Genomic DNA, 57,671 nt, shown 5'->3' with positions numbered 1-57,671 from the left:
TTGGTAAATTATTTACCGTTCTTGGCCCTCGTTACAAAGAACGTAACGGCGGTTATCTACGTGTTCTTAAAGCTGGTTTCCGTGCAGGTGATGCTGCGCCGATGGCTTATGTAGAGCTTGTGGATCGTGAAGTAAACTAATTACTTACGTCATAGAACAATCGGTTGTTCGAAAAAGGTCGGTGTTTCACCGACCTTTTTTTGTGCCTGTATTGTTAGACAATTTTTTAAATTTGTCCTCAATTGACATGAATTTCGTCATAAAAATTCAAACTTGACATTGCGTATTGTCAAATTTATGCTTTAATAAAAATGTACTCTTAAAAAGGTTATAAAAAGAACATGGAAAAGCAAGTTGATATTCTTATCGTAGGCGCAGGGATCTCTGGTATCGGTGTTGCTGCACATCTTTCTAAAAACTCGCCACAACGTTCATTTGAAATTATTGAACGTCGTGCCAGTTTTGGCGGTACTTGGGATTTATTTAAGTATCCCGGCATTCGTTCTGACTCTGATATGTCTACATTTGGCTTTAATTTCAAGCCTTGGCAGAAAGCCAATGTCTTAGCAGATGGTGCTTCGATTAAAGGCTATGTTGCTGAGGTGGTCGACGAGTTTAAGTTAAAAGATAAAATTCATTTTAATCATCGTGTCCGTACTGCCAACTATGATTCTTCAATCAAAAAATGGGTTGTGGAAATAGAAGATGAAAATCAAAAGTTACAAACTTGGGTTGCCAATTTTGTTGTAGGGTGTACGGGTTATTACAATTACGATCAAGGTTATCAACCCGATTATCCAGGTAAAAATGATTTTAAAGGCGAGTTTGTGAATCCACAGTTCTGGCCAGAAAACCTAGATTACACAGGCAAAAAAGTGGTGATTATCGGCAGTGGTGCCACAGCGATCACGCTTGTTCCTGCAATGTCAAAAGGCGGAGCGGGTCATGTAACCATGTTACAACGCTCACCAACCTATATTGCTTCTATTCCATCGATTGATTTTGTCTATGACAAAATGCGTAAAGTATTACCTGAAGATGTTGCCTATAAACTGACCCGTGCACGTAATATCGGGATGCAGCGTGGAATTTATGCACTTGCCCAAAAGCAGCCAAAATTACTCCGTAAGTTCTTGCTCAAATCCATTGAAATGCAGTTAAAAGGTAAAGTGGATATGAAACATTTTACCCCTAGCTATAATCCTTGGGATCAGCGTTTATGTGTGGTTCCAGATGGGGATCTATTTAAAATTCTACGTTCTGGCAAAGCCAGTGTGGAAACAGACCATATTGAGAAAATCACTGAAACGGGTATTCAGTTAAAATCAGGTAAGCATTTAGATGCTGACATTATTGTATCTGCGACAGGTCTGGATATTCAGATTCTAGGCGGCATCAAAGCGACACTCGATGGCAAACCATTGAATACTTCACAGCACATGCTTTATCAGGGCGTAATGGTCAGTGATGTACCGAATATGGCAATGATCATTGGTTATATTAACGCTTCCTGGACACTTAAAGTGGATATTGCTGGTGAATATATATGCCGACTACTTAACTATATGGACAACAAAGGCTACGATGAAGTTATTCCTCAAGGTGATGCAACAGAGTTAATGGAAGATACCGTGATGGGTAGCTTAAGTTCAGGCTATATTGCTCGTGCTGCTGACGTAATGCCAAAACAGGGGAAACATGCACCTTGGAAAGTAACGAATAACTATCTTGCAGATCGTAAAGAACTTAAAAATGCCAAGTTTGATGATGGGGTTTTAAAATTCCATAAACGTGAAGCGGAAGTCAAAAAAAAGCCTAAACTGGTTTCTTGATTGAATCTGTTTTAAGTTTGTATGAAGCAACTAAAAAGGAGCCAACGCTCCTTTTTTCATGTTAGGGAAAATATTTCCAGCAGGTTTTTTTAATTGAATCTTTTTTCAGTGAACAATCAATGCTGAATAGTCTTTAATGGTGTAGTGCATGAATCTATTGAATTGAAAATAAAAAAGGAGCCGAAGCTCCTTGATCAAACCATTTAAATTATAAGGAACGTGAAATGAGTTCTTTCATAATTTCATTGGTTCCTGCATAAATTCGATTGGCGCGATTATCAATATAGGCTCGAGCAATTGGATATTCCATCATGTAGCCATAACCGCCATGCAATTGTAGACATTCATCAACAACATTTGAAAAGAGTTCGGAAATTTTATATTTTGCAGCTGCGGCAGCATCAACCCCCAAACTTCCTTCAAGTTGTAATTCCATGCAACGATCAAGATAAGCACGGCAGAAATCAATTTCTGTACGCATTTCTGCAAGTTTGAAACGTGTATTTTGAAATGCACCAATCGGTTTACCAAAGGCCTTACGATCTTTGGTATATTGAACAGTGTGTGCCAGTGCTGCTTCTGCACCTGCCTGACAGATAATAGCAACCAACATACGTTCCCATGCCAACTCTTTCATCAGCATGATGAAGCCCATACCTTCCATACCCAAAAGATTTTCTTTCGGTACTCGGACATCTTCAAAGAACAGTTCACAAGTGTCTTGACCTTTCATTCCGATTTTATTGAGCGGCTTACCTTTGGTAAATCCAGCACGGTCTGCTTCAACGATAATTAAGGACAGGTTTGCCGAACCTTTATCTGAATTGCCTGTTTTACAGACCACAATCGCCATATCGCAAAGATAGCCGTTGGTAATAAAGATCTTGGATCCATTGATGACATATTCATCACCGTCCAGAACTGCTGTTGTGCGAACCCCTTGTAAGTCAGATCCTGTACCCGGTTCAGTCATTGCAATCGCAGTCACCGTCTCACCAGACGCCATTTTAGGCAACCAATGTTTCTTTTGGGATTCGTTGCCAAAATTATTGATATAGTTTGCAACAATATCTGAATGCAGAGAAAAACCTGTTGAAGAATCCATCGCATAGGCTTGTTCTTCAATTAAAATCATACTGTAGAGGCGATCTACACCGTAACCGCCATATTCTTCAGGCATGGTTGCGCAGAGCAGACCCAGTTCGCCAGCCTTGTTCCACAAGTCACGATCGACATGTTGCTGTTGCTCATACTTTGCAATATTCGGTACAACTTCTTTTTCATAGAATTTTCGTACAGTTTCACGAAAAGCTTCGTGATCTGAATTAAATAATTGGCGTGGTAACATATTGCTTAGAGGTCGAATTGCACCTGATTGCATTTTTATAATATCCATATGAGTTTTAGTGAGTAAAAATTAGGTGAATTGATGAATTGCCGCAATGAGATGAATGCTCAAAACTTATTTTTAAATGATGAATTTGGTCATTTCAAAGAATTTAGCGCGAAATTAATGGTGAATAAGGTAAACTAAGCCAGAACTGAATCATTGGGGGATAAAGAATGTCAGAAGAGATGAGTTTAGAAGAACGTAAAGTGATTTATCGCGCACGTCGTGGTCTTAAAGAGATCGATGTTTATTTTGACCCTTATGTAAAACAATATTATTTACAAGCGGATGCCCAGGAAAAAGCCTTATTTAAAGAATTGGTCGATCAAGAAGATCCAGACTTGTTGGATTGGTTTATGGAGGTTTCGGAACCTCCACGTCCAGAGTTAAGAGCATTGATTAATAAGTTAAAACATTATATTCATGGCTGAATCAACTCAGCATCGGCAATATGAATTAAAACCCAGTCGGATTGCACTGGGTTTTCAGCTTTTATGCTTAGCATTCATGTTTATTTTGTGGCTGAAAATTTTGAATATCTGGCTGAGTCTGTTGTTACTGTTGTTGGGATTGATCAGTCTAAAAGGGTTGAGAAATCGTCAGCAGGTAAAAATTTTAGCGCAATTGGACTTGGCTGAATGGGTAATCCAGTATACGGATTTACAAAAAGTACAGCATGTTCAGATCAAACAAATGATTGATCATGGTTTTTATGTTGTGGTGTATTTCAATGGAAAAAAGCATTCGAATTTAATTGTTTGGCAAGATCAAATGAGCACTTTGGCATGGAAATCTTTAAAATCTCGCACTAAACTTCAATAATTGTCTAACAAACATAAACTTTTAAAACTAAATTTAATCTCGACAAAACAATTTCTTAATAAAAAAAATAGCAATCTGGTTCACATTGTTAGACCAAAAGGATAAAAAAATGCGCAATCCAGCAATTGTCTGACAATTATCTCTGAAAAAACATGATTCTACCTGTAAATTAAAAATACCAACAGCGAGGAGGAATTTCCAAATGGGTGAAATTCATACGTTTTGGTTCCTAGTGGTTGCAATTTTGCTTGCAATTATATTTGGAAGACTAGGAACTGTGCTGAGGGAACAGATTGAAAAGGCTCACGATAACAAAGTTAACGCGAGTAAATTTAAAACCAATAAGCTCTCTCAATAGAGTTTACCTTTTAATAAGTAGCATGTGCTGAACCGTCGCAATGCTACTTTTTTTTGCCTAAAATTTCTATAAAAAAAAGATCAGGTCAATTGAATGCACAATGAAGTCTGTCAAATTGTTCAGATAGAATTAGAGCAATTACTCTTTTATTCAGAGAATGCATCTGATATTGTTATTTAAAAAGGATATAAACACAATTATATAGAGGACAGGAGTATGTCTAAGGCCCATAAATTTGGTCAATTGATGCTGACCGCAGTGATTGCTTCGTCTGTATTATCAGGATGCTCATATGTCGTTAAATCTGGTGCCAATGTCGCGCTTGGATTTAGTGAGAAACATATTGTGCCGCCAATTTTGGCAGGTAACGATACTGATATGGCATGTAATTCTGGCAATGCATTAACCCCGGCAATCATGGCAACTAAAGATATGGGAGCTGATCCAACCCGTATGGCAGTGTTACTGTATTCCGCTGCGGGAATGTGTGCTGAAAATCGCGCCTTGGATGCTGAACTCAGATATTTACGTGCTTCCAAAGACGGTAAAGTCACAGAAGCTCAAGATGCGCGGGTAGAGCAAAAGCGCTGGGCGGCACTGGCGGCTGAACGTCAATACACCGGTTATCAGCTATTTGCAGAACGCTGGCAAGCCAAATATAAATATACCTTGGGTGACTCTTGTCCAACCATGCGTAAGGACTTAGATCAAACTATTTATCTGATTGGTTTGCTGAGTGGCTTGCAGGCAATGACCAATGATATTAATTCTGGCGGTGCAGTGAATGTACCCAAGGATATTGCTGCGATTGTTGAACGTGGTATGACCTGTTTGGACAATAACAAATTCTGGGGAGCGCCAATGGCAACACGCGCTGTAATTTGGATATTGTTACCAGGTGCAGGGGATGGCAAGCCAGATCCGACACAAACTTTACAACAGTCTATGCAAATTGCAGAACAAAAAGGTGTGCGTTTGGCATTTGCCATGAATGCTGTAGCAGCACAAGCCAGTGGTGATGATGCAAAATTGCGATCTGCATTAAAAGCCTATGCTGCATCTCGTGCAGAGGATAAGCCTGTAAACCCTGAGTTTAGATTGTTAGATGGTATGGCGGGGCAGATGATTCAAGGTATCGCAGACCGTTACTGGACTGAAAATACAGGCGTACGTGCACCTGATGACGGTATGTCTACTTTCTGGGATGAACAAGCTTCTTCTGGTGACGACGAGTTATTCAATGACTTGCCTGCACCTACAGAAGAACCTGCTGCACCGGCAGAAGAACCTGTAAATAATCCATAATATTCATTTTCTTTCTGATGAATAGATTGGTTAGAATCAAAGAAGAGCAATAGCTCTTCTTTTTTATGGTGTCGCATGATCCAACAGAAGCATGATCAGAATCTTTGGTTTATTGGTTTAAGCAGCATTTTCTTTGCAGTACTACAGCTTTTTCAAAATACCCTGATTTATCAATCAGACTTATTTCTGACTCAACCTTGGCGTTGGTGGACAGGGCATTGGGTACATGTGGGGTGGATTCACTACAGTTTAAATGTGTTGGCATTGGTATGTCTTCCGTTATTATTTCCTAATATCCAGCAAAAAGTTTTAATTCTGTTGCTGCTGGTTTTATCGCCTTTGCTCAGTCTTTGTTTCTATCTGTTTTATCCACAGATTTTTGCTTATGCTGGCTTATCGGGGGTATTGCATGGTCTATTTATTTTTTGTGCAATTGTGAGCTTGAAACAACCACAGGAACGTAAATTTGCCGGGTTGCTACTTTTACTCATACTTGGAAAAATTGCTTGGGAATATCGTTTTGGTGCTCTGCAAACAGAACAGTTGATTGGTCATCCTGTATTGACGCAAGCACATTTACTTGGTGTCATTTTTGGCAGTATTTGCTCAATTTTAACTTTGGTTTTCAATTTCAATGCTTTAAACAATAAGTGATATTGCAAGAGAACCAGAAAATTAAAAAAATTAACTTCTTACAATTGATTGATTTTGACCTGCGTTTGTTCTTGATTCTTCAATTATTCAGAGTATTTTAGTAAGAATAATAGATAAACACTGATTTTTGTTCATATTAAATTATAAATTTAGAGGTGAGTTGACAAAAAGGTCGCCAAAAAAATTAATCTTTGTCATGTTTTTTCTAGCAAAATTACGGCAAATTTAAGATGTACCGATAGGAATGGGTATTGGTAAAGGATTTTACCTCTGACCTAATAATAAAGATAAGTTATGCAAGCAATTGCATAGTGGTTATAAAACTGGAATAACAATGCAAGAACCTGTAAATAATAGATCGGGATTAGGTCTACTCAGTTATCTCTGGAATGAGTGGTTCTCAACCTTTTCCATCCTTATTCTACTCCTGCTGACCTTGATTATTGGGACAGGGGATATGATCCATGGGCAAATGCTCCGCCTAGGCGAACGCTTGTATGGCGACGAAAAAATTGGAATGCAATATTCATTTTTACGTGCCGAACCCAAACAACCCTCATGTGATCGCAATCTGGACATCGACAAACTCGTAAAAGAAAAAATGCAACAGGAAGCCAGCGATCCTGATGCTGCATTTTTCGGGTTAACACCTGAGGCGGATGTCCGAGCGTCATTTGTTTCAGCACAGAAGGACTGTGAACAAAAATATGCTTTCTACGATAAATCAATGAAGCATATGGAAGATCATCCATCCATTCGTACGTATCGTTCAATGGAAACAGGCTTTTTCTGGGTGCTGAAGTGGGGTTCTGAACATCGCGTCCTGATTTTAATTTTAATGGTGGTGATTGCAGCAATTACAGCATCATTAAAAATGCATCATATTGGTTTACGTCCTGCACGTACTAAACTTGATTTTAAAGTTTATAACGTTGCGATGGTACTTGGTAATGCGCTGCTCAGTTTCTCCGTCATTAGTCAGTATCGTTCAGTACAGAACTCAGGTGTAGAATCAACACTGGAGACCATAGGGGTATATTGGTTATGGATGATTTTATTTAGCGTCTTGACCGTGATCAGCCTCTATAAATTATTCCGCACACCTGAAACAGCCGAAGAAGGTGGAAATTTTGGACTAGCACTTCTCAGTATTCCTTTATATGCCTTTATGGCGATTGTAACGGGTATTGCCTTTACTTTCTTTATGGACTATCCAATGGGACAGGGGATTTACCTTGGCTTATTGACTGAGTTCTCGAATATATTCTTAAACTTAGCGCTGTTCATTTGGGCTGGGATGTTGCTGACTCAAACCCGAGTCATGGATTTGTTCTTGGCGATTTTGCGTCCTTGGAACTTGGCTCCGGAAACATTGACTTGGATTATTTTGATTGGTGCTGCAATTCCTACAGCTTATACGGGTGCATCAGGTATCTTCGTTGTTGCTGCGGGTGCGATCATTTATAAAGAAGTATGGAATTCTGGTGCACGTCGTCAGTATGCATTGGCTGTTTCAGCAATGTCTGGTTCATTGGGTGTGGTACTACGTCCATGTCTATTGGTGATTTTAATTTCAATGCTTGACAGTCGCCATGTCACTTCTGATGAGCTATTTGATCACGGGATCTATGTATTCTGGTTAACTGCGTTTATTTTCCTCGGGGTGTCATTGTTCCTTGCTGAAAATAAATTCCGCATTAACTCACCCAAAGTTGCAGTTCCAGGTATGTTGCGTGCATTTTTACCTGTGATTCCATACATTCTGGTTGTTGCTGTCGTGATCGGCTTCTATAAGTATGGTCTGGATACGCAAATGGATGAGTTTACTGCACCTGTCATTCTTCCAATCATGCTGTTGGCATTTATCCTGTTTGATAAATTATTTGGCAATAAATTACCTATTCCGGAAAATCCAAATAAAGCACTTGCACTGGAACATGAAAAGAACTCAGAGTATTTACGTGAGCACGGGGATACCGCAGAAACTAAGCGCGGTTTCCGTAGTGCGATTCGTTTTGCCACCTCTGAGAGCGTAGGACATATTGGTGCGCTGATTATCCTGATGGCATTGTCTGCAAGTGTGGGTGGTTTGATTGAACGTAGCGAAATCGTGACCATGGTTCCAACCCATCTGGGCAGTATCTTGGTAACGCTTGGCTTTATGGCGTTATTACTTGCGATGATCGGTATGACAACAGATCCATTTGGTGCGGTGATTCTTGTTGCAGCAACGATTGCACCAGTCGCTTTTGACAATGGTATCCATCCGATCCACTTCTGGATGATTGTACTGGTCGCATTCGAGTTCGGTTATGTCACTCCGCCAGTTGCACTGAATCATTTGCTGACGAGGCTCTCGGTAGGCGATGCTGAAGTTGCCGCCGCTGATGCTGAAGCGAAAGCGAAATACACCAGCTTCTACTATCGTTATGAGCGTTGGATTTTACCAATCGTGGTCTTGTTCTCCGCCTTAATGATCGTAACCTATGCACCTTACTTATTTAATCTATTTGATTGGTATAGTGCGAAGTAATGTTCACAATTTAAAAAGCGCCTTAGGGCGCTTTTTTTGATGTTGTGTATGATTGAGAGAAATCACAGCCCTTAAGTGCTGATATTGGAGTGAAAGTTAAAGCCAATATCGGTTAACCGCTGTAATCTATAGGTCTATGAATATAGAAAAACTCGATGACCCTGTTTAGATTGAATCTGACTGAAACTGTTGAATATATTCACTGGGCGTTAAGCTGGTCTCTCGTTTAAACATGGCACTAAAAGCACTCGCACTGTCATAACCCAAATCCAAAGCAACATTGAAAATCGACTTATTCATCGCGAGATCAATCATTGCCTGCATCAGGCGAGCTTGGCGAACCCAATGACTAAAATGCATTTGGGTTTCTTTTTGAAAATGTCGTGTAAGTGTTTTGGGGCTGATATGTAAAAGTGCTGCAGCACGCTCTAAACTCCAATCCTGAGCCAGATCATTTTTAATTGCAGTGCAGAGCTTTTGCAGTTTAATCTGCTGCGGTTCAGGCAAATTAAAAGGCAGGACATGTAACAGTTCGACTTCGTCCAAAATGAGCTCAAGCAATCTTTGTTCGCGGCTCTCTGGCTGAATTGGACTTTGAATCTGCATAGCATGACGAATCAATTCTTTGAGTAATGGAGAAATACTCACGACACGACATTGATTCACCCATAGATCACGTGCATCAGACTCGATCAGGACGCCATAGGCTTGAACATCACCACTGATATGTAAAGCGTGAAGTTTATAGGCAGGAATCCATACCCCACGTCCGGGAGGCGTGATCCATGTTCCCTCAGTAGTTTGTACTCGAATTACCCCTGTGAGGGTATGAATAAGCTGAATCCGATCATGACTGTGCCAATCTTCTACATGACCATGGGTATAATTTTCAGTAAATGCAAAAACAGGATAATCTAAAAATCCATGATCATAATTGTTGCCCAAATCCATCTCTCCAAGTTTATTTCTGCCTCATTTCTATCATCCTAAAATTTAACCATCCATCAAAATGTCCTTTTCCCGATGATTGTTGTCATTTTGTCGTATAAGCTCGAAATCAATATTTTTTAACATGATTGATTCTTTCTGTATAGGCAGAATCTTATGTTTCAAAAAGCATATTTCTATCCCTTATTTGCCATTTTGTTTTGGGCTGGAAATGTCATCGTGTCCAAAATGGCCAGTCATACTATTTCACCTGTCGCGATTACATTTTATCGTTTAGTTTTTGCCTTGGCTGTTATGAGTACTTTTGTCCTGATTCCCACATGGAAAAATCGTAAAGTCATCGCTCAATACTGGAAGCATTTGGCTTTAGGTGGCTTTCTATCTGTCTCATTATTCCAGTTTTTATCCTATCAGGCTGCTGCTACCACCACTGCAACCAATATGTCGATTGTTACGGCGCTGATTCCCTTATTGACCATTATTTTAAGTACGTGGATCTTGAAAGATCAGGTCAGTTATGGTCTGGTGATAGGAGGCTTATTGTCTTTTTATGGCATTTTATATTTATTGAGCCACGGACATATTTCTCAGGTTTTTACCCAAGGCATGCATCTTGGTGATGCGTTGATGCTTATTGCATCAATCGGTTATGCGCTATACGGGGTATTGCTAAAGCGTTGGAAAATGCCGATCCCTGCGTGGCAAGCGAATTTCGTGATGTCGAGTTTCGCAATAATATATGTCTTACCTTTTTTTATTTTTTTACCTGCCTCTCAGATGCAGTTGAATCAACACACTATTCCTTTAATTTTATATGCCAGCATTTTCTCGTCCATTTTGTTGTCTTATTTATGGATTGAGGGTGTAAGGCATTTAGGACCGAATAAAAATAGTATTTTTATGAATTTACTGCCGATTTTTACTGCTTTGATTGCAGTGGTATTGCTGGGTGAGCATTTACAAATCTTTCATTTGATTGGTGGTGGTCTAACTTTATGTGGAATTGTATTGGCACAAATGATGCAGAAACCGATTCAGTGGGGTAAACAGAATAAACAACCACTAGATTCACTTTAAATCTTCTACTGACTATAAAAAAGCCTAAACAGCATGTTTGTTTAGGCTTTTATGAATACAGCGCATTATTGCTTTTGAGCAGCAAGCTGTTGTTCTAGTAATTTAATTTGCTCTTCTTTCAATTGAATCAATTGATCTGCATCCGCATGTTGAGCTTTAAGATTCTCGTGTTGATCATCCAACTGTTTTTGAATGTCTTGCAATTTAGCTACTTCTTCTTTAGCTAGACTGGCATTATCAGGAATTTTATCTTTTAAAATCGATTCATCTACCAGTTCCACATTGACCGCTGAAGCAGCACTTTGTTCAGTAGGCTGGGGGATAGCAGGCGCAACTGCGGGTGTTTTTGGAGCAGGTGCAGCTTGGTGGATCTGTTCATTATTTTGTGTTGTTTCAGAAGCATGATTCAACCAGAAAAAAGCCGCGATTAATAAAATAACCGCAATTAAGCCACCCGCAATGATCCACATCAATTTCGAATTATTTCTTTGTTCTAGATACATTTTATAAGATCCAATTTATTTCGAAGAACGAGGCTTGAATTGAATTACCCCTACTTCATCAGGTATGGCAGCTTCTTCAGGCGCATCTACTTGCGTAGGGCGATTTTCAGCGTAGCCACACTCGATACATTCAATCCATTCAGCATCGCCTTGGGTGAGCATAACAATACGATCCATCGCTTCACATTTCGGACATTTTGCTCCAGCAATGAAACGACGTTTAATATTCATACACCCACCACACTTTAAACAATTTTGACCATTAGTTTAAGCGTTTTTTTAGCTGTTCGTCCAACCTTGATGACGCAATAATGCATCTATTTTCGGCTCACGACCACGGAAATTGATAAATGCGTCAAGTGCTGTATCTTTTCCGCCAACTGCAAGGATTGCCTTACGGAATTCCTGTCCAGTCTGGGTATTAAAGACGCCTTCATTTTCGAAACGGTCAAATGCATCACTGGCTAAAACCTCAGCCCACTTGTAGGAATAATAGCCTGCAGCATATCCACCTGCAAAAATATGACTGAATCCATTTTGGAAGCGGTTATAAGGGGCAGTTGCTAAAACTGCATATTTATGGCGAATATCATCTAAAGTGGCTTGAATCTGTTCTGCATTGAGCGCAGGCGTCATTTTGTGAATGGTTAAATCAAATAAGGCGAATTCGATTTGACGTAGAGTTTGCATACCGGACTGGAAGAAACGTGCATCTAACAGTGCTTTAAGCAGATGGTCTGGAAGTGTTTCTTTAGATTCGATATGTTCACTGATTAAAGCTAGACTCTCGCGATCCCAAGTCCAAAACTCCATAAATTGGCTTGGCAATTCAACAGCATCCCAAGCGACACCGTGCGTTCCTGCAACTGCAATATTATCCACTTCGGTAAGCATATGATGTAAACCATGACCAAACTCATGGAATAAGGTATTGACTTCATCATGTGTTAATAATGCCGGTTGATTGCCTACTGGTGGGGTAAAATTTCCCACCATGTAGCAAATCGGTTTTTGTAGCCCGGTTTGCGTTTGCATGCGGGAACGGAAGCCACTCATCCATGCACCACCACGTTTACCATTGCGTGCATAAAGATCAAAATAGAATCCACCAATCACAGTTCCTTGATCTTCTAGTTCATAATAGTGTGCATCTTTATGCCAAAGTGGTGCTTCACGTTCAATCACTTGGATTCCATACAAGCGGTTTACTACACTGAATAAGCCTTGAATCACTTTAGGCGCAGGGAAGTAGGGTTTTAAATCTTCTTGAGAAAGATTGAACTGCTGAACTTTAAGCTTTTCAGAATAATAGGTACTGTCCCAGGCTTTCAGTTCGTCGATACCCTCTTGTTGAGCAATGGATTTGAGTTCATCTACTTCTTTTAAAGCTGGAGTACGTGCATGTTCCGCCAGATCAACCAGAAATTGCTCTACAGTGGCAACATCGGGTGCCATTTTTGATGCAAGTGAATATTCAGCATAATTATCAAAACCTAGAAGCTTTGCCATCTCCTGACGTAAGCTTAGGATTTCAACCATGACAGGCGCATTGTCAAACTGGGTGTCGGCTGCTTGATCCGATGCACGTGTTACATAGGCATGGTAAAGCTCTTCACGTAAGGTCCGATCGTCCGCATAGGTCATGATCGCCAGATAAGATGGAATATCTAAAGTTGCAACAGGTTGGTCTAATTCGCGTTGTTGTCCATATTGTTTGAGCAATTCAATGCTACTTTGCGGTAAACCTTTTAACTGATCCTTCGTTAAAACTTTGCTATAAGCTTGGGTTGAGTCTAAAACATGGTTCGAAAAGTCAGAGGAGAGCTGTGATAAGCGTGCTGAAATCTCGGCATAGCGCTTTTTCGCTTCACCCTCCAGTGCAACACCTGAGAGTTTAAAATCTCGAAGTGCGAGCTTAATGGCGCTTTGTTGAGCTGCTGATAAGTCAGCAAAAATAGAGTTGTCATGTATATTTTGATAGGTCTGGAACAAAGCAACATGTTGACCAAGCCGGGTGTAGTATTCACTGAGACTTGGTAATAATGCTTGATACACTTCACGTGTTTCAGCGTTATTCATCACTGCGTTAAGGTGAGACAAAATTCCCCAAGATTCACTCATATTGTTTTCAAGTGTATCTACCGTTTCAATCACAGCAAGTTGTTGTTGAACTGTTTCAGGAACTTGGGTCAATTCATTTAAAAAGTTTTGACCATTTTGAATGGCTTGCTCAATATTTTGTTTGAGTTGATCTAAGGTGATTTGATCAAATTGAGGGACGGGCAAAGTTGCCTTTTCTAGAGTCATGTGCTTCATGCCAAATCAATTCTAAAGTTATAGATAGATGTAGGGCTTTTAAGCGGCGAAATCAAGGCATGACAATAAAATTAACACAGTGCTTAGTCTAACTGTTTGGTTTTGATGTTGTATTCAAAAGGTACAGAAAATGGTCCAGCATCGAAACTAATGCCTAAGATATCTTTGTTCAGATAAAAACCATCTGCTTTTTTTAGATCAATGATCTTTCGATCTTCTGCATAGTCTCGATATAGATATTGCAGATCTGCGCTGTCACAATTCTCAGCGATTGCTGATTTTTGTTGCTCAATACACGGATCAAGCTGCTTGGCAATTTCGCTTGAAATCTGGCTTGCTGACAGCTGATATTTTTTGAGTATTTGTGGCAAGGTCACGAATTGTTTGTTTTTTAAATCGATCACATAGTATTTTTCACGATAATAACTTCGACCGCCTTCAACTTCCAAATGGATATGCACGCTTAAATAATCTTGATCCTGATAAAGGGGTTCTGAACTAAAATCGATTCGAGACGTTTCATCTGCTAAAAGTTCTTGCTGGATCTGTTGATTGATTTTTTCAAAGCCTTTGCCTTGGATAAAAGGAATGGTTCCTGAAAAGTTTGTGTATTTTGAAGGAATAGTTTGAGTTTTAAAGGTGATGGTTTCAGCAGAAGCTACACTGCTGAGTAAAAGTGTTGCAAGTGACAGGGTGGTTTTAATTTTCATAGTATTATTGCTAGAGTTATTTGAGTTGCTATGGATAGATTATAAAATAACGGAAATCCATAATGGTACAAGAAAAGTATTTATTAAAAGTAGTAAGTTTTGATCCGGACCCAGAGCCAGAAGAGCAACATATTTATTTGATAGAGGTTTATGAATTTGAATTAACAGGAAATCAAATTTTTTTTAAAAATTGCATAAATTCTAATATTTTAGATGAAATGGATGAGCTGCATTTACTGAAAAGACGTAGAAAAATTGACAATCTCTACTTTGTTTTGATGTATGAATTGAGTGTAGGTGATAAAGAATTTTCTAACGATTTACATTTTTCTTATGAGTTTAATTATACGAATTCTGATCTGATCGTTTATGACTTTGCTCATGGTGGGGATGAAGAATTCGAGGAGCCATCATTAAATGAAAAAACTGCATTTTTCTTAAAACAAAATCAATTTTTAAAAAAATACTCTGAAAATAAAATATTTATAAAACAATGGTTTGAGTTGAATGGGTTTGAAAAAGAATGTTGGTTAAAAGTTGCTTATAAGGTTACTTGCAATCAATATATAAATGAAAACATCTCAAAAGTTAGCCATATTATTTTAGATGGAAACTACATATATTCGGAAAGTGATCTTTATTGTTATATTGGGGAACAAGTTTGTGGCATTTTGGGTTATATGGGATATAGCACATCAGCTTTAAGTAATTGTTTAACAGGAGAAAATTTAATACCTATTTGTAGACCATTAAATATTACTTGGAAGAATTTTAAAAGTTCCGAGCTAAATTTTAATTGCATTGATGATTTAAATTATTTGGTTAAGCTACTCAAAGAGGATGCCATTTTAAAAATTCAAATTTAAAACTCTAATTATAAAAAAAGAGAGCCGAAGCTCTCTGATTTTACAGTAAGTCAAAATTATTCATCTTTTGCTTTCGCATTCGACTTTTTCTTTTTTACTTTTTTCTTCACTTTATCTTTAGCCTTTGGCTCAGACTTTGTTGAAGCACTTTTTCCAGATTTTTTACTGTAAGAGCTGGGTTTTCCTTTGGCTTTTTTCTTGCGAATGGGACGTTCTCCATCTTCACTGACATTTGCACGATCAGATTCAGATTTAACCTTGTTTGGACGCTCAGTGAAAACTTCTTCTTTTGCGGTTGGTTTGGCAACACGTGGGGCACGACTGCGAATCGCGCGACCTGCATGAGACAGTTGTTGCAGCAACTCAAAATCAATCTTACGCTCATCCAGATTGACGCCAGCAACCTTAATCTTCACTTCATCGCCTAGACCAAAAACCTGTCCACGATTTTGTCCAATTAAAGTTTGGCTCATTTGATCATAAACAAAATAGTCATCGCCCAACTGACTCACATGCACCATACCATCGACATACAAGTCTTTTAAGGTGATGAATAATCCAAACTCAGCCGTTGCACTGATTGTACCGACAAATTCTTCGCCCAAATGTTGCTGCATATAGTGACATTTCAACCATGAAGTAACAGAACGAGATGCTTCATCTGCACGACGTTCAGTTGCCGAGAAATGTTCACCCGCATCATCTAATGCCGCACCAGAAAGTGGATACTTTTTGTTGGTTAAACTGGCTTTGATTGCACGATGTAAGAGCAGGTCAGGATAGCGACGAATTGGAGATGTGAAATGCGTATAAGCTTCATAAGCCAAGCCATAGTGACCAACATTTTTTGGTCCATAAAAAGCTTGCATCATTGAGCGTAACAACACCGCATGAATGCTTGGCGCATCAATACGATCTTTGGTGGCTTCAATCACGGCTTGATAGTCTGCTTGTGTCGGCTGATCAGGGAATTTAAGACCCAGTAATTTGACAAAGTCTTTGACCTTCTGGATTCGAGAAAATTCTGGTGCCTCATGTACGCGATATAACATCGGTACATCATTTTTTAAACAATATTCCGCTGCGGCAACATTGGCGAGCAACATACATTCTTCAATCAGTTTGTGTGCAACATTTCGAGTACGTGGAAGAATTTCTTTAATTCCACCTAATTCATCAAAGGTCATATAGGTTTCAACGGTTTCAAATTCCATCGCATGTCGTTGTGCACGTAAGCCTTTTAATGTCTCATACAATTGATAAAGCGTGTTAATTGATTTACGTACATCTCGATCTTCAGGAATTGCGTTGCTGTCGCCGTCTAGGTACTGTGCAACTTGAGTATATGTCAATCGTGCTTTTGAATGCATGACGGATGGATAGAATTCAAATTTAGTCACACGACCGGCACGGCTCAAGTTTAAATCACAGACCATACATAAACGATCAACATGTGGATTTAACGAACATAGCCCATTTGACAAAGCTTCAGGCAACATGGGCAATACATAGTGAGGGAAATATACCGATGTACCGCGTTCTTGAGCTTCATCATCCAAAGGTTGACCGATTCGTACATAATGACTGACATCTGCAATTGCCACGACAACACGATAACCACCGCCTGCACGTTTTTCTGCATAAACAGCATCATCAAAATCGCGGGCATCTTCACCATCAATGGTAACCAAGGGTAGATCACGTAAATCTATGCGCCCTTGACGATCTTTTGCAGTCGGCTCTTTATAGGCTTCCGCTTCTTTGATGACTTCTTCCGGGAATTCATAAGGTAAACCATATTCTAAAATGGTTTGGGGGATGATAATTTCGGTATCTGCCTTATCCGCCATGGATTGAATCACATGACCAGTTGCAAATTCATCACGGGTAGGGTAGTCATCGATTTCAACACGTAAAGCATCACCCACTTTGGCTTTTGCATGTTCGATGAGTTCTTTTTCCAATGTTATGGGTTGATGTGCATTAGGATTTGCAGGTTGTATAAAGTACTCACCTTCAAATTCTGCAACTTTACCTATAAGCTGCTTCACTCTGCGCTGAGTAACTTCTGTAATATATCCCCACGCTTTCCCTTTTCGGTCTACGGAGGTTTGCTGAACTTTTACTCGGTCGCCATGAAAGACTTGGCGTAATTCACGCTCCGGTAGTAAGTATTCATCTTTTTTACCATCCAGACTGGCAACCCCTAAGCCTTTTGCATTGACATAAACTGTGGCATCAAGGGTCGGTTGATCTGCCATCAACTGATACTTAAAACCGTCTTTCATCAACTGACCATCACGCACCATCGCACTTAAACGATGGCTTAAAGCATCTATACTTTTTTGATCAACAATTTCAAATAGTTCTACAAGATCTGCATGTGACAGTGCTGCTTGCTTTTGCTCAATAATGTCTAAGATCAGTGTACGACTTGGAATGGGATTGTCGTAACGCTCAGCTTCAGCTTTGGCTTCAGGATCGACCCAATTTTTCATGATGTATTTGGTTTCTAGTCAGAAGATAGGATTAGCATAAGACATACTGTGGAATACTGCACGTAATTGATTGCAATATTGTGTTTTTAATTTGGTTTTTTAGAAATTGCGGGTGTTTTTTTAGGATGATGATATTTTTGCAGCATAAAAAAACAACAAAATGATGAAAATCGCTTAAAAAATATTTAATTGAGCAAATTTCTCTATTTTTTTTAATCTCATCACTTGCCGAATCGGGTTTAACTTTGTATTATGGCGGCTCGTTACGGTGAGATGGGTGAGTGGCTGAAACCACATCCCTGCTAAGGATGCATACGGGCAACTGTATCGAGGGTTCGAATCCCTCTCTCACCGCCACGATTTACTTATGACGCGCTCATAGCTCAGCTGGATAGAGCACTTGGCTACGAACTAAGGGGTCGGGAGTTCGAATCTCTCTGAGCGCACCAATAAGTTAATCAACATGTAACGAACGCCTTTCGGCAACACAAGTATTGCGCTCATAGCTCAGCTGGATAGAGCACTTGGCTACGAACTAAGGGGTCGGGAGTTCGAATCTCTCTGAGCGCACCAACTTGAACATCCTTGGATGGTAAATTAACCGCTTGATTGCGGTTTTTTTGTGCCCGTAATTTACGAAAGTGATTTTAGTTCTTTAACAGATAGATTCTCTTGACCATTTTCTGAAAAATAAAATAGCTTAATGCGATGAGTCCAATCGCAATGCCTGTTATCTCTAAATAGGAAAAGGTTTTAATTTCAAAAACCAAAAAAATACTGATTAAACACAGGCTAAGCCACAATAAAAAGAAAAATAGGATTTCATTAAAGCAGAATATTTGAAACAGCCATTTGCGTAGTTGCCTATTTTTGATTCGAGTCAGAAACAAAAATCGATGTTTAAAGTTCAATGGGATGTTTGATGAGGTTTCTTGTTTGGACAAGAGGATTTGATAAAAATGTGCTTCACCAAAAGATCTGTTAAATTTATTTTCAACAGAATCATTTAACGTTTCGTTTCTCTTTAACCATGCATCTACTTCAGTACAAGGCAGTAAAGACTCACCCAAACCGTCTATATCTAAATATCGATTTTGTGGTGTTTTAAGTTCAAAAGATTTTGGAAGCCAATATTTGGATGGTGATGGGCATGACGGATCACGATATTTTTCTTCAATGAAATTGATCATAGCCAGCATCTCGTTTTTTGCCTCTATGCTCAATGGATCAATCATCATTCCCATGATATCAGTCATGTTAAGCTCAACTGAAAAGGTTGGAGTACGCTGTAAATATTGTAAAAATGATTGGGCTAAAATTTCTACTTTTTCATCATTGTAGAGTGCTGACCATATATTGAGTCTAGATTTAAATGTTTCACAACTTTTTAAGATTGTCGCACGAAAGACGTAATAGCTTAAGCCTTCTTCATTTTGAAGAGCGTGAATGTCTTCAGCTTTAAATAAGACCAACCAAAAAATCGGTATAGCGTATTTGACTTGGATGTATATTTCATCACTGGATACAGACTCTTGTGTCTGATCTAAATTTGATGAAATTCGTAAGTTTGAGTAGTGTCCCATTTTTTAACATTTTTATTTGAGTTTCACTTGAAGATTATACTCAGAAAATCGTATCTTGATCTAAAGCAATTTATGAATTTATGCACGTCTATTCTTGTCGCGAAGCCAGCGCTATTCGCCCAATTCTCTGATTAAAAACTTTAAAATAATAGTTTGAATATTGGCTTTGAAGGGATCCCATGACTGCATATACCGACGGATATTATATCTATGAGCATGTGGATTTCATTTGCCATTTTAACTTGCAGCAATGTGATGGCTGTAATCGAACCTTGACAGGCTTTGTCTATGAACTCCAAATTCAAAGTCTGGACAATGAGTCTGTGATTTTTTGTACCGAATGCATGGAGCAATTGGAATTGGTAAATGTGGATTAATGACGACCAATCATAAGCTTTATTGTTTTAATTTTCTCGAATATTCTCAATGAAAAATCAATGATCGACCATTATTTTTATCGAAAAGCTTATCTGATAATCATATTTATTTAGAAAAAAATATCCCTGTAAGATGGTCCAAAATCATTTTTTCTGCTTTAGCACATTGCAATAAAATAATTATTCTGGACGATCTCTTTGAATTGGCAATATATCTACAGTGTGATGCCCCAATTTGTTTCGGCAACATTGACCACACTTAAAATCTCAATCCTCAGCATTATTCTCGCCATATTGGTGGGATTAATATGCAGTATTCTGATGACTTATCAGGTACGTGTTTTCGACAAAATAGCCAAAATCTACATCGAACTATCCCGAAATACACCCTTGTTAATTCAGCTTTTTTTCCTTTACTACGGTTTGCCAAAATTAGGTATAAAAATCGATGGATTTACCTGTGGTGTCATCGGTTTGACCTTCTTGGGTGGAAGCTATATGGCGGAAGCGTTTAGGGCTGGATTGCAATCAGTTGCCCAAGGGCAAATTGATTCAGGCGAAAGTATTGGTCTGAATCGGGTACAAGTTTTTCAATATGTCATTTTCCCTCAAGCTCTATCCGTTTCGATTCCTGCGATTGGTGCCAACTGTTTATTCTTGATCAAAGAAAGTTCGGTCGTCAGTGCAATCGCTGTAGTTGAACTGCTGTTTGTCACCAAAGACTTGATTGGTATGGACTATAAAACCACAGAAGCTTTATTTCTGCTGATCATGTCCTATCTGATCATTTTATTGCCTGTTTCGATACTCACCAGTTATCTGGAATATCGTAGTCGGAGGGCGAGCCATGGAATTTGATTATCTGTTCCAACCGAGTCACCTTGCCCGATTGCTGGAAGGGTTATGGGTTACTGCCAAAATCGCCTTTATTTCAGTATTTTTCTCAGCAATTTTTGGCACCGTTTTTGGGGTGATCATGACCTCAAAAAATATTCTGATCAAAGCAATTTGCCGCCTGTATTTAGAAGCGATACGTATTATTCCGATTCTGGTTTTACTATTTGTTTTCTACTTTGGGTTTGCCACATGGTTTAACTGGCAATGGTCAGCGGTGTTGGTATGTATTGTTGTTTTTGTTTTATGGGGAACTGCGGAAATGGGTGATTTGGTCCGAGCAGCAATCACCTCTATTGATCAACACCAAACAGATTCTGCCTATGCGCTCGGTTTGAGTCCACTTCAAACTTTGGGCTATGTGATTTTTCCCCAAAGTTTAAAAAGAGTGACGCCAGGTGCAATCAATTTATTCACCCGTATGATCAAAACCAGTGCTTTGGCAATGCTGATCGGTGTAGTTGAAGTGATCAAGGTGGGGCAACAGATTATTGAAAACTCGCTGTTGGTTGTCCCCAATGCGTCACTGTGGATCTATGGCTTGATTTTCTTTTTATATTTCCTGATCTGCTATCCCTTATCCCGTTTGGCAACACATTTAGAAAAAATTTGGGAGTCACGATGACTTTGTTATCTATACAACAATTACAGAAATCATTTGCAGAAACTCATATTTTACATGGCATAGATTTGGACGTAAAACAGGGTGAAGTCGTAGTGATTCTGGGTCCTTCAGGTTGTGGGAAAAGCACACTGTTGCGCTGTATTAATGGCTTGGAAAAAATCCAAGGTGGTCAGATCTATTTAGAGGGTTCGGGAGTATTGGGACAGGACTTAGCTTGGGTCGATGTGCGCCAAAAAATTGGCATGGTCTTTCAAAGCTATGAGCTTTTTGGACATATGAATGTGATTGATAACATTCTTCTAGGTCCATTGAAAGTTCAGAAGCGCAAACGTATGGAAGCAGAAAAGGTTGCGGATGAATTATTAAAACGGGTGGGTTTATATGACCGTAAGCAGGATTATCCACGACAACTTTCGGGTGGTCAAAAACAGCGTATTGCGATTGTGCGTTCTTTGGTTATGCAACCCCAAGTGATTTTACTGGATGAAATTACCGCAGCTTTAGATCCTGAAATGGTGCGAGAAGTTTTAGATGTAGTGCTGAAACTCGCGCATGAGGGAATGACCATGTTGATCGTGACACATGAAATGTCTTTTGCCCAAAAAGTGGCAGATCGCATTATTTTCATGGACAAAGGCAAAATTATTGAACAAGCCACACCCGAACAGTTTTTTCAGCATCCGCAGACCGAACGTGCCAAAGCATTTTTAAATATGTTGAATTATTAGCAAATCGATTAGAAATAATGACGAGGAAATATGGTTTTTTCTTATGAAACGCAGTTACTCAATTTTTTGAAATTTTCCAATATGGTTCGAGGCTTGAGCATCGCATTATGTGCGGGTGTATTGACTGCTTGTCATCCGTCAACTGAACCAAAGCAATCGACGACACAGGATCAGCAAAAGGATCAATCTTTAGAAAAGATTAAAGAAAATGGGGTGTTTCGAGTTGCCGTTTTTGCAGATAATCCACCTTTTGGATATGTCGACAGCGCAGGAAAACCTCAAGGTTTTGATGTGGCTTTGGCAAAAAAAGTGACGCAGGATTTACTGGGTGATTCTACAAAAATTGAATTTGTCGTGACCGAAGCAGCCAACCGTGTGGAGTTTTTAAAATCGGGTAAGGCGGATGCTGTATTTGCCAGTTTTTCAGTTACACCTGAACGTCAACAGGTGGTCGATTTTGCACAGCCTTATTTAAAAGCAGCATTGGGTATTGTTTCCCCTAAAACCAAGGTGATTACTGATATCCAACAGCTTGAGGGAAAGACACTCATCGTCAATAAAGGTTCAACTTCTGATCTTTATTTCACCAAGAATTATCCAAAAATTAAATTATTGAAGTTTGAGCAAAATACCGATGCCTTTAATGCCCTTAAAGATGGTCGGGGCGATGCAATTTCCCAAGACAGTACCTATGCCTTGGCATGGGCAGCAGAAAATCCAACATTTACTGCGGGGATTCAACAAATCGGAAATCAAGACTTTATTGCACCGGCAGTCAAAAAAGGCAATAGACAGCTTTTGACTTGGTTGAATCATGAAATTTTAAATCTTCAGAAAACTGGTGAAATTCAGAAAATTTACGATCAAACCCTAAAACCTGTTTATGGGGCAACAGTAGATGCCAACGTCTTTTTGGACGTCACGACCAAATAAAAATTGAATGACCATCAAAACAACGTATCACTTAAATATCAAAATAGAACAGAGGATAATGAAATGAATGCATCTCTTAAACAGCTCACTCACTTACTGGCTGCATCAGTGTTAAGTTTGGGCTTGGTGGCGTGTAATAAAAATACCGCAAGCACTGAAAAATCGAGCGAACCTGAGCAAACAGCAACCAACAGTATTGAACAGATCAAGAAAAATGGTGTAGTTCGTATTGGAGTATTCAGTGACAAACCACCCTTTGGCTATCTCGATGCACAAGGTAAAAATCAAGGCTTTGATGTGGAAATTGCCAAGCATGTTGCCAAAGACTTGCTGGGGGACGAAAATAAAGTTCAGTTTGTTCTCACTGAGGCGGCAAATCGCGTCGAATATTTGAAAGCCAATAAAGTAGATATTATTTTTGCCAATTTCACGGTGACACCTGAACGTCAGGAAGTGGTCGATTTTGCCAAACCTTATTTAAAGGTTTCTTTGGGTGTGGTCTCGCCCAAAAACAAGCCGATTACTGATCTGGCTCAATTAAAGGGGCAAACTTTATTGGTGAATAAAGGTACGACAGCAGATTCATTTTTTTCTAAATCCCATCCTGAAATTAAATTACAAAAGTATGAGCAAAATACAGAAACCTTTGATGCTTTAAAAGATGGTCGTGGTGTTGCACTTGCGCATGATAATTTGTTGGTTTTGGCTTGGGCAAAAGAGAATCCCAATTATACGGTGGGAATCACGACGCTAGGACAACATGACTTGATTGCACCTGCGGTGAAAAAGGGTGACAAAGCGCTTTTAGATTGGTTAAACCAAGACCTCGAAAAATTATCCAAAGCCGGGGTAATCCAACAAGCCTATGAGAAAACACTCAAACCTGTCTATGGCGATAGCATCAATCCAAAAGACTTACTGGTGGAATAATACAGAGCTGAAGATTTTGCAGAAAAAGCTTAAGTTTATGAGTACAGGGAAAATGTTTTGCAATGAAGAGATCTTTCCGAGCATGGTGTCTTGTACAAGGATCTGCTTTTTGTTGGCAAGAGTTGTAGCAGGAGCGTTGGCAGATTGGTTCGGGTGGCGTGGAGTATATATATTTTCGCTGCTCTGTATAAGCTTGAGCTGTACATGTGATTAATCAAAGTTTGCTCTTTCAGGCAGATTTCCAGTTACATGGTTGCCTGGTGGGGCATATCTGTCGTTTTATGCATTCGGTAGCGCTATCGGTTCAATTTGAGCAACCACTTTATGCAATGCTTGGAGGGGAGGAGCTGTGTGTATGGCTGGGATCATATTGAGTTTGCTTGGATATTTATTTTGGTATTTTACCCAAAGCTTTATAACTGAATTTCAAAGCAGCACGCTTTAGTCGATTGCTTTTTAACTGCTTACAATAGAATAGCCCAAATACTAGACACTTAGACAATAACAGGATAAATAGGACTTAACAAAAAACTGAAAAGGCGTATAATGCGTCCCATCAAGACGTCGCGCTCATAGCTCAGCTGGATAGAGCACTTGGCTACGAACTAAGGGGTCGGGAGTTCGAATCTCTCTGAGCGCACCACTTGATAAAAATATTGAAAGAAACCGCTTAATTGCGGTTTTTTTGTGCCTAAAAAATGTCACAATGATGAAGATAATAAAAATAAGGTCAACGATGATGTATAAAAAAGCTTTGTTTTTAATAATGGTGCTGACTACTCAATTGAGTGGTTGTACGGCGATTTTATGGAACAACAGTGATTCAGGTACTTTAGCCACGGGCAAAGTGGTTTCAACTCATGCTGATAGAGTGACTGTAGATCAAGATCAAATTGTTGGCTTTGCCTATTTAAAAGAAGATTCCACCTCAAAAAACAATGCTGATATAAAAAATCTGGATACGTCTTTAATTGTAATTGGACAAAAATATGCCTATATGATTGATATCGGGAATCAGCAAATTCTAGAGACCATACAATCTGATTTAGACCCAACGTATTGGCGGATTAGACCTGTTCGTTCGAGTGAAAACTATTTTGGATTATCTTTATTGCCTCAAATCGACGACGATAAGCATTTACAACAGCTTAAATTCAGTGCCGATATTGAATTGTATTATGCTAAAGACAAATTAACCCAAAATGAGCAGCAGCAATTATCTCGGTTGAGCTTGAGTCAGTATGAATATGGTCAGGAAAACTCAGCGTTCTATCGCAGAAAAATTGGATTGGTGGGGCATATTGTGGGTCTGAATGCTGAAATGAACAAAATGAAATTTCAGCACTTTAGCCAAAATTATCCGATCGAGATCTATACAAGCGGTAAAACGCATTATTCTCTACATACGAAAACACTTTTACAGAAGGTGGCACTCACTCCTGTGATTTTAGCGGGGGATATTGTGGCAATCCCGCTTTATTTGCTTTTCAATATCGGAACGACAATCAAAAATATTGTCCATTAATAGCATTTTTACAACAGCATCGACTACTTTACTTTTTGAGCAAAAATGGCATTTGCACCAAGAGCAGGTAACATTTCGTGATAGGGCAAGCTACGTGCCGCTTTGAGTAAAAATGGTGCTTTTTCATCGACTTTGATGGTTGTGGTCATTTTCAACAAGGTATCATTGCCTTGTGGTAAAAACTGAATCTGACCCTTGAGATAGCGTAAATCACCGCCATTGGCATAAAAGTTATTTTCAGTGACTTTGGGATAGCTGAAATGCATTTTAAAATCAAATGGAATACTGATTACACCTAGCCCCACACTGACTTTAAATTCTGCATCTTGTCCTGAATCAGTATTGAGGGTGGTCTTAATATTTTTAATTTGTCTTGGAAAGATTTCTTTGTAGGACATTGGTTGTGTCCAATGCTGTAGTTGTTGTGGGGTTGCATTTAAATATTGATAAGTGGCGGTAAAGCGGAGAACTTCACGACCATGTGTATAAGGAACAGTGACAGGATTTAAGACAAGACTCACAGGCTGTTGAGCATTGGCACTGACTTGAACAATTTTATTGATTTGAGCTGTATTCAATTGTGGACTTGGCAGTTGTCCCGCGTTTAATGCAGTTATTTTTTTCGTTGAAAATTTATTTTTCAATGCTTCCAGTACAAAGGCACTTGAGCCATTTGGAACAGCAAGTTTGACTTCAGGAAAAGCATTTAAAATCTTCTTAAACAGAAACCCGTGTGGCTGATTTAAATCTCCCCATTGCGTCAAGGTAATTAAGGTTTTGCTGTCACCTAGACTGAACCATTCAAATTTTCCCAAAGCATAAGGGATAGGTCCATCAATCACTAATGTTGAAATACTGTTGTGTCCAATTTGATGTTGTAGTACCACATCTTCATTAAAATTTAAAACAGGAATCGGGGTAGGAATCGAAATACGGTATTTCAATTGGCTGACCTGTCCTGTTGCTTCCAATACCTTTGCGGATTTTAAAGTGGGAAATAATCCAGCATATTGGCTGTAATTGCTCAATGTTTTGGCGACTTCTTGGCTGCTGACAGGCACCACGATTGCCGCTGAAGAAAAATGAGCAATCGGCTGTGGATTTTGAGTCAAGGTGGGTAAACTCGTTTTAATGGCGGGATGTGGATAAAGCAGAATATTGTCCTGGGCAATTGCGGCAACTTGTTGTGCATTTTGGTCAAAGGGTTTTAATGCACTTGGAATATTTTCATTCCATGTTACTAATTTTGCTGTACTATTTTGGCTTATGCCAAGTAAGATGATCAAACTGATATGCGTATAAAAAGATTTCATCACAATTTCCTTTTGCCTATTTTATTTTTGGTGATCTTCAATGAATTCAGACGATCTTTGTCTTATAGCTATTAAAAAGAGTTTAATTAAAAAAAATAGACCTGTTCTGTAAAACGTGACGAAAATCAGCCTTTCAAACCTTAATCTGGTGTAATATCTGGGCATCCTAAAATATTTGTATTGAAGTCACTATGTCAGACAGTAAGCCTGCATTATCTGCACGTTATTATCTTAATTTAGAAGAATCTCAAGATGGTTTTAAACTGGCAACATTTGGGAAAAAACAGATGAGCCAACTGCTTACACCTTTGGTCAGTATCGGGATCATGGTGTGGGGGATTTATCTTGGGTTGGATGGTGTGGGTAAATACTATGTATGCTTGGGTGCTTTTTTCTTAATTCTGCAAATGTTAATGCGCTACTGGTTTTTACCGATGATGTTTAAACGTCAGTTTATAAAATACCAATTTGGTAAGAGTGAGCAAGGCATTGAATTGTTCCAAGACTATATGGAATTATTCAGTAGTGGACGTCCGAAACAAGTTCATCATTATTCAGATGTGCAGAAATTTGCAGAAGGCAAACTGACCTATATGATCGAATTAAAAAATCGTACTGTGGTGATTGTACCTAAACGTGCTTTTGCAACACCTACAGATCAAACGATTTTTATCAATACATTTAAGAAGTAACTTGAACTGAACAGTTTTTAACGGTGATCAATAAGAAGGGAATAATATGAGTACACGTCCATCTAAAATTGTCTGTGTAGGTCGTAGTTATGCAGCACATGCGGCAGAATTGGGAAATGCAATTCCAGATCGTCCAGTCTTATTCATCAAGCCACCCAGCAGTCTGATTTCATTACAAGAGGGTATTTCTTGGAATGAAGCATGGGGAAATTGTCATCATGAGTGTGAACTGACATTACGTATAGATCAACCCCTCAAAGGTGAGACGAATCTTGAAAAAGTTTTAGATGCAATTGGCGCTGTGACACTGGGTCTGGATTTAACGCTGCGTGATTTGCAGGATGATTTAAAGAAAAAAGGTCAACCTTGGGAGCGGGCTAAAGCATTTGATGGTTCATGCGTATTGGCGGATTGGGTCAGTGTCGATGAGGTTAAAGACTGGTCGGCAGTAAGCTTTGAATTTGCTGTAAACGATCAGGTTCGTCAAAAAGGCGATACCTCGCTGCTGATTTTTGATATTGCTTATTTACTTGCCGATATTAATCAAGTGTTCTCTTTAGAGCCGGGTGATGTCATCATGACTGGAACGCCAGCAGGGGTTGCTGCATTGGCTTCTGGAGATCAACTTTCGATGACGTTACATGGTCAAAGTCAAGATTTTGTTTGGAAAACCTTTGTAAAATAGGTATCCCCATATTCTGGGATCGAATGGTTCGGATTAAAGGTTAATTTAATTCGTTCCTTTTCACTTTTTATAGGTTTGAACAAAAAGTTATGGTCTAATTTTTTGTCTACAACTTAACGCTTGGTGAGCGTAAGTCCATTAAATGGATGCTCATCTCTGTCTAGATTTAAGAACGCAATGAAAATAAGTAAATTTTTTTCAAATTTTTGATTCACACTACAGTTTCAAGATACTGATTTAGCATTATATTTTATTTATATTTAAATACAGACAATAAAACTCTAAACCTGTTAAAAGGGTCACTAGCCGCTCTATCTCGTTTTTTGGGTGGAATTACTACATTCGTAGCCGCCTATATAGCATTTAAATTATTCAATGACTGGAGAAATCAGCAAAGACATCGAAACTCAATTGAATTTTCATATTTTGAGTCTAAACCTTCTTGCTGTATCGAAGCAGATTCACTTGAGGAATTGATTGAATAAGTTTTAAATCTATTCTGCTATTTTCATGGTGATTTTTTTGGATGATTTCTAGGTGACCTACGCGATAGACAGCCGTAATAAAAACGAACATTTATCCTAATGTTGAAGAGTGGCAAGAAAATATGATGAAGTTTCATGCAATGGTTACAAATTTGACAGGGGAAAGAAAAAAGCGCTTAAAATTTTAAGGGACTAAAAGACCTACTTCATTCCTCATGGATGAGATTTCTTGTGACTTCCCTTCAGCTATTCGGGACACATACCAAGCTCCTTAAAACTAGAGAATGTGGATGGGTAATTATGATTTTTTCCTAAACTGATCTGGTGTGAGTACCATCCAACGTTTAAACATATTAATAAATGCAGAGGCATTGGCATAACCTAGATCTAAAGCAATACTTTCTACAGTTTGACCTTCATTCAGCAAAGACATGGCTTTCATGACTTTGAGGCGCTGTCGCCATTCATTTAAAGACATTGCAAGTTCCTTTTGACTGAGCCGAGCCAAAGTACGCTCAGTCATGTTGATTCGTTTGGCTAAGCTTTCCAAGGTGCTTTGATCAGCAGGATGCGCATGCAAGAAATCCAAAATTTGTTTTAATGCAATATGATCTGTATGTGGTAAATAACTCCCAATGAGTTCTGCGTGATGCAGTTGGTCCAATAACACCTGCAACAGTCTTGAATATTCAGGATCAGTCTCTTGAAATACGTGTTGTTTGAGGTGCTCTAAAATTGCAGAAACCAGTGGAGATGTTAAAAGAATGCCTGCTTGCTGTGGGAGGGCATGACAAAGTGACTCATGGATATATAAGGTTGCATGTGAAACTGGGGTCCGGTTTAAACCACTGTGTTGAGTATTTGGGGGTAACCAAACACCATAGGGCGGTGGTGTAATATAATTCATCTGATTGATGTTCACTTCCATCACCCCATTGAATGCATAAATAAACTCTCCCCAAGCATGCCCATGTTGAGGATAAATGGATTGTGCAGGGTCATACCTGAAAGTCAGCCAAAGCGGGGCAACGATTTCATCGTTGGTGGTCAGTTGAGAAAAGTGCATTGCATGGGCTGTTTTTCTTATTGCCATGATAAATTGCCTGAATTAGAAGATGCTTTGTCTACTTTGAATTATATTCTATAAAACCGACAGGAATATAGTGTAACTATTCTCTTGAGTCCGAGTGTAATATCGTGGATACGCGCAAAATGCTGGATCGTAAAGCATCTGCTTTGATGGTTGGATTATGTATGATTTGGGGCTTGCAACAAGTTGTGCTCAAATTAGCAGCGACAGATATTTCACCCATGATGCAAATCGCCATTCGCTCAGGGCTTTCTGCTGTTTTAGTATATCCCTTAATACCGCGACATAAAGGAACAACGCTCTGGTCTAAACAATATTTGTTTCCAGGTATGTGGGTTGCATTTTTATTTTCAGCTGAGTTTTTTCTTGTGGCTGAGGCACTCAGATTTACATCCGTCTCTCATACCGTGGTTTTGCTTTATACCGCACCGATCTTTGTGGCATTGGGGCTGCATTGGAAACTTCCAGCAGAGCGACTCTCCATGCTGCAATGGTTTGGAATTGTTATTGCTTTTTTAGGCATCGTGGTCACCTTTTTAGGTCGGGAAGAAGTGCACAACACAGTTGCGCAAGCGCTCAGTTCTCATACTCTGTTCGGTGATTTTCTTGCTTTACTTGCGGGTTTACTTTGGGCACTGACCACCATATCTTTACGTTTGACGCAGTTATCGGATGCTCATCCAACGCAGACTTTATTCTATCAATTGGTTGGTGGTTGTGTATTGCTATTGCCTTTGGCTTTTCTATTGGGGCAAGCTGAGATTCATTGGACAGGTTTGGCTATTGGAAGTCTGATTTTCCATACCATTGTGGTGTCGTTGATCAGTTTTATGTTGTGGTTTTGGCTACTTCGAAATTATCTGGCTAATCGCTTGGGGGTATTTTCTTTTCTTACCCCGATTTTGGGAATGTTGTTTGGTGTTTTATTTCTCAATGAGCAGATAGAAATGAATTTTATTTTCGGTGCAGCAATGGTCATGTTGGGTGTGATGATTGTCAGTTTACATCATTGGATAGCAAAGAAATTCTATTCTAAGGTAAAGATCAATGAGTGCTCGGAATAACAGTATTTGAATCGCAAAAGACTAAGCATTTTTTATTGCCTCCGACTGATCAGTGGAATGCAAAATGCTTAGCCGCCGTTGCTTCATTCAACTATTTGTCATCTAAAATAGTTGAAAGTGGAATAGATAATTTGGCTGCCAAATATTCATCAGACTCAATCAGTGTTGGACCAATATGTTTCATCCACACATCATCATCATGCACATGTTCGACGTCTTTACGACGCGGCAATGTATAAGGCAATGAGGTGTAGAATGACCAGAAATCTATTTCATCTAAGTTTCTGACCAACACATACTCGTTGTTGTCTGTACGCTTAACCAAATTTTGCTGCTCTAGAAGCTGCACATAGCGAGGCCAGCGACCTATTTCCCCACGACCCAGAATATCGAGTGCTTCACTGTCTGTGACCACTTGTCCCGTTTTTTGCTTTTTATAGAATAATTCCAAAATATCTAACATCATCAGTACAGGGTGGCGTGTTTGGATTTTACCAGTATGAAAGGCAGTTAAGGCGTAACTGATTTCAACACCCAACAAGACAATATTCCAAGATAAGAATATCCATAACAGGAAAATGGGTACTGCTGCGAATGCACCGTAAACCAAGGTATAACTGGTGAAATTGGTCATTACAAAACCAAAAAGATTTTTGAGCAATTCAAAAGCAACAGCGCCAAAGACTCCAGCGATAGCAGCCGCTTTGATTGGAACACTGCGATTGGGAATCGTCCAATATAAAATAAAAAATCCTAAAGTGGTGAGCGCAAAAGAGATCACTGCGAATAAGGCTGTACCATCTACTTCATAACCTGCAAAATTATTGCTGAGTACATTCATAGATGCCAATGTGGAGGAAATCACAAAGGCACTGCCCAGTAAAATTGGTCCCAAGGAAATTATGGTCCAATAGCGCATAAAGCCGATGATACCATTACGTGTTTCTTTGACACGCCAAATACGGTTAAAGACACTTTCAATACTGGTCAGCATCAATACTGTTGTGATGAATAAAAACAACACACCAATCACGGTTAAATTGCTTGAATTCTCAGTAAATACATTAAAGGCTTTATCAAAAGCAATACTGGTTTTAGGCAGAAAATTACTGTAAATCATCTGCTGAAGTTGCTGCCTGGCAGGTTCTAGCGCCTTGATTGATGAAATAATGACCAGAAATACCGTCAACATGGGAACAACAGCAAATAAGGTGGTATAGGTCAATGAACCGGCTTGGTCACGACAGCGATCTGCTTCAAAACGACGTATTACAAAAAGAATGAATTGAAACCAAGTTTTTTGATAGAAGGGTAATTTTTTAATTAATTCAAACATATATCTCTGATCTCAATTATTTTTCGGCATATCTTTCAGTTTCATTTTTTAAGCTTACCCAAAAAAGCTGAAAAATACCGTATAGTTTTATTGTCTTGGCTATGATCAACCCATACTTATGCAAACTTATGTTCTCGTACTTTACTATAGTAAATATGGATCTACCAAAGAAATGGCACACCTGATTGCCAATGGTATCGAAGCGACAGGAACTACGGTAAAAATTCGCACAGTTCCTCATCTTTCAACGGTGGTTCAAGAAGTACAACCGAGTATTCCAGAAGAAGGCGATATCTATTGTAGTTTGGAAGATTTACAAAACTGTGCAGGCTTGGCGCTGGGCTCGCCAACGCGCTTTGGCAATATGGCTTCCGAAATGAAATATTTTTGGGACCAAACCACCAGTCTTTGGTTAAATGGCGCACTGCACAATAAACCCGCTTGTGTCTTTACCTCCTCAGGCTCAATGCACGGTGGGCAGGAAAGTACATTACTGACCATGTTGCCGCCGTTATTTCATCACGGGATGATGATTTTGGGACTGACCAATGCCCATCCTGCATTATCCAACACTAAATCCGGGGGCACACCCTATGGCGTCAGTCATGTCAGTGGACCACGCCACGACCAGAGTTTGACGACAGATGAGAAATCATTATGTACAGAGCAGGGCAAGCGTTTAGGTGAAATTGTTCAAAAGCTCAATCGATAAGCAGACATGGGTTTTAATACGGCTTTGATGCTTTTATAAAATAAAGACATCAGTATAAGAGACCACGTTGTAAATGGGCTGCATTTCATTTTAGGATCTTAGAGATTTTTGTAAGACCATGATGCTTTAGATGAAAGCATCATGTGACACCTATTATGGTTTTACTGTTTGATATTAAAACGGTATTTGCATTTTTGACATTGATAGTCAAAGAAGATATTTTGATCAACAATGACACCGGCTTTCTTGCCGAAGCGATTTCCTAAAAATCCACCAGTAATGCCTACACTGATCGCACCCACAAATGTACCGACAGTTCCGCCAACAATCACGCCCAAAGGTCCAGCGACCGTCCCGATTGCAGCACCAATTGAAGCCCCGGATGCTGCACCGCCTACCGTGCCAGCTGCTGCACCTGCTGAGGTCAGCAATACACTTCCTGCTTTACCTAAAAGCTGTTCATGATCACGTCGTGTTAAGTCTGTCGAGCCGCATTTTGGGCAAGTTACTGTTTGTTCATCAGTCATTGATTCTTTACTCACTCAACAAAGTCCATTTTTCTTCGCTAAGTTATAGTTAATATTTCACTCATTTTCACGACAGCTGTTTTGCTTGCTGATCATGAGACTTGATTTGATTGTAACTGAATATAATGTAGATTCTTTATATTTTATGTGAAGACATGGGGTAGAAAAGTTTAAATATGAAGATCGGTTTAAGCGATTAAATCAAAAACTTACACGATACCAGATGATTTTTTATCGTGACTTAACACGCATTAAACTCTCCTGTGTGACGCTGCATACTAATTTTCCAGCTTGCCAGATTCGCCCAAAATTCAGTCCTCTTGATTGACTCGAAACAGTAGCATCCATGTCATACAACAGCCATTCGTCAACTCTAAAGGCAGAATGAAAATATATGCTGTGATCCAAACTTGCACTGCGGACTCCGCCATTGGCATAACTGACACCGTGCGGTCTGAGTGATGTGGTCAGCAGATTGTAGTCAGAATAATAGGCAACAATTGCTTGGTGAATCATTGGAAGATCAAATTCAGCAGGGATGTCGTGAAAAGTTTGCATATATTCGGCATAGCGGGTTTCTGATTTTATGGGTTTAAATGGATTAAATGGTTGTACCGGACATACGTTGACAAAAAACTGACGCATGAATATATCCCGAGCAGCTTTGGGAACATCCTCACAGATCATTTGCTTCAGCTGTTGTTCTGATAGAAGTTGATCGGGTTGGGGATATTCTGGAGGATCAATCTGATCATTCAAGCCTGTTTCGATCAGTGCAAATGAAATCATCGCTGAAAAGATCAGATGACCTGCTTGCCATGCATTCACTTGTCGCGTGGTAAAGCTTTTGCCATCTCGTAAATTTTCAACTTTAAATAAAATTGGTAAATCTGTACGACCACTGCGAATAAAGTATGCATGTAAAGAATGTGCAGGACGATCAGTGGTTTTTGAAGCAGCAATTAAAGCTTGGGCAACCAGTTGTCCTCCCATAAGGTGCGAGCCAAAGAGTGAAGTATTTTGTCCTTGAAACAAGTAGTGATCCAGTTGTTTTACATTCAGTAGATCGATGAATTCTTGGGTGAGCGATCTCATTTATCATTTGCCGGACGATGTATTTATTTGAATAATATAGAGGAAAAAAACAATGAAATGTATGATTAAAAAGACACTGTTTAAATTTAATGAGATATAAAAAAGAGCGCATGCTGCGCTCAATTTTAAGATAAAAGCTTAAGCTGAAAGTCTTAATCTTTTACAAAAGTAACAGTACCATTTGCCAAAGATTCGACACGTGCTAGAGATTCTACACGGTAACCTTTATCCAGTAACAACTGACGACCCGGTTGGAATGATTTTTCAATCACGATACCAATGCCGACCACTTCTGCTTCTGCTTGATGGATTAAATCAGCGAGACCGAGGGCAGCTTGACCATTGGCGAGGAAATCATCGATAACCAAAGCCTTATCGCCTTGGGTAATATGCTTTTTAGAAATCGCAATGGTGCTTTCAATTTGTTTTGTAAAAGAGAATACTTTTGAACGATATAAATCATCTTTAAGTGTTAAAGATTGATATTTGCGTGCAAAAATAACAGGTACGCCAAGTTCCAAACCAGCCATTACAGCAGGAGCAATACCTGATGCTTCAATTGTAATGATTTTGGTAATACCCGCATCTTTAAAGAGGCGAGCAAATTCCTGACCAATCAGTTGCATCATGGCAGGGTCAATTTGGTGGTTTAAGAAAGAATCGACTTTCAGAACTTGATCAGATAGAACGATACCTTCAGCTAAGATTTTCTGTTCTAGTGCGTGCACAGGGAGAATCCTCTAGAGGCAAGGTGCTTTTTAAAGCAAAGGCGTATTTTAAAAAGCACCAAAAAAAATGCAAGCTCAAATTGACCAAAAGGTGAAAAATCTCTTACTTTTTGTAACTGGTCAGGGTTAAGTTATAAGAGGTCTTACCATCAACATGTGACATTTTTACTGGTAAATAGTCCAATTGTGGTGCTAACCAGAAGATTGAACTTTTTTCACCATTGTCGTGAGTTAATACCACTTTGACCGTGTTATAGGTTCCAGCAGGAGTTTTAATTGACTCGGTGCCCTGTTTTACAAAACGGCGAGCATCAAGACCTTTGGCATCTGCTATCAGATAGCTCGATTTTAAACCTGAACCTTTTAAGTCTTCACGCACTTGCAGTTCAGCATTCAGTTCATCCAAAGCACCTGCTTTCCAAGGGAAAGATCGTGCTTGATCTTTTTTCTTGGTATTGATGGTTTTGGTGTTTGGATTAAAATTGATGGTCATGGTGTCGTTATGTACCAACACTTTACTGGTACGGCTAAAGCTATTGGAATTAATTTGACCGTTGCTGAAAGTAAAACGACTGGTTTCACTTGCTGATGCAATTGCAGCCGCTTTCGCTGCAAAAACATAGGTCCAATTATTGCCATTTTGACTTAAAGTACGGGTAGCAGAGCCTAGATTTTTGCCATTGTAAGCAAATTGATAGCTGGCTTGGAATGGACTCATGGCAAGAGCATTGCTTGAAAATCCAACCAATAACATTGCAGTAGAAATACCGGCTGCTGTGCTGAATGTTTTAAATAACGTTTTTGCCATCATTAAATGTCCTATGCATTTAAAAGTATCTGTTAGTTATAGCGTCTATTATGCAATGTAATTGGGGAGAAAATATTCACTTTATTTCAAATCCTGTGAAATTATGTATCGGTTTTGCTAGGTTTGACTTGAAATTTGACCCAAAATGAACGATTTAGCTTTTTTGTTCGATCGGGGTAACCTTATCATCAATATATTGATCGTCTTCGAAGTTCTCCATTCGGTCATCATCATCTCTAAACTTGCTTAATAAAGCGGTGAGATTGACATTACCAATCACCACCAATTCCGTTTCACGAAGTTCAGCATGATTAACATGTACTTTGTTTAATGTATCCATGATTGAACGATTTTTACCTAACCAACGGTTTAGGTCCAAGTGGAGTAATTCATCTTTTACTGTGATTACATCAAATTTTTCTAAGATCATGCCCAAAGGATCTTTTTTAAGCATTTTTTGATAGAAGAACAACGCGCAGTTAACTCCCATTTTGTACCAAACATTGGGATAGGTTGCTTCAATCACTTGGGTGTTGCTGATTTGTTCAAAGACGATCAGTTGCATATCTTTGTTCATTTCCATTTGAACTAATTTAAGATCGACAGACAATACCAAATGCATGCCTTTGACATTCAGTGTTGCATAAAGTCTTAACCAATCATCGTGCAGGTCAGCATGTAAATCTTCGAGAATTTTGACATTGTCAGTGACATAACGTTTGAACGTTGCATTTAAAAATACTTGAGAGAGTGGAAATTCGCGTTCTTCTTCTATAAAACCTTCGGCTTTTTGGTATACTTGTCGAATACGTTTAACAATGTTAGAAAGTAGCGTCGGCATAAGTATGGTCCCAAATCATCATCACTTTAAGGCGATAAACTTGTCGATGATAAAAAAAATTCAAGTCTAAAGATTGCAGTTTAGCAAAAAACATTGCACCATTTTGAGTGTTTTAAAATTACGTTTTTACTTTCATTAAGTCAGTCACAAAGTTTGTGAATAATGTAAGACTAAACTTATTTTAATAAATTTTAAATTTGGCAATTGGGGAATTTTGTCGGATTAATGTCATGATAAAAAAATTATTTGCCAATACACAACATACTGGGTACTGGTGGCAAGATGCATTATTTGTCGGGGCAGTTTCAATTGCTGTAATTGTCCACGGGTTATTTCTATCTGTGCAATTTGGAATGCCGCAGGAAAATAATGCTGCCACAAAAGAAATTGCTGTCAGTATTCGTCCCAGTGAAGATAAAGTCAAAGATGCCGATTTCCTTGCACAAGCAGATCAGCAAGGGTCTGGAACCTTTCGTAAAGAACACCGGATGTCCTCTGATATGCCGGCACAAGCTGAAGATAAAAGTGCTGGGGATCAACAGCTGGAAGCTTTAGAGCAAATACAGCAAAAACGGGAATTAAAATTTGAAGAAAAAGTGCTGATGACGGTTTTAAGTTGGCAAAAACAAGCTGAACAAAACGATCGAAAGAAGGCGCTGGAAGAATTACAAAGCCAAATGCAAGCCAAAGCTGCGATGGTGGCGAGTTTAGAAGCACAATATTTACAGAAACAACAAAATTTTAGTAAACAGCAAAAAATTAAAACCTTAGACGGCATTCAAGCCAAACAAGATGCATCTGCTGGCTATCTGGATAAATTCCGTGAAAAAGTCGAAATGTATGGCAACCGCTATTATCCAGATCTCGCTAAGCAACAGCGTCTTTCAGGTGAAGTCCGTTTGATGGTGATTCTGAATAATGAAGGAGGAATACGGGCAATTCGCTTAATCGAAAGTTCAGGGCATGCCATTTTAGATGAGGCCGCAAAAAATTCGGTACGCAAGGGGGCACCATTTGGACGTTTTGATGCAAAAATGAAGGATATTTCTGAGCTGAGAATTGTCAGAACGTGGCGTTTCGATCCCGCTGAGTCTGAATTTGAAGTTCATTAGAGCCTTGAGCAAAAACTTGTTATTGTCTTAAACAATCAACGGGCTCGCAGCTTAAAAATCCTGTAGACCATAAAGGATGAGCTTGGTAGTGTTGCACTAAGCTGTTTCCTTCTGGGAATTTCATCCATAATGCCAAATCATAAGGACTTTTGCAGAGCGATTTTTACGGTTTAAATCTGCATCGCTTTCAGCAAGAGCGTGACCGGATCACCGTGTTGTTGAGCATTAAAATGGCAGTCCAGAGCGACATATTCCCTGAACGATCTTGAAGCGAAAAGTCTGCGCCCATTTAGTATTTTTCTTTAAGGTCAGTTGATATTTTAACCATCAGTCTGGAGGACAGGGCAGCTTTATCGCTCAGATGCAAGCTCTTGTTGGAGAGAGGGACTAAGTTCCACAAACCTGCCTTGTTTTGTTTGAAAAGCATTGACTTTCGCAAGCATCCATAAAGTGTCAACAGACCTTAATATGATCGTGTAATTTCACAAATTTCGACATGAAAGTGTTTATACCATTGTTGTTTACCTATCTGCTGTGCAACTTGATGTTCTGCATCTTTGTGCCATGCATGGATATCTTCAAGTGAATTCCAGTAGGAAAGTGCAATTTCAAAGTCATTTTCACAAATAGATTCAAATTTTTGACAGTTAAATTGGGTTAAGGCTTTTTCCCTTAAATACTGTGCCGTTTGAATATAGTGGTGATCTAGTACATTCACCTGAGCTTTAAAAATAACCACGTATTTCATATCACGTATTGAATCCATTGATGGCAGTTTCATCCAAAAATAAATTTTATTATTGCTGATAAATATATAGAAAGATCAACAACTATACTCAAGACCAAATTGCGTTAAAGTAAATTATGATCCTGCGCTTGAATCGGCGGAGGCGTAGGTTTACCTAAAGTCCCGAGCAGTTCAATTTCAATCATTCGAACCATAGAGTCAAGGGGTAAATCATTGCTTTGGGTACCAAAGGGTTCTTCAATCTCAGTACTTAATGCATCTAAGCCGAGAAATGTATAAGCTAAAATGCCAACCAATAAGGGAGTGGCTAAACCTAATAATGAACCTAAGCTAAAAGGAAGCATAAAGCAGAAAAAATAGACAGTACGGTTTAATAGAACTGAATAGGCAAATGGTAAAGGTGTCGTCGCGATACGGTCACAACCCGTTTGTACCAAACTGAGTTCATTCACATGCTCATTGAGCTGCGTGTAGATGATGTCTGAAATCTCACCTTCTTTCAAAGCTTGCATCAACTCCCATTGAATCAAGCTCAGCGTGTATTGGGGGGCATTGGTCTGTTGATAGAGCTGCGTTAATGCTTGAGGACTCATACCGCTGGTTTCCACCAAGGCATCTGGATTGGCGGTTTGATGACGTAGACGATCTCTCAATAAGTTTGCAAAAACAATGACATGTTGAATAATTCTTTCGCGGCGACCCTGAGGAAAAATACGACAGTCACGGTCAAAGTGACGTGCATTGGCAATCAGCATTCCCCAAAGCTTACGCGCCTCCCACCAGCGGTCATAACATGCCGTGTTTTTAAAGCCTAGAAAAATAGACAGAACCACCCCGATGAGGGTAAAACCAACAAGGGGAAGCTCGGGAAAACGATATAAATCAGTATACTCAATTCCACCTACGATGGCAGAGATGAGCATCACAAAACCTAGCGGCGGTAAAACTTTTGGCAGAATCGTACCGCGCCAAGACAGGAGTAGTTTAAGGGTATCGTTTTGATCGCGGACAATCATGTTTTTGAGTCTATAATTTTTTAGTGATCTTCACCGCTTCAAGGATTCTTGTCAATCTTATTTGCAGGGAAAGTTTTAGATTTGATGAGTCCATGTTCACTAAAGGAATAGCTTTGTTCAGAGGCGATGATCATATGATCTAGTAATTCTATTTCAAGCAGTTGACAGGCTTTGGATATTTGCTGGGTAAGATCGTAATCTTCACGTGAGGGTTTTGCTAAACCTTTAGGATGATTATGCGCAATCACCATAAAAGTCGCCTGTTTCTGTATGGCATGACGTAATAATTGATTGATCGAAATATTGCAGTAATTGATAGAACCGAAAAATAGTTTTTTGAAGCTTAGCTTGCGTAACTGGCTATCTAGACAGAGCACGGCAAAGACCTCTTGTTGTTCTCCAATTAATTCATAGCGCAAATAATCTCGAATTAAGTCTGAGCGGCTTAAGTCCATACCTTGATGGAGTTGATGTTTAAGATAGCGCCGACCTAATTCTTTGACTGCCATCAGTTGTGAATATTTGGTTTCGGCAATTCCATGAAACTGACGGAGCTCTTCTAAAGAGGAATCGAATACAGCATTTAAATGCCCAAAATGCTGAATTAATAGGCGTGATAATTCGACAGCAGAGTGCTGTTTAGAGCCTGAACGAAGGAAGATTGCCAAAAGCTCTGCATCGGATAAACTGTGTGGCCCTTGCAAGAGTAATCTTTCACGTGGGCGCTCTTGTTCGGGCCATTGTTTGATTGAATGGTTCATTGTTTTCCACATTTTTAATTTATTGTACTTTTCATTTTTTCTCCCGATAACTGCTTGGGAGATAGACTATTTAATGCTATTGTGAGCGCCACTGCAACAGAAAGGTAGCCTGATCGTGAGTTTCGATCTCAGTGTATTTTCTAATAAAAATATTATTCTTGCTGTAACAGGCGGTATTGCTGCCTATAAAAGTGCCATCCTTGTACGTCGTTTAAAGGATTACGGTTTTAATGTCCGTGTTGTGATGACGCATGGTGCACAAGCATTTATTACACCGCTGACTTTTCAGGCATTGTCTGGCAATCCCGTTCATACAGAATTATTAGACCCTGAAGCAGAAGCTGGCATGGGACATATTGAATTGGCGCGATGGGCTGATCTGGTTTTGGTTGCACCGGCAAGTTGTGACACGATTGCAAAATTTGCTGCCGGTTTGGCGGATGATTTACTCAGTACTCTTTATCTGGCGACTAAGGCGCCTGTTTGGGTTGCGCCTGCAATGAACCAGCAGATGTGGGCTGCCAAACCCACTCAACGTAATTTAAATACATTGGTTGAAGATGGTGTGCATGTGATCATGCCAGAAGCAGGTTCTCAGGCGTGTGGCGATGTTGGTTTGGGACGTATGCCTGAACCGGAAGATCTTGCCGAGCAGGTTAAAAATTATTTCCATCAGGCACAACGTGCCATTGCAGAAAAATTTGGTTTATTGGCAGGAAAACGTGTGGTGATTACTGCAGGACCGACACGTGAAGCCATTGATCCAGTGCGTTATATTTCAAACCACAGTACAGGAAAAATGGGTTTTGCCATTGCAGCAGCCTGTTATTCAGCGGGAGCAAAAGTCACCTTATTGGCAGGTCCAGTCAGTTTGGATACTCCAAATGGTGTACGTCGCATTAACGTCTCTTCAGCAATCAAGATGCTGGATGAAAGCATGCATCAGCTTGAGGAAGGTTGTGATGTGTTCATCGCAACGGCTGCTGTTGCGGACTATCGTGTGGCAGAAGTTGCTGAACACAAGATCAAGAAAGCCGGTGATGAGCTCAATGTTTCCTTGGTTAAAAATCCAGATATTGTTGCCACGATTGCGCAACAGTCAAAACGTCCCTTTATGGTAGGTTTTGCTGCTGAAACACGGAATGTTGAAGAATATGCAGCAGGAAAACTGATTGCGAAAAAACTGGATATGATTGCATGTAATGATGTTTCTCGTGCAGATATCGGTTTTGCTTCAGATCAAAATGCAATGACTGTGTTTTTTGCTGAGCAATATCAAATGGAAAAACGAGATTTGGAAAAAGCATCGAAACAAGAAATTGCCCAACAGTTGGTTGAAGCAATTCACGATGCTTTAAATCATAAAATTGAGCCCGTATAGATTTTTCCTGTTCTGTTTAAAATATAAAAATGCAACGATTCCGTTGCATTTTTTATTTGCTATTTTTTGTGGTTTTAAACTATGTTTAATGTTGAATATGGACAATAGCTGTACTTTTATTCCCGTGGATAACCCACGATAGCCACAGTTTTAAGGAAGATCACAATGATCAAAAAAACTTTAGCCACCGTAATGATGATCTCTGCCCTAAGTTTGAGTTCAATGAGTTTTGCTGCAACCCTGCAACAGAATATGCAGGCATTGGGTAAAAATTACAAAGCGTTTAATCAAACCTCGAATCCGGCAGAAGCCAATAAAGCTTTAGACAACATGCGTGCAGCAGCAACAGATGCAAAAAAAGTTAAACTTAAAGGTCGTGGTGATGCCAGCGCGCCAAGTTCAACACAGCTTTATGATCAATTGATTGCACAGATTGATAAAACGCAAGCCTTAGTCAAAGGCGGACATTTGGATCATGCCAAAATGGAAGGCAAAAAAATTGCTGAAATTCGTGATCAAGGACATAAGATCTATCAATAATCCTGTGACTGGACCAATATAGTGTGATCTATTAAAACCGTGAGTTGAATGGCGAGCGGTTTTTTTGTGCTGAGATGAGAGTCAATTTGTTAAAAAGGCATACAGCAAAACATAATTTTACTTGATCAATAAAATCAAGATTAAGAAAAAGCATCAAATTGATTGACTGTAACTGTTTCAAATTAAAATATTGGTATGAATGATCGGGTGGTTTGGCTGACCACTTGAGTATGGTGATCAGGCAGTAAATTGCTAAACTGCGCATGATTCGGATTTGTTCATCGCTTTTTCGCTGTTAAGTTATAAGCAGAAGATCAGGAGACATGTGATGCAGCAGCAAAATCATTTTGTACGTATTGCAAAAGCCATAACCTATATTCAACATAACTTTAAAGCCCAGCCCAATCTGGATGAAGTGGCTGCACATATCCATTTAAGCCCTGCTCATTTTCAGCGTTTATTTACTGAATGGGCGGGTACCAGCCCTAAAAAATTCTTGCAATATATCAGCTTGGAACATGCAAAAAAATTATTAAAGCAAGATCATTCGGTATTTGAGGCAACTTTTGATACCGGACTTTCGAGTACCAGTCGTTTGCATGATTTATTTATTCAAATTGAAGGAATGACACCTGCTGAATATAAAAGTGGTGGAGAGAATTTGATCATCCATTATCAATATGCTGAAAGTCCATTTGGAACGGTTTTAGTGGCATCTACAACGAAAGGTGTCTGCTTTATGTGCTTTGTGGACAATGAGCAAGAAAGCTATGCTGCAATGCTCGAAAAATTTCCCAATGCCCAATTTAATCAACAGGCTGATATATTGCATGAACATGCTTTGGCAATTTTTTCATCTGGAAATAAGCAGCTGGGACAAATTAAACTTCATTTAAAAGGTACTGATTTTCAGCTTAAAGTCTGGGAAAGTTTACTTAAAATCCCAATGGGGCAATTAACCACTTATGGGGATTTAGCAGAGCAAATAGGAAATTCAAAAGCCTCGCGTGCAGTAGGTACGGCAGTGGGTCACAACCCCGTGGCGTTTTTGATTCCGTGTCATCGAGTCATTCAAGCAACAGGTGTTTTGGGTGAATATCATTGGGGTAAAAGTCGAAAAATGGCGATGATTGGTTGGGAAGGTGTTCAAACCCATGCCGATATTTAATATTCAACAGGCTCAAGCCTTGAGTGAGAAAATCCAGCATTTGGATTGGACCTTGATCCTTGAACAGCTCAATCAGCAGGGCTTTTCACAGATCGAAAATTTCTTATCCGATGACTTGTGTGAATTAATCAAAGCCGATTATCACCATGAAGACTTATACCGAAAAACCGTCAATATGCAGCGCTATCGTTTTGGTGAGGGTGAATATAAATATTTTCGCTATCCTTTACCCAGCTTATTGCAATTGCTACGGACACAGTTTTATCCCTATTTGGTGCCGCTTGCCAATGCTTGGTTCGAAAACTTAAATATTCAACGACAATATCCCACGTCACATGAAGCATTTTTGCAACAATGTCAGCAAGTCGGTCAAGATAAAGCCACGGTGTTGATTTTGCATTATCAACAACATGGTTTTAATACTTTGCATCAAGATCTGTATGGTGAAGTGTTTTTCCCGATTCAAATGGTGATTGTTTTAAATCAAACCAACATTGATTTTAAGGGGGGGGAGTTGGTGATAACAGAACAAATCCCACGAGCGCAGTCGAAAGCAATGGTGTTACAACCGAACAAAGGCGATGTACTGCTTTTTACCACGCAATTTAGACCCAAGAAAGGTACGCATGGCTACTATCGGGTCAACATGAAGCATGGCGTGAGTCACTTAACAGAAGGGGAGCGTTATAGTTTAGGAATTATTTTTCATGATGCCGCGAGTTAAAGCATGATTCAACATAGCGACATAGAAGGCTTAGGGTTATATCGCAAACTTAAAAATGCTGAAATTTTATTTGCAGGCAACCAAAAAATCAGGATTTATGGGCGTCTAGACTGCGCCTCGGGGAAACGAATGTTAAGAAACAATCGGGTATTCTTTAGCAGTGAAGCTGAAGCTTTGGCATTGCACTATCGACCATGTGGACACTGTATGAAATCAGCCTATTTGAAGTGGAAAAATGCAGCAACTTGAATTTAAAACTGAACCAAATCAAAATCTGCTTCCATACGATGGAACAGTCAATTATTTTGGCATCATCATGGATGAAGTGCTTGCACAGCATTATTTTGAGCGATTGCTGAACACGATTGAATGGCAGAATGACCAAGCCATTATTTTTGGAAAAAAGATTACAACCAAGCGTAAAGTGGCATGGTATGGCAATCAGGCTTTTGAATATACCTATTCCAATACCTCAAAATATGCCTTGCCTTGGACCAAGCACTTGCTGGAACTGAAACAGCAGATCGAAGAGATCACGGGTGAAACATTTAATTCTTGTTTGCTGAATCTTTACCATACGGGTGAAGAGGGAATGGCATGGCACAGCGACGGTGAAACAGACTTAAAAAAGAATGGTGCGATTGCCTCTTTAAGTCTCGGGGCAGTTCGAAAATTTGCCTTTAAACATAAAAATAGCCAAGAAAAGGTTGAGATTGTTCTGGAAAATGGCAGTTTACTGATCATGAAAGACCTCACACAAACTCATTGGTTACATCGTTTACCACCCACCAAGAAAATACATACCGCTCGGATTAATTTGACCTTTAGAACGATTGTTGAATCTGGTGTATAAATACTCGTGTTTATCTCTCATGAAGCAGAAACAGGACGCCACCCAAGATAAATCCGAACAAACAACCATAAAAAATATAGGAATAAGGAATTAAATTCAGCAGAAATTGAGTTTGACTGAATGGGTAAAAAGGGTACATGTCCGCATGCATCAAACCATCTAGAAGAGTGTGACTAAAACTGCCCGTCAGTGCACTGAATGCTGCCACTCGCCAAGTGATCTGCCAATGAATTTGTTTGAATAAATGGTATAAGCAAAACTCACTCATCGCTTTGCCAATTAGGATGGCAAACAAACCGATCAACAAAGCTCCAATTAAATTGTGGCTATATAGATGTAAAGTGTTCCAGCCTAAAATAATGCCAAGTAAAGGTTCAATGTCCATGAGCATTTGGACGCCTGAAAAAATGAGAAAACTAAAGTGCTGATTTCCGATTCCTTTACAACTTGCACCTAAGCCTAAATGTAAGGGTGTAATGGGCATAGATGATTTGTCATCGTATTATGATTCTTAAAGTATAAAAAATGCCGTGATTGGATTTAATGAAGTTTCAGTGAACTTTAATGTTGATCAGAACAATATAAAAAAGACCGCATAAAGCGGTCTTTTCTAACTTAAAATCTAAGCAATTAAGCTTGACCTTCAGCAGCAGCAGTTTGAGCACGTTCCATATTCGCCTCGAACTCAGCATCAAAATTGATCGGCGTAAGAAGCAATTGTGGGAAGCTACCTTTGGTCACAAGATCATTCACAGCTTCACGTAAGAATGGGAACAAAATGTTCGGGCAATATGCACCTAAGATGTATGGAAGACGATCTTCTTCGATACCATCAATCAAGAAAATACCTGATTGTGTGACATCCACGATAAATGCTGTATCACCTGCATTGTTCGCTTGAACAACGACTTTTAAAGAAACTTCAAAGTGTGTTGCATCTACTTTTTCAGCAGCAGAAGACAAGTTGATGTTTAATTCAGGTTGCCATTCTTTAGTAAAAACTTGAGCCCCAGGTACTTCAAAAGAAATGTCTTTTGTATAAATACGCTCTAAAGCCAGTTGTGGTTGAGCTTGTTGTTCTTCACTCATTCTTTATTCCTTAAATTTTAAGAAGTGATTAATCAGGCAAGTAATTCATCGAGTTTGCCGGCTTTTTCTAAAGCATAAAGCTGGTCGAAACCACCGATGAATTCATTATTAATAAAAATCTGTGGCACAGTACGGTGCTTGGTTTGCTGGATTAGCTCAGTCTTAACCTCAGGTGCTTCCTGATCGAGATTGATTTCGGTAAAAGCAACACCTTTACGCTCAAGCAGAGATTTTGCACGTACACAGTATGGGCAGAAAGTTGTTGAATAAACTTTTACTTCAGCAGACATGTTGAGCTCCTTAAGCTTATTTTTTAGCTTTAACTAATGGCAAGCCTTGGGCTTTCCAGTTACTAATACCACCATCTAGACGATAACTGTCAGCATTACCGACCTGCTGTAAAGCACTACCTGCCACTTGACCCAAGTTACAGATAAAGACTAAAGGGCGATCTGCGGTTTTCAATTCTTCAATGTGACTGGCAATTTGGCTATAGGGAATATTGCGGCTGCCACTGATGTGACCTTCGCGAAAATCTTTCGCATCACGTAAATCAATCAGCATTGCATTTTTGGCTTTCACCAAAATACCGAGGGATTGTGGTGAAATTTTACGACCACTACGTTGTCCTTCAAAAATAAAGAACAGGACAATCAGTGCTCCTAAAATACCAAATAAGAAGGGGTGATTCCCCATAAACTCAAACCAACGTTCCACAAGTCACCTAATTACAATCAAAAACTGCGTCGAGTATAGCGTATATATATGGTGATCAAAATCACCGCTTCAAGGTTATCTCAGAAGAAATTTAATTTTTTTGTTGCGCATCAGTGATTTCTTCAATTAAGCGCAAATAACTTTCCAGACGTCTGGCTAGAATTTCACCATCATCGACTGCCTTTTTCACAGCACATTGCTTTTCATGGGTGTGGGTGCAGTTGCGATATTGGCAGTATCCAACCAAATTCGAAATCTCTGGAAAGCCCGCATCAATTTTTTCAAGGCTCAGATGCCAAAGTCCAAATTCACGAATTCCCGGTGAGTCAATCAATGCACCATTTTCACCAAAGCGAATCAGACGTGTCGATGTTGTGGTGTGTTGCCCAAGCGCGGAGTTTTCAGAAATGATATTGGTTTTCTGTTCTGCATCGGGAACAATCACATTGATCAGTGTACTTTTGCCCACACCCGATTGACCTACAAAAGCAACGGTTTCATTGTCCAAGCGTTGTTTAAGCTCGCTAATATCACCCTCGGACTGTGTGATCAACACTTCATAACCCAAGTCTTGATACTCTTTGATAAGATCTAGAATTGGGTCATTGTCTTTGAGTAAGTCGGATTTGTTCAAGACCAGAAGCACAGGAATGCTGGCATCTGCACAAGCCACAAGATAACGATCAATCAATGTGGGAGCAGGCTCCGGTAAAGGTGCAAAGACAATCACGATCAAGCTGATATTGGCTGCCACAGGTTTGACCTTGTGATAACGGTCTGGACGAGTCAGTAGCGAGGTTCTCGGGTGGATCGCCGTGATAATGCCCAAGCCCGTATTGGGGTCTGCCTGCCATTTAACTTTGTCCCCTGTGACCAACAATTCAAGGTTGGTACGGGTATGGCAGCGCCAGACACTGCCGAGTTCAATCGGTTTCCAAAAAGGTTCTGGTTCGCCTGCCTGAACAGTGGGTTTTTGAGGATGTTGAGCGGGAGTAGAAAGGGCTTGTACTTCGAGTTGTCGTCCATAATGCTGAACAACCAGACCTTCAAGATCATTGGAAGTGTCGATTTCTTCTTGACGTGTTTTATGTTGTTTCTGAATGCGGCGTTGTTGCTGCTCAGTCAAACGACGTTTACGAATTAAAGCCATTCATGTCCTAAAAAACCTTGAAAATGAGAAGGCAAAAATACCATGATGAGCGAATGAATTACAGCGCAGAAGTAAGAAATTTGCTACTATTCATTTTTTTATTGACCTAATAAGATTGCACTCTATGAGCAGTACACTGGATACCCGCTTAATTTGGATTGACCTCGAGATGACAGGTCTAGATACAGATAATGACAAGATCATTGAAATCGCAACCATTGTGACAGATGACCATTTAAATATTTTGGCGGAAGGTCCAGTTCTTGCAGTACATCAATCAGATCTCATTCTGAACGCAATGGATGAGTGGAATACCAAACAGCATGGTCAGTCAGGTCTGATCGAACGTGTACGTCGCAGCAAACTGACAGCTCAAGATGCGGAACAACAAACCTTGGAATTTTTAAAGAAATGGGTCAGTCCGAAATCTTCGCCGATGTGTGGTAATTCAATCTGTCAAGATCGTCGTTTTATGCATCGTTTAATGCCAGAACTTGAACAATTCTTCCATTATCGCAATTTGGATGTATCGTCTATTAAAGAATTGGCAAAACGCTGGAGACCCGAAATCATGAGCGGTCTAAAGAAAAATGCATCACATTTGGCGATGGATGATATTCGCGACTCAATCGCAGAATTAAAATACTACCGTCAATATTTCTTTATTGAGAATAAAGACTAAGCCGGCTTGGGTGAGGCGATCAACTGCGGTACTCACCCATAAGGTTTTTTTAATGCGTCCCCCCACTGATTCAGTGAACACTCATTGTCAGCAAATAACATCATCTGGCTGTATGCAGTACGCCAATCGAGCGAATGATCTACATACTCATTGGCTTTCAAAACGGTTTAAACTTTATCATCTGCCTCTTTTCTTCTTAAAAAACATTTAAAAGTTTATTTGTCCATTCATCTAAACATCATTTCAATAATTAAACATCTTCATATATCAGATTGAAACAAGGGCGTTTTTAATCTCTTTTTTACTATGAATTTTGATTTTTTAAGCTATACTGGAAGTGATGTCTTCTGACAACTCGTTACAAAAAAGAGCAAGCAGTTCAAATTGTTTGCATAAAAAACGTTTTAATATCCTTTTTATATTTGAATTATTACAAAGAGATTGACTATGCAAAGTAATAACCCAATTTTAACGCGTGCGGAAACGTATGCGGATTATGAACAGCCGATGACCATACAAGGCGCAATTCAAAAGTCAGTTTTACTGACTGTGATTGCTGCGGTGTTAGGTATTGGAATTTTCTTTTATAGCTTTAGCACCATGAATGTAGGGATTGCATACGCTGCTGCAATGGTGGGTGCAATTGGTGGTTTGATTTTAGGTTTAATTGCAACATTTAAACCCAATACAGCACGTGTTCTGGCGATTCCCTATGCATTCTTTGAAGGTGCATTTTTAGGTGGTGTTTCCGTCATCTTCCAATTAAAGTTCCCGGGTATTCCCTTACAGGCGCTTTTGGCAACTTTTGTCACCACCTTGGTGATGTTTGGTTTATATAAATTCCAAATTATCCGTGCAACTGAAAAATTTAAATCAATTGTGATTTCAGCGTCGATCGCAATTGCTTTGGTTTTCGTGGTGCAATTCATCATGCGTTTGGCATTTGGTTCAAGCATTCCGTTCTTATTTGAAAGCAACCTGTTAGGTATTGGCTTTGCTGCTTTTGTTGCAGTGATTGCTTCACTGAACTTGATCCTTGACTTTGATTTGATTGAGTCTGCTGCTGCACAACGTGCCCCTAAATCATATGAATGGTTATGTGGTATTGCTTTATTGGCAACATTGGTTTGGATGTACTATTCATTCCTGCGTTTATTGAGCTTACTGCAAGGTGATGATTAATCATTGCAAATTAAACAAAATAGATTCGGTAAAAGCGCACTTTTTTCAGTGCGCTTTTTTATATTTTTACTAAACTTTTAAAAAAAGATGCATTATGCAATTTAGTTCTGGGGCAAGACTTGGCATTATGCTTACAAAATTGATCAAGTGAGAATTTCATGGCACAAGGACTATTGGCAGGTAAACGCTTTTTAATCGCGGGTATTGCAAGTAAATTATCCATTGCATTTGGTATTGCTCAGGCATTACACCGTGAAGGTGCAGAACTCGCATTTACTTATCCCAATGACAAATTAAAAAAACGTGTAGATGAGTTTGCAGAACAATTTGGTTCAACACTGGTTTTTCCTTGTGATGTTGCTGTAGACGCTGAAATCGACCATGCTTTTGCTGAACTGGCAAAACATTGGGATGGTTTGGATGGTGTCGTTCATTCGATCGGTTTTGCGCCTGCGCATACGCTTGACGGTGATTTCACAGAGGTAACTGATCGTGAAGGCTTTAAAATTGCACATGACATCAGTGCTTATAGCTTTGTGGCAATGGCACGTGCCGCGAAACCATTATTGCTTGCTCGCCAAGGATGCTTACTGACTTTAACCTATCAAGGTTCTGAGTCTGTGATGCCAAACTACAACGTGATGGGTATGGCAAAAGCATCTTTAGAAGCCGGTGTACGTTACTTGGCTTCAAGCCTGGGTGCTGAAGGAATTCGTGTAAATGCGATTTCAGCGGGTCCGATACGTACTTTAGCGGCATCAGGGATTAAGTCTTTCCGTAAAATGTTGGATGCCAATGAAAAAATTGCACCACTTAAACGCAATGTAACGATTGAAGATGTCGGTAACGCTGCACTGTTCTTATGTTCACCTTGGGCAAATGGTATTACGGGTGAAATCTTGTATGTCGATGCAGGTTTCAATACTGTGGGTATGAGCCAATCGATGATGGATAGCGAATAATGTTGAGTCTATTTAACTGACTGAATTCAAAACATAAACCTCAATATTAAAACGTGAATATTGAGGTTTTTTTACAATTTCTTAAAAATTAACCGATCAATAAACTGGGATTCAATCGTTTTTTTTGATTAAATATAGATAAATATTAATATTACTTTAAGTTTGATAAGAAAATGAATTTTGCCAATATATTTTCGGCTTTAGAACAACTTGGATTAACCGCTCAAAAAAGAGCTTTGCACATTCAGTTTAGTAATCCTGATTTGACCGCCCAAGTGTTCTTGCAACGTATTGACGGACAACATGCCATCAATCAAGGCGTGTCTGTGGAATTGATCTGTCTTGCGACCTCCGCAAATATTCCTCTCAAACAGTTTATCGGTTGCCAGGCTGCAATCGACCAAGTCACTGATCGCGGGCAACTGTTCCGTACCACAGGCATCATTACCGAAGCTGCGCAGGGACAGAGTGATGGCGCACTGACTGTCTATAAACTCAAACTTGAAGATGCAACGTCACTGTGGCACAAACGCCGTAATAGCAGAGTGTTTATGAATAAATCAGTGATTCAAGTCATTGAAACAATTCATAAAGAATGGCAGCAAAGAAGTCCGCTGTTTGCTGCGAGTCTGAGTTTAGACAAAACTGGGCTAAGCAAAGACTACGATGTTCGTCCATTGATTATACAGATGAACGAAAGCGACCACGATCTGCTCACGCGTTTGATGAGAAGCGAAAATTTAAGCTGGCTGATTGATGAAGCAGAACCCCATGTTGCCAGCACCTCAGCACAGATCCAAGCCCAAAAACTGCGTTTAATTGATGACAACAGCCAGTACAGCGCGCTAGAACGTAGAAGCATTCGCTTTCATCGTAGCTCTGCGGTAGAGCAGCAAGATACCATTACCGCATTTACAGGCGTACGATCACTCCAACCGACATCGGTACATATTCACCGTTGGCAAGCCGATATTCTTGAAACCGAAGAAGGCGCGGGCAATGTACAAAGCAAACATCAGCACAGTGACCACTACGACAACGCCAGTCTGGGCTTGGAACAAGTCTGGCACTTTAGCCCGGCATGGATTCCTGACCTGAATGGGGAAGATGGTGCAACCCCATCAGGCAACAGTCAGATCGAACGCTTTAACCAAAACCTCAGCAACTACTACGATGCCCAAGCCAAACAATTCACGGCAATATCGACAGTACGAGATGCACAGGTCGGCTACTGGTTTGAATTCAACGAACACCCAGAAATAGACCGGCACAGTGGGGCAGATCGCCAATTTCTAATCATTGAAAAGCGCTACTACAACCAAAACAACCTTCCCAAAGACTTAAACGAACAAATCAATCGTTTACTTCAACAGAGTCAGTGGGCAAACCGAACACACACTACATATGACAACAGTGACGAACGCCAAGCCAACCAACTGACGTTACAACGCAGAAACATCAGTACAGCAGCGGAATACAACCCACTCAAACACCGTCCAGTGGCATATCCACAACGCGCCAAAGTGGTTGGTCCAAGTGGAGAAGAAATCCATGTGGATGAATGGGGACGCATCAAAGTACGCTTCCTGTTTACCCGCAATGAAGACCACAGTCACGATGGTGGTGCAGGCTCGAATGACAATGATACTGACTCAGCTTGGGTTGATGTCTTGACACCCTGGGCAGGCGAAGGTTATGGAGCTCGCTTCCTACCGAGGATCGGGGAGATTGTTGTTATTGACTTCTTTGATGGCAATATTGACAGACCGTTTGTGGTGGGACGAATCCATGAAGCACAACGCAGCCCGAGCAAGTTTGATAACAAAGGCAAGCTGCCTGATACCAAGAAGTTGGCAGGGATTAAAAGCAAGGAATATCAGGGCAGTGGCTATAACCAACTGCGTTTTGACGATACCACCAACCAGATCAGCAGCCAGTTGCACAGCAGTCATGGCGCAACTCAACTCAATCTTGGTAACCTCAGTCATCCAAAAGAGACAGATAGCAGTGACGGGCGAGGAGAAGGCTTTGAGCTGAGGACGGACCAATGGGGTGCGGTACGTGCAGGGCAAGGTTTACTGGTCAGCACCCATGCACAAGATGGCGCATCAGGCAATCATCTGGATACAACCGCAGCCAAAAGCCAGTTAGAAAGTAGCCTGAACAATGCCAAAGCCTTAAGTGAAGTTGCCAAGAACCAACAGACGGATCCTTTGGAAGTCTTAGAGCGAATCCAAGGGTTTATCAATACACTGGCTCAACAAGATCCGAAAAAAGCGGATGCATTTAAGTCCGCAGTAATGATGTTGGCTTCACCAAATTCAATTGCACTATCAAGCAATGAAGACATCCATGTCTCTGCTGATGGGCAAATCAGCCATAATGCAGGCGAGAGCATCAATCTAAGCACACAAAAATCCTTGGTGGGGCATGCCAGTTCTAAAATCAGCCTGTTTGCAGCGCAGGAAGGCGCAAGGCTTTATGCAGGAAAAGGAAAAGTAGAGATTCAAGCGCAGGGTGACAGTGCGGATTTGATTGCTCGCAAAGGCATTCAAATCATTTCCACAGAAGATACAGTTTATATTACTAGCCCGAAAGAGATTAAGTTGATTAGTGACGGTTCTGAGTTAAAGATCAATGGTTCAGGTGTATTTGCAACCACTGGTGGATTATTTGAAGTGAAATCTGGGCAACAGAAGTTTACAGGTGGCGCTAAGGTTGAAATGAAATCTCGTGAATTCAAAGAAACGCCTTGTTATTTAACCTATGAAGCTAAAGACTTACTTGGAAATCCATTAGCGAATAAAAAGTATTTAATGATACTGCAGAATGGTGATGTTATTCAGGGTGTTACGGATAGTCAGGGTAAAACAAAAAAAGTAACAACACCATCTCCTGAAAATATCTCTATTTATATAGAAGATGAAAATATTAATAGCTATAATTTAAAAATAAAGGAATAGATTGTGGAAAATTTTTTATTAAAAAATAATCAAAATGGCGATATTTTTAAAGCAAATATACAGCCAAAAAATAATAAACTCATTTTGGTTGTAAAAGATAATGTAGGTAATGTGCTTTCTGGAATAAACTATAAATTAATAGTTAAAAATTTAAGTACAATTGGTCCAAATGTACTACTACAGGACTCCTTTTCAACCAATAGCAAAGGAGAAACAAGAGCAGTATATTTTGATGCTTATTTGACTGCAGAAGTTACTATTTGGCTTGATAGTAAAAAGCCCTTAACTAAAGATGATAAAAATGGTGTTTATAGAATAAAATCGGAAAGTTATAGTTATATCAGTACAAGACCAGTTTTTAATAAATCTGGTGATTTAAAAGTAAACAAGAAAGAGACGATTGTTGTAGAAAAACGAATTGATGTTTTACAGAAAGCTTTTATTTTGTATCAGGTTTTTATGAGAGTAGGAGGGCAAATAAAGTATTTTCCTAAAGGTGGTTATCGAATATTTAATGAAAAAAATGAAAGATTGGATGCCTCATCAAAACAAATTAAATCCAGTGTATTGAATGAAAAATCAATATCAAATCTGTTGTATACGGATCATAAAACTTATATTGAATTTGATTTGAATGGAATTAAATTTAAATCTCCATTAATGGCGCCACTAGTGACTTCTACCAAAGGAAATTTTCATCCTTTTGAAATTAAGCTAAGTAGCACCACTACAAATCCTAAAGAAACTTATACAGCGAGTTTAGGTGCTAAAACAACTTTACCAATAATTATTGTGCCAAAAACCAATGAAATTTATATTTTACCGATGGATGTTTTTAAGCCGTTCGATAAGTTAACTAAAGATTTTGAGAAATCTATATCTTCAATTTATAAAAATAAAAAAGATTTAGAGTTACAACTTGAAGCAAGAAATCCAACTGACATAAAAAAAATCGAAGAAAGACTGGGTATCGCAAAAAAGGATGCCCTAGATAAAATTAATGGAGAGTTTAAAAACAGTGCAGAAATCCAAGAAGTACTTGTGATCGAAGCAAGTGGAAACTCAAATGGTAATCCAAATATTTTAAGAAGATATGCCAATAAACGTAGAATCGAAGAATTAAGAACTCAACGAATAAATAAAAGCACAACTAAAATCAAGATAACCAGTGATACAGGGGCAAATGCTAGAGAAGGGACAGAGGAAATAAATACATCGAATCCTCGAGAATTTAATGATAGTTTAAAAAAATTTATAAATGGTGTAGGTGTTGAATTAGCGAGCTACAAATCAAAATCAGCGGATGAAAAAAGCATTCGAGATTTGTATTTACCAGTGTTGGGACGTGTGGGTGGAGAGTACTCTAACCAATACAATATGATGAGTGAAAATGATGAACTCACAGTAGATGCACAGTGGATGAGATTTGTAGGTACAAATGGTACAGAGGCTACGCTTAACTTGTCTAAGGAACATTTACATGGTAAAGCTGAAGCAAAGGCGGCTGCAAAATTTGTATTATTTGAGGGACGAGCAAATTGGGACTTTTTTTGGCCATCTAAATACGGTTGGAGTATTGTTTTTGATGATGGCGATCCCATTGCGACAATTCGGGTTGTTGCTGGTGCAGCATTACAAGGATTTGCAGGTGCAAATCTAGCAATTGCAGGTCAAACGAGTGTCGCGATTGGTAACGTTGCAGGCTATCAAAAACTACAAGCAATTTCACATGATCCTAAAAAATCGATGAAAGATGCAGTGGATGCAGTAAAAGGCTTAAAAGTAGAAGTCAAAAGTAATGAAGATATACCTCCTGATGTGCTAAATAAAGCTCAAGTAGAAGTAAAAGCCTTTGCTGGCGCCCAATTAGCGCTTACTCCAAAAGTTGAATTGCAGTGGTTTAATGCGAATGGAAACCCTCGTGAATCAAGTGGAGAGCCTAAGTTTGAAACATTAGCAAAAGCAGCCGTTACTGCTGGCGTGAGTGGTGGTGCAGGAGCAGAATTTAATTTTTATATGTACATTCATCCGAATGGTTCGATCAGGATCAAGTTGGCTGCCCATTTGTGTTATGGGATTGGGGCAAAAGGCGCGGTTGATTTGGAAGTGAATCCTAAAGATTTAGTATCTTTAATGCTATTTATCAAAAAGAATTTACTGAAAATGGGCTTTATGCATTTGGCTTATATTGCTGATAATTTATTTGAGCAATTGTCGCAACTTTTTGCAATGCTTGCCGCAAATAATGATTATACAATTTTAAAAAAATATTCTACTCAATTAAATAATATGTCAAAATTCTTTCTGAATGTGTCAGTACAGTTTGAAAAATGGCTTTCGTCTATAAAGGAAGATGAAGCAAAACTAGCATGTGCTCAAAATATAAATAATAATTTACAATCATTGATTGGTTTAACACCCAACTCCAAAGGGATCTTGGTATATTCTCTATGTCATTGGAATACTCGCTGGGCACATTATGATGATTTTCCAAGTGTAGATTGGGATGGGATTCATTATTTGGATCAACGAAAAACAGCTATTGTTAATATTTTTAAATCAACACTACATGTCAATGAATGGCGAAATATTATAGAAAGAGTCAATCAGCAAGGAAAAAAGAATACTGGAAATATAAAAAACTTAGAAAGGCATATTATTAACTTTTTAGCCAGTGGTTTAAACTTGGTGCGGTTTCAAATAGATAATATTGTTTTGGCTTTAAATAATAATACCAAATATACAGGACCTACCAATAAATGGATTAAGGACTTTATAGAAGCAAGAACGAGTTTGGAAGGAATTAAGACATGGCCTTTACCACAAATTGCCTATAATCAAGATGACAGTATTTTTAAACAAGTCAAACTTATGCAGGGATATGATGAAAATAATGAAATTTTATATTTGGCGAGTGCTAACGATAAACCATTATTCTCAGAATCTGATAATGATACATACTTGACTTAAAAATATAAGGATTTTAAGTTATAAGACATATTTCCTAAAATCCTTTTATAGTTGAAAAATAGGAGTTATGCATTTAGATCAATGAAACTATATTTAATCTTATTTTTTTATTGGACTGGGGCTATTAGCGGCGCATCTAACAGAGGTATTATAATAGGATAATTCATCATTTTGTTTTTTAGGTTCCATGAACATTCTTGAAAAAGTAAAGCCAAAAGCAGTTCGAATCATATATTCATCATTAATATTGGTACTTCTAAGGACTTTTGCTGTACCTGTTTCAGGCCCCTTAGGGTTTTTTTCAGGTGATTTTGAATAATAGTCAGGTGCATACCAGTCAGCTACCCATTCTAAGTTTTCATTGATTAAGTCGTAAAAACCTAATGGAGTAGGCTGATGAGCGCCAAGTTGAGTGATGAGTATTATCGAGTTCTCTGCAACAGTTTCTGTGAATGCTTGTTGTTGTTCATAACTATTGAAGTTTTTACCATATTCTACTTTACCATTATCGGTGGGATAAACCACTTGTTGGCCGCGGTTACGAGCAGCATATTCCCATTGCGCTTCGGTTGGTAAGTCCATTGGAACATTTAATTGTTTGCCTAACCATTGGCAGTAATCACGGGCTTGATACCAATTGAGTCCAGCAGCAGCATCTTTATATCTTTTGCCAATAATATCTGGATCATTCATAACTTTGGGCTGCCCTGTTGCTGCACTATAAGTATCTAAGTCTTCATAACTGGACTTATAGGCATTTAGGCTATAACTATCTAAAGTGACTTTATGTAAAGGTTTACTATGAGCATCGCCATCAAAAGGTAATTTTCCTTTATTGACGAGTTCACCGAAGTCACCCATCATAAACGT

57 protein-coding genes and 4 tRNA genes (1 of these 61 running past the window's edge) are annotated in these 57,671 nt (G+C 39.3%); 36 read left to right on the top strand and 25 right to left on the bottom strand.

The window, feature by feature from the left end; genetic code table 11:
- Positions 1–140, top strand: partial view of a 50S ribosomal protein L17 gene (gene rplQ, locus IMO47_RS02255; protein ID WP_004281488.1) — the 3' end only. Its footprint begins 226 nt before the window's first position; 140 of the gene's 366 nt are visible here — the last part of the coding sequence; its start codon lies beyond the left edge, outside the window; the stop codon is at positions 138–140.
- Between the two features lie 201 nt (positions 141–341).
- The gene (locus IMO47_RS02250) at positions 342–1,832 is read left to right on the top strand and encodes an NAD(P)/FAD-dependent oxidoreductase (RefSeq protein ID WP_196075059.1); all 1,491 of its coding nucleotides are present in this window, start codon (positions 342–344) and stop codon (positions 1,830–1,832) included.
- A 208-nt stretch (positions 1,833–2,040) separates the two neighbouring features.
- Here the strand turns inward: IMO47_RS02250 and IMO47_RS02245 are convergent, their stop codons facing one another.
- A complete protein-coding gene (locus IMO47_RS02245) occupies positions 2,041–3,213 on the bottom strand; it encodes an acyl-CoA dehydrogenase family protein (RefSeq protein WP_196075058.1) in 1,173 nt (390 codons plus the stop codon).
- 182 nt (positions 3,214–3,395) lie between these two features.
- On the opposite strand from IMO47_RS02245, the gene IMO47_RS02240 reads away from it, so the two are divergent.
- From IMO47_RS02240 to IMO47_RS02220, 5 genes are all read left to right on the top strand, one after another.
- Positions 3,396–3,653 carry a succinate dehydrogenase assembly factor 2 gene (locus IMO47_RS02240; RefSeq protein ID WP_198426916.1) on the top strand — a complete coding sequence of 86 codons (258 nt, stop codon included), beginning with the start codon at positions 3,396–3,398 and terminating at the stop codon, positions 3,651–3,653.
- The gene (locus tag IMO47_RS02235; protein ID WP_196075057.1) at positions 3,646–4,044 is read left to right on the top strand and encodes a hypothetical protein; all 399 of its coding nucleotides are present in this window, start codon (positions 3,646–3,648) and stop codon (positions 4,042–4,044) included. The genes IMO47_RS02240 and IMO47_RS02235 overlap by 8 nt, the downstream gene beginning before the upstream one ends.
- Before the next feature lie 574 nt (positions 4,045–4,618).
- Positions 4,619–5,707, top strand: coding sequence for a hypothetical protein (locus IMO47_RS02230; protein ID WP_196075056.1), 1,089 nt, complete (start codon positions 4,619–4,621; stop codon positions 5,705–5,707).
- Between the two features lie 75 nt (positions 5,708–5,782).
- The gene (gene rrtA, locus IMO47_RS02225; protein ID WP_196075055.1) at positions 5,783–6,361 is read left to right on the top strand and encodes a rhombosortase; all 579 of its coding nucleotides are present in this window, start codon (positions 5,783–5,785) and stop codon (positions 6,359–6,361) included.
- A gap of 334 nt (positions 6,362–6,695) precedes the next feature.
- Positions 6,696–8,894: a TRAP transporter large permease subunit gene (locus IMO47_RS02220; RefSeq protein WP_196075054.1), complete on the top strand. Its 2,199-nt coding sequence runs from the start codon at positions 6,696–6,698 to the stop codon at positions 8,892–8,894.
- Between the two features lie 165 nt (positions 8,895–9,059).
- On the opposite strand, the gene IMO47_RS02215 is transcribed toward IMO47_RS02220, so the two are convergent.
- Entirely contained in the window at positions 9,060–9,839 is a 780-nt protein-coding gene (locus IMO47_RS02215) for a helix-turn-helix transcriptional regulator (RefSeq protein WP_196075053.1), read from the bottom strand.
- Between the two features lie 159 nt (positions 9,840–9,998).
- Between IMO47_RS02215 and IMO47_RS02210 the strand changes: the two genes are divergently transcribed.
- Positions 9,999–10,919, top strand: a complete 921-nt coding sequence (locus IMO47_RS02210) for a DMT family transporter (RefSeq protein ID WP_196075052.1) — start codon at positions 9,999–10,001, stop codon at positions 10,917–10,919.
- 65 nt (positions 10,920–10,984) lie between these two features.
- Here IMO47_RS02210 and IMO47_RS02205 read toward each other — a convergent pair whose 3' ends face one another.
- From IMO47_RS02205 to IMO47_RS02190, 4 genes are all read right to left on the bottom strand, one after another.
- The gene (locus IMO47_RS02205; RefSeq protein ID WP_196075051.1) at positions 10,985–11,422 is read right to left on the bottom strand and encodes a hypothetical protein; all 438 of its coding nucleotides are present in this window, start codon (positions 11,420–11,422) and stop codon (positions 10,985–10,987) included.
- A 15-nt stretch (positions 11,423–11,437) separates the two neighbouring features.
- Complete coding sequence (locus IMO47_RS02200) at positions 11,438–11,647, bottom strand: YheV family putative zinc ribbon protein (RefSeq protein ID WP_196075071.1); 210 nt, start codon at positions 11,645–11,647, stop codon at positions 11,438–11,440.
- A 54-nt stretch (positions 11,648–11,701) separates the two neighbouring features.
- On the bottom strand, positions 11,702–13,729 hold the full coding sequence (locus tag IMO47_RS02195) for a M3 family metallopeptidase (protein WP_196075050.1): 2,028 nt from the start codon (positions 13,727–13,729) through the stop codon (positions 11,702–11,704).
- Positions 13,730–13,821: 92 nt separating this feature from the next.
- Entirely contained in the window at positions 13,822–14,448 is a 627-nt protein-coding gene (locus IMO47_RS02190; RefSeq protein WP_196075049.1) for a hypothetical protein, read from the bottom strand.
- A gap of 62 nt (positions 14,449–14,510) precedes the next feature.
- Here IMO47_RS02190 and IMO47_RS02185 point away from each other — a divergent pair, with 62 nt between their 5' ends.
- Entirely contained in the window at positions 14,511–15,314 is an 804-nt protein-coding gene (locus IMO47_RS02185; RefSeq protein ID WP_227552216.1) for a hypothetical protein, read from the top strand.
- Between the two features lie 56 nt (positions 15,315–15,370).
- Here the strand turns inward: IMO47_RS02185 and rnr are convergent, their stop codons facing one another.
- Positions 15,371–17,812: a ribonuclease R gene (gene rnr, locus IMO47_RS02180; RefSeq protein WP_196075048.1), complete on the bottom strand. Its 2,442-nt coding sequence runs from the start codon at positions 17,810–17,812 to the stop codon at positions 15,371–15,373.
- Between the two features lie 267 nt (positions 17,813–18,079).
- Between rnr and IMO47_RS02175 the strand changes: the two genes are divergently transcribed.
- The 3 genes from IMO47_RS02175 (at position 18,080) to IMO47_RS02165 (ending at position 18,385) form a co-directional block, all read left to right on the top strand.
- Positions 18,080–18,169 (top strand) — tRNA-Ser (locus tag IMO47_RS02175).
- Between the two features lie 15 nt (positions 18,170–18,184).
- Positions 18,185–18,261: transfer RNA gene (locus tag IMO47_RS02170), tRNA-Arg, on the top strand.
- 47 nt (positions 18,262–18,308) lie between these two features.
- Positions 18,309–18,385 (top strand) — tRNA-Arg (locus IMO47_RS02165).
- Positions 18,386–18,459: 74 nt separating this feature from the next.
- Here the strand turns inward: IMO47_RS02165 and IMO47_RS02160 are convergent.
- Positions 18,460–19,395, bottom strand: a complete 936-nt coding sequence (locus tag IMO47_RS02160; protein WP_196075047.1) for a hypothetical protein — start codon at positions 19,393–19,395, stop codon at positions 18,460–18,462.
- A 179-nt stretch (positions 19,396–19,574) separates the two neighbouring features.
- Between IMO47_RS02160 and IMO47_RS02155 the strand changes: the two genes are divergently transcribed.
- From IMO47_RS02155 to IMO47_RS02120, 8 genes are all read left to right on the top strand, one after another.
- A complete protein-coding gene (locus tag IMO47_RS02155; protein ID WP_196075046.1) occupies positions 19,575–19,772 on the top strand; it encodes a hypothetical protein in 198 nt (65 codons plus the stop codon).
- A gap of 198 nt (positions 19,773–19,970) precedes the next feature.
- Positions 19,971–20,630: an amino acid ABC transporter permease gene (locus tag IMO47_RS02150; RefSeq protein ID WP_198426915.1), complete on the top strand. Its 660-nt coding sequence runs from the start codon at positions 19,971–19,973 to the stop codon at positions 20,628–20,630.
- The gene (locus tag IMO47_RS02145; protein WP_196075045.1) at positions 20,620–21,291 is read left to right on the top strand and encodes an amino acid ABC transporter permease; all 672 of its coding nucleotides are present in this window, start codon (positions 20,620–20,622) and stop codon (positions 21,289–21,291) included. Before IMO47_RS02150 ends, IMO47_RS02145 begins: the two co-directional genes overlap by 11 nt.
- Entirely contained in the window at positions 21,288–22,019 is a 732-nt protein-coding gene (locus IMO47_RS02140) for an amino acid ABC transporter ATP-binding protein (RefSeq protein ID WP_196075044.1), read from the top strand. The genes IMO47_RS02145 and IMO47_RS02140 overlap by 4 nt, the downstream gene beginning before the upstream one ends.
- A gap of 30 nt (positions 22,020–22,049) precedes the next feature.
- A complete protein-coding gene (locus IMO47_RS02135; protein WP_196075043.1) occupies positions 22,050–22,952 on the top strand; it encodes a transporter substrate-binding domain-containing protein in 903 nt (300 codons plus the stop codon).
- 63 nt (positions 22,953–23,015) lie between these two features.
- Positions 23,016–23,882 (top strand): cysteine ABC transporter substrate-binding protein, encoded by an 867-nt coding sequence (locus tag IMO47_RS02130; RefSeq protein WP_196075042.1) that lies wholly within the window; start codon positions 23,016–23,018, stop codon positions 23,880–23,882.
- A gap of 566 nt (positions 23,883–24,448) precedes the next feature.
- A tRNA-Arg gene (locus IMO47_RS02125) sits at positions 24,449–24,525 on the top strand.
- A gap of 93 nt (positions 24,526–24,618) precedes the next feature.
- Entirely contained in the window at positions 24,619–25,407 is a 789-nt protein-coding gene (locus IMO47_RS02120; protein ID WP_227552217.1) for a hypothetical protein, read from the top strand.
- 23 nt (positions 25,408–25,430) lie between these two features.
- Here IMO47_RS02120 and IMO47_RS02115 read toward each other — a convergent pair whose 3' ends face one another.
- Positions 25,431–26,720: an SRPBCC family protein gene (locus IMO47_RS02115; protein WP_196075041.1), complete on the bottom strand. Its 1,290-nt coding sequence runs from the start codon at positions 26,718–26,720 to the stop codon at positions 25,431–25,433.
- Positions 26,721–26,911: 191 nt separating this feature from the next.
- Between IMO47_RS02115 and IMO47_RS02110 the strand changes: the two genes are divergently transcribed.
- Together IMO47_RS02110 and IMO47_RS02105 are read left to right on the top strand one after the other, a co-directional pair.
- Positions 26,912–27,412, top strand: a complete 501-nt coding sequence (locus tag IMO47_RS02110) for a YcxB family protein (protein WP_196075040.1) — start codon at positions 26,912–26,914, stop codon at positions 27,410–27,412.
- 46 nt (positions 27,413–27,458) lie between these two features.
- Entirely contained in the window at positions 27,459–28,097 is a 639-nt protein-coding gene (locus IMO47_RS02105; RefSeq protein WP_196075039.1) for a fumarylacetoacetate hydrolase family protein, read from the top strand.
- A 783-nt stretch (positions 28,098–28,880) separates the two neighbouring features.
- Here the strand turns inward: IMO47_RS02105 and IMO47_RS02100 are convergent.
- Positions 28,881–29,675, bottom strand: coding sequence for a helix-turn-helix transcriptional regulator (locus IMO47_RS02100; RefSeq protein WP_196075038.1), 795 nt, complete (start codon positions 29,673–29,675; stop codon positions 28,881–28,883).
- 119 nt (positions 29,676–29,794) lie between these two features.
- On the opposite strand from IMO47_RS02100, the gene IMO47_RS02095 reads away from it, so the two are divergent.
- A complete protein-coding gene (locus IMO47_RS02095) occupies positions 29,795–30,736 on the top strand; it encodes a DMT family transporter (RefSeq protein ID WP_196075037.1) in 942 nt (313 codons plus the stop codon).
- A gap of 91 nt (positions 30,737–30,827) precedes the next feature.
- On the opposite strand, the gene IMO47_RS02090 is transcribed toward IMO47_RS02095, so the two are convergent.
- Positions 30,828–32,072: a YihY family inner membrane protein gene (locus IMO47_RS02090; protein WP_196075036.1), complete on the bottom strand. Its 1,245-nt coding sequence runs from the start codon at positions 32,070–32,072 to the stop codon at positions 30,828–30,830.
- A gap of 118 nt (positions 32,073–32,190) precedes the next feature.
- On the opposite strand from IMO47_RS02090, the gene wrbA reads away from it, so the two are divergent.
- Entirely contained in the window at positions 32,191–32,784 is a 594-nt protein-coding gene (wrbA, locus tag IMO47_RS02085; RefSeq protein ID WP_196075035.1) for an NAD(P)H:quinone oxidoreductase, read from the top strand.
- 161 nt (positions 32,785–32,945) lie between these two features.
- Here the strand turns inward: wrbA and IMO47_RS02080 are convergent, their stop codons facing one another.
- The 5 genes from IMO47_RS02080 to IMO47_RS02060 form a co-directional block, all read right to left on the bottom strand.
- Positions 32,946–33,311, bottom strand: coding sequence for a hypothetical protein (locus IMO47_RS02080; RefSeq protein ID WP_004825124.1), 366 nt, complete (start codon positions 33,309–33,311; stop codon positions 32,946–32,948).
- A gap of 231 nt (positions 33,312–33,542) precedes the next feature.
- Positions 33,543–34,406 carry an acyl-CoA thioesterase II gene (locus IMO47_RS02075; protein WP_196075034.1) on the bottom strand — a complete coding sequence of 288 codons (864 nt, stop codon included), beginning with the start codon at positions 34,404–34,406 and terminating at the stop codon, positions 33,543–33,545.
- 152 nt (positions 34,407–34,558) lie between these two features.
- The gene (locus tag IMO47_RS02070; protein ID WP_196075033.1) at positions 34,559–35,134 is read right to left on the bottom strand and encodes a xanthine phosphoribosyltransferase; all 576 of its coding nucleotides are present in this window, start codon (positions 35,132–35,134) and stop codon (positions 34,559–34,561) included.
- Between the two features lie 103 nt (positions 35,135–35,237).
- The gene (locus tag IMO47_RS02065) at positions 35,238–35,945 is read right to left on the bottom strand and encodes a DUF3108 domain-containing protein (RefSeq protein ID WP_196075032.1); all 708 of its coding nucleotides are present in this window, start codon (positions 35,943–35,945) and stop codon (positions 35,238–35,240) included.
- Between the two features lie 151 nt (positions 35,946–36,096).
- A complete protein-coding gene (locus tag IMO47_RS02060) occupies positions 36,097–36,783 on the bottom strand; it encodes a hypothetical protein (RefSeq protein ID WP_196075031.1) in 687 nt (228 codons plus the stop codon).
- Between the two features lie 230 nt (positions 36,784–37,013).
- Between IMO47_RS02060 and IMO47_RS02055 the strand changes: the two genes are divergently transcribed.
- Positions 37,014–37,895, top strand: a complete 882-nt coding sequence (locus tag IMO47_RS02055; RefSeq protein ID WP_196075030.1) for a TonB family protein — start codon at positions 37,014–37,016, stop codon at positions 37,893–37,895.
- A gap of 463 nt (positions 37,896–38,358) precedes the next feature.
- Here the strand turns inward: IMO47_RS02055 and IMO47_RS02050 are convergent, their stop codons facing one another.
- From IMO47_RS02050 to radC, 3 genes are all read right to left on the bottom strand, one after another.
- Positions 38,359–38,643, bottom strand: coding sequence for an antibiotic biosynthesis monooxygenase (locus IMO47_RS02050; RefSeq protein WP_196075067.1), 285 nt, complete (start codon positions 38,641–38,643; stop codon positions 38,359–38,361).
- Between the two features lie 104 nt (positions 38,644–38,747).
- A complete protein-coding gene (locus IMO47_RS02045; protein ID WP_004825105.1) occupies positions 38,748–39,659 on the bottom strand; it encodes a bestrophin family protein in 912 nt (303 codons plus the stop codon).
- Positions 39,660–39,697: 38 nt separating this feature from the next.
- Positions 39,698–40,420 carry a DNA repair protein RadC gene (gene radC, locus IMO47_RS02040; protein WP_196075029.1) on the bottom strand — a complete coding sequence of 241 codons (723 nt, stop codon included), beginning with the start codon at positions 40,418–40,420 and terminating at the stop codon, positions 39,698–39,700.
- A gap of 115 nt (positions 40,421–40,535) precedes the next feature.
- Here radC and coaBC point away from each other — a divergent pair, with 115 nt between their 5' ends.
- From coaBC to IMO47_RS02010, 6 genes are all read left to right on the top strand, one after another.
- The gene (gene coaBC / locus IMO47_RS02035; RefSeq protein WP_196075028.1) at positions 40,536–41,801 is read left to right on the top strand and encodes a bifunctional phosphopantothenoylcysteine decarboxylase/phosphopantothenate--cysteine ligase CoaBC; all 1,266 of its coding nucleotides are present in this window, start codon (positions 40,536–40,538) and stop codon (positions 41,799–41,801) included.
- A 165-nt stretch (positions 41,802–41,966) separates the two neighbouring features.
- The gene (locus IMO47_RS02030; RefSeq protein WP_196075027.1) at positions 41,967–42,341 is read left to right on the top strand and encodes a cytochrome b562; all 375 of its coding nucleotides are present in this window, start codon (positions 41,967–41,969) and stop codon (positions 42,339–42,341) included.
- Between the two features lie 328 nt (positions 42,342–42,669).
- Entirely contained in the window at positions 42,670–43,509 is an 840-nt protein-coding gene (locus IMO47_RS02025) for a methylated-DNA--[protein]-cysteine S-methyltransferase (protein ID WP_196075026.1), read from the top strand.
- Positions 43,496–44,233: a 2OG-Fe(II) oxygenase gene (locus IMO47_RS02020; RefSeq protein WP_196075025.1), complete on the top strand. Its 738-nt coding sequence runs from the start codon at positions 43,496–43,498 to the stop codon at positions 44,231–44,233. The genes IMO47_RS02025 and IMO47_RS02020 overlap by 14 nt, the downstream gene beginning before the upstream one ends.
- Positions 44,234–44,236: 3 nt before the next feature.
- Positions 44,237–44,482, top strand: coding sequence for an Ada metal-binding domain-containing protein (locus IMO47_RS02015; RefSeq protein WP_196075024.1), 246 nt, complete (start codon positions 44,237–44,239; stop codon positions 44,480–44,482).
- Entirely contained in the window at positions 44,469–45,086 is a 618-nt protein-coding gene (locus IMO47_RS02010; RefSeq protein WP_196075023.1) for an alpha-ketoglutarate-dependent dioxygenase AlkB, read from the top strand. The genes IMO47_RS02015 and IMO47_RS02010 overlap by 14 nt, the downstream gene beginning before the upstream one ends.
- 10 nt (positions 45,087–45,096) lie before the next feature.
- Here IMO47_RS02010 and IMO47_RS02005 read toward each other — a convergent pair whose 3' ends face one another.
- The 5 genes from IMO47_RS02005 to rsgA form a co-directional block, all read right to left on the bottom strand.
- Positions 45,097–45,570 (bottom strand): hydrolase, encoded by a 474-nt coding sequence (locus tag IMO47_RS02005; protein WP_196075022.1) that lies wholly within the window; start codon positions 45,568–45,570, stop codon positions 45,097–45,099.
- A 146-nt stretch (positions 45,571–45,716) separates the two neighbouring features.
- Positions 45,717–46,175: a protein-export chaperone SecB gene (gene secB, locus IMO47_RS02000; RefSeq protein ID WP_196075021.1), complete on the bottom strand. Its 459-nt coding sequence runs from the start codon at positions 46,173–46,175 to the stop codon at positions 45,717–45,719.
- 32 nt (positions 46,176–46,207) lie between these two features.
- Complete coding sequence (gene grxC / locus IMO47_RS01995; RefSeq protein ID WP_004825086.1) at positions 46,208–46,465, bottom strand: glutaredoxin 3; 258 nt, start codon at positions 46,463–46,465, stop codon at positions 46,208–46,210.
- 16 nt (positions 46,466–46,481) lie between these two features.
- Entirely contained in the window at positions 46,482–46,892 is a 411-nt protein-coding gene (locus IMO47_RS01990) for a rhodanese-like domain-containing protein (RefSeq protein WP_196075020.1), read from the bottom strand.
- A gap of 91 nt (positions 46,893–46,983) precedes the next feature.
- On the bottom strand, positions 46,984–48,042 hold the full coding sequence (gene rsgA / locus IMO47_RS01985; protein WP_196075019.1) for a ribosome small subunit-dependent GTPase A: 1,059 nt from the start codon (positions 48,040–48,042) through the stop codon (positions 46,984–46,986).
- 124 nt (positions 48,043–48,166) lie between these two features.
- Here rsgA and orn point away from each other — a divergent pair, with 124 nt between their 5' ends.
- The 5 genes from orn (at position 48,167) to IMO47_RS01960 (ending at position 56,801) form a co-directional block, all read left to right on the top strand.
- Positions 48,167–48,724 (top strand): oligoribonuclease, encoded by a 558-nt coding sequence (orn, locus tag IMO47_RS01980; protein ID WP_196075018.1) that lies wholly within the window; start codon positions 48,167–48,169, stop codon positions 48,722–48,724.
- A 447-nt stretch (positions 48,725–49,171) separates the two neighbouring features.
- Positions 49,172–49,906 (top strand): Bax inhibitor-1/YccA family protein, encoded by a 735-nt coding sequence (locus tag IMO47_RS01975; RefSeq protein ID WP_196075017.1) that lies wholly within the window; start codon positions 49,172–49,174, stop codon positions 49,904–49,906.
- Between the two features lie 158 nt (positions 49,907–50,064).
- A complete protein-coding gene (locus IMO47_RS01970) occupies positions 50,065–50,868 on the top strand; it encodes an enoyl-ACP reductase (protein WP_196075016.1) in 804 nt (267 codons plus the stop codon).
- A gap of 173 nt (positions 50,869–51,041) precedes the next feature.
- Positions 51,042–53,831 carry a type VI secretion system Vgr family protein gene (locus IMO47_RS01965; protein ID WP_196077828.1) on the top strand — a complete coding sequence of 930 codons (2,790 nt, stop codon included), beginning with the start codon at positions 51,042–51,044 and terminating at the stop codon, positions 53,829–53,831.
- Positions 53,832–53,834: 3 nt separating this feature from the next.
- Positions 53,835–56,801 carry a hypothetical protein gene (locus tag IMO47_RS01960; RefSeq protein WP_196077827.1) on the top strand — a complete coding sequence of 989 codons (2,967 nt, stop codon included), beginning with the start codon at positions 53,835–53,837 and terminating at the stop codon, positions 56,799–56,801.
- A gap of 99 nt (positions 56,802–56,900) precedes the next feature.
- Here IMO47_RS01960 and IMO47_RS01955 read toward each other — a convergent pair.
- The coding region (locus IMO47_RS01955) for an SUMF1/EgtB/PvdO family nonheme iron enzyme (protein ID WP_196077874.1) at positions 56,901–57,671 on the bottom strand (771 nt) is incomplete at its 5' end.

The organism is Acinetobacter sp. Res13-Abat-PEC15-P4-01 (assembly GCF_015676285.1).
GTDB lineage: Bacteria > Pseudomonadota > Gammaproteobacteria > Pseudomonadales > Moraxellaceae > Acinetobacter > Acinetobacter nematophilus.
The sequence above is the reverse complement of the archived record's forward strand: the minus strand, read 5'-3'. Positions and strand labels throughout refer to the sequence as shown.

Coding starts and splice junctions, on each gene's coding strand:
- IMO47_RS02195 (WP_196075050.1), bottom strand. CDS start 13,729: ATGACTCTAGAAAAGGCAACTTTGCCCGTCCCTCAATTTGATCAAATC.
- IMO47_RS02155 (WP_196075046.1), top strand. CDS start 19,575: ATGACTGCATATACCGACGGATATTATATCTATGAGCATGTGGATTTC.
- rrtA (WP_196075055.1), top strand. CDS start 5,783: ATGATCCAACAGAAGCATGATCAGAATCTTTGGTTTATTGGTTTAAGC.
- IMO47_RS02240 (WP_198426916.1), top strand. CDS start 3,396: ATGTCAGAAGAGATGAGTTTAGAAGAACGTAAAGTGATTTATCGCGCA.
- IMO47_RS02100 (WP_196075038.1), bottom strand. CDS start 29,675: ATGGCAATAAGAAAAACAGCCCATGCAATGCACTTTTCTCAACTGACC.
- IMO47_RS02130 (WP_196075042.1), top strand. CDS start 23,016: ATGAATGCATCTCTTAAACAGCTCACTCACTTACTGGCTGCATCAGTG.
- IMO47_RS02090 (WP_196075036.1), bottom strand. CDS start 32,072: ATGTTTGAATTAATTAAAAAATTACCCTTCTATCAAAAAACTTGGTTT.
- IMO47_RS02050 (WP_196075067.1), bottom strand. CDS start 38,643: ATGAAATACGTGGTTATTTTTAAAGCTCAGGTGAATGTACTAGATCAC.
- IMO47_RS02220 (WP_196075054.1), top strand. CDS start 6,696: ATGCAAGAACCTGTAAATAATAGATCGGGATTAGGTCTACTCAGTTAT.
- IMO47_RS02145 (WP_196075045.1), top strand. CDS start 20,620: ATGGAATTTGATTATCTGTTCCAACCGAGTCACCTTGCCCGATTGCTG.
- IMO47_RS02005 (WP_196075022.1), bottom strand. CDS start 45,570: ATGCCCATTACACCCTTACATTTAGGCTTAGGTGCAAGTTGTAAAGGA.
- IMO47_RS02020 (WP_196075025.1), top strand. CDS start 43,496: ATGCCGATATTTAATATTCAACAGGCTCAAGCCTTGAGTGAGAAAATC.
- IMO47_RS01965 (WP_196077828.1), top strand. CDS start 51,042: ATGAATTTTGCCAATATATTTTCGGCTTTAGAACAACTTGGATTAACC.
- grxC (WP_004825086.1), bottom strand. CDS start 46,465: ATGTCTGCTGAAGTAAAAGTTTATTCAACAACTTTCTGCCCATACTGT.
- IMO47_RS02010 (WP_196075023.1), top strand. CDS start 44,469: ATGCAGCAACTTGAATTTAAAACTGAACCAAATCAAAATCTGCTTCCA.
- IMO47_RS01970 (WP_196075016.1), top strand. CDS start 50,065: ATGGCACAAGGACTATTGGCAGGTAAACGCTTTTTAATCGCGGGTATT.
- IMO47_RS02140 (WP_196075044.1), top strand. CDS start 21,288: ATGACTTTGTTATCTATACAACAATTACAGAAATCATTTGCAGAAACT.
- IMO47_RS02065 (WP_196075032.1), bottom strand. CDS start 35,945: ATGATGGCAAAAACGTTATTTAAAACATTCAGCACAGCAGCCGGTATT.
- IMO47_RS02060 (WP_196075031.1), bottom strand. CDS start 36,783: ATGCCGACGCTACTTTCTAACATTGTTAAACGTATTCGACAAGTATAC.
- rsgA (WP_196075019.1), bottom strand. CDS start 48,042: ATGGCTTTAATTCGTAAACGTCGTTTGACTGAGCAGCAACAACGCCGC.
- IMO47_RS02190 (WP_196075049.1), bottom strand. CDS start 14,448: ATGAAAATTAAAACCACCCTGTCACTTGCAACACTTTTACTCAGCAGT.
- IMO47_RS02080 (WP_004825124.1), bottom strand. CDS start 33,311: ATGACTGATGAACAAACAGTAACTTGCCCAAAATGCGGCTCGACAGAC.
- IMO47_RS02185 (WP_227552216.1), top strand. CDS start 14,511: ATGGTACAAGAAAAGTATTTATTAAAAGTAGTAAGTTTTGATCCGGAC.
- IMO47_RS02030 (WP_196075027.1), top strand. CDS start 41,967: ATGATCAAAAAAACTTTAGCCACCGTAATGATGATCTCTGCCCTAAGT.
- IMO47_RS02160 (WP_196075047.1), bottom strand. CDS start 19,395: ATGGGACACTACTCAAACTTACGAATTTCATCAAATTTAGATCAGACA.
- IMO47_RS02120 (WP_227552217.1), top strand. CDS start 24,619: ATGATGTATAAAAAAGCTTTGTTTTTAATAATGGTGCTGACTACTCAA.
- IMO47_RS02115 (WP_196075041.1), bottom strand. CDS start 26,720: ATGAAATCTTTTTATACGCATATCAGTTTGATCATCTTACTTGGCATA.
- IMO47_RS02055 (WP_196075030.1), top strand. CDS start 37,014: ATGATAAAAAAATTATTTGCCAATACACAACATACTGGGTACTGGTGG.
- rnr (WP_196075048.1), bottom strand. CDS start 17,812: ATGAAAAATTGGGTCGATCCTGAAGCCAAAGCTGAAGCTGAGCGTTAC.
- IMO47_RS01975 (WP_196075017.1), top strand. CDS start 49,172: ATGCAAAGTAATAACCCAATTTTAACGCGTGCGGAAACGTATGCGGAT.
- IMO47_RS02205 (WP_196075051.1), bottom strand. CDS start 11,422: ATGTATCTAGAACAAAGAAATAATTCGAAATTGATGTGGATCATTGCG.
- IMO47_RS02110 (WP_196075040.1), top strand. CDS start 26,912: ATGTCAGACAGTAAGCCTGCATTATCTGCACGTTATTATCTTAATTTA.
- IMO47_RS02210 (WP_196075052.1), top strand. CDS start 9,999: ATGTTTCAAAAAGCATATTTCTATCCCTTATTTGCCATTTTGTTTTGG.
- secB (WP_196075021.1), bottom strand. CDS start 46,175: ATGAGTGAAGAACAACAAGCTCAACCACAACTGGCTTTAGAGCGTATT.
- IMO47_RS02075 (WP_196075034.1), bottom strand. CDS start 34,406: ATGAGATCGCTCACCCAAGAATTCATCGATCTACTGAATGTAAAACAA.
- orn (WP_196075018.1), top strand. CDS start 48,167: ATGAGCAGTACACTGGATACCCGCTTAATTTGGATTGACCTCGAGATG.
- IMO47_RS02250 (WP_196075059.1), top strand. CDS start 342: ATGGAAAAGCAAGTTGATATTCTTATCGTAGGCGCAGGGATCTCTGGT.
- IMO47_RS02135 (WP_196075043.1), top strand. CDS start 22,050: ATGGTTTTTTCTTATGAAACGCAGTTACTCAATTTTTTGAAATTTTCC.
- IMO47_RS02015 (WP_196075024.1), top strand. CDS start 44,237: ATGATTCAACATAGCGACATAGAAGGCTTAGGGTTATATCGCAAACTT.
- IMO47_RS02235 (WP_196075057.1), top strand. CDS start 3,646: ATGGCTGAATCAACTCAGCATCGGCAATATGAATTAAAACCCAGTCGG.
- IMO47_RS02045 (WP_004825105.1), bottom strand. CDS start 39,659: ATGATTGTCCGCGATCAAAACGATACCCTTAAACTACTCCTGTCTTGG.
- IMO47_RS02230 (WP_196075056.1), top strand. CDS start 4,619: ATGTCTAAGGCCCATAAATTTGGTCAATTGATGCTGACCGCAGTGATT.
- IMO47_RS02025 (WP_196075026.1), top strand. CDS start 42,670: ATGCAGCAGCAAAATCATTTTGTACGTATTGCAAAAGCCATAACCTAT.
- IMO47_RS02105 (WP_196075039.1), top strand. CDS start 27,459: ATGAGTACACGTCCATCTAAAATTGTCTGTGTAGGTCGTAGTTATGCA.
- radC (WP_196075029.1), bottom strand. CDS start 40,420: ATGAACCATTCAATCAAACAATGGCCCGAACAAGAGCGCCCACGTGAA.
- IMO47_RS02095 (WP_196075037.1), top strand. CDS start 29,795: ATGCTGGATCGTAAAGCATCTGCTTTGATGGTTGGATTATGTATGATT.
- wrbA (WP_196075035.1), top strand. CDS start 32,191: ATGCAAACTTATGTTCTCGTACTTTACTATAGTAAATATGGATCTACC.
- IMO47_RS02245 (WP_196075058.1), bottom strand. CDS start 3,213: ATGCAATCAGGTGCAATTCGACCTCTAAGCAATATGTTACCACGCCAA.